Consider the following 57,671-nt stretch of genomic DNA (forward strand, 5'->3'; position numbering starts at 1 on the left):
GTACCCCCTACTTTCCTCCTTAGTACAAATTCTGCATGGCAATTTCCAATTTGCATCATCCTAGCCTACCTAAGTAGTAACTGTTCAGGGTGACTATGTTAAAATGTTAATAAATTTATGATGACGCTGGAGGATAACGATGATGAATGAACAACGCAACTGGGCCGGTAATTATACATACAGCGCCTCGAATTATTATGTTCCAGCGAATGTAGAAGAAATCCAAGCGTTGGTGGCTCGGAGTCAACAAATCAAGGTGCTTGGAACGCGCCATTCATTTAATGGTATCGCCGACAGTACAGAAACCTTAATCTCCCTTCAGAACTTGAATCGCGTGATTGAACTGGACCGCGCGAACAATAGGGTAACGGTTGAAGCGGGCATTCGCTATGGTGAGCTAGGCGAGTATCTCTATGCGAATGGGTATGCGCTGCATAATCTTGCATCTTTACCTCACATTACAGTTGCAGGTGCATGCGCTACGGCTACACATGGTTCTGGTGATCGCCATGGCAATTTGGCGACAGCCGTGTATGCCATGGAAGTGGTCACAGCGGACGGGCGTATCGTGCAGTTCTCCCGTGAAGATGACAATGGTCACCTTGCCGGTGCAGCCGTAGGACTAGGTGGATTAGGTGTTGTTACGAAAATTACCTTGGATGTTGTCCCATCCTTTCAGATGTATCAACATGTATACGACAATGTTCCCTTGGCACAGCTTGAAGCGCACTTCGATGAGATATTCTCCAGTGGTTACAGCGTCAGTTTGTTCACAAACTGGCAGGAATCTTCCTTTAATCAGCTCTGGAAGAAACAGGCAATCACGGATTCATCCTCCGCCCCTGTGCAGGTGGAACCTGAATTGTTTGGAGCGAAACTAGCGGATACACATCGTCATCCCGTGCCAGGTCACACTTCCGAGAATTGTAGTGAACAGATGGGAATACCCGGTCCTTGGCAGGAACGTATGCCCCACTTCCGGATGGATTTCACACCAAGTGCAGGAGAAGAATTGCAGAGCGAATACTATGTGCCTCGTCAACATGCGTATGCGGCACTATGTGCGCTCGACAGTATCAAAGAACTCATCTCGCCACTGTTGTATGTGTCTGAGGTGCGTACAATTGCAGCAGATGATCTATGGATGAGTCCCTGCTATAAGCAGGAGACGGTGGCGTTTCATTTTACATGGAAACCGAATTGGGAAGGGGTTGCGCAGCTACTGCCTACAATAGAAGAGAAGCTGGAGCCATTTGAAGCTCGGCCGCATTGGGCCAAGCTGTTCACGATGTCGCCGGAACGCGTGCAGTCATTGTATGCGAAGCTGCCTGAGTTTCAACAACTGCTCCGCCAATGCGATCCCCATGGCAAGTTCCGTAATGACTTCTTGAAAACGTACATATTAGGAGACTAACGATGTTAAGAATCGGATGCTTCCATGCTCATTATTCAAATATTGAACATATTGACATTGCCCTGCGCAGCTTGCATGTGGAACTTATTCATTATGTCGATCCCGGGCTGGATCGAATCAAGCGAGATGCCGATTTCACGGCCGAAATGGCTCAGAAGAAAGTGCTAGACACACTGAATTGGATAACCAGCAATCACGTTGACGCAATTTTAATAACCTGTACTTTTTTTACAGCTATTTATAATGAAGACGTTCATCACTATTCAATCCCTATTATCTCAATCGATGATCCGCTGTTCGAAGAGATTTGTCAGCTGGATCAGCCTACGGTTGTAGCTTTTACGAATCCAAGTACTGTGCAAGGAACGATGAAGCAATTAGCGGCGTACGCCGCTAAGAAAGGGATAGCGCTAGATGCGGCACCTGTCTTACTTGCGAATACGTTTGATCTCATCATGCAAGGTAAGAAACATGCGTACATCGAAGCAGTCACACAAGGATTAATCGATGTGATAGAGGCGAATCCAACGAAGCGCGTGGTCGCTGCCCAGCTCTCGATGGTTCCTGCCGCGGAGGCTGCTGAGGATCAAACGAAGCGCATCGTTGGGAACCAACTCGTAGCGTTAGCCACGTATATGAAGGCGGCTTTGGGCATATAAGTTGGCCGAGTCAAACCGTCAAAGCCCCGATCCTATGTGGATACGGGGCTTTGTCATCGCCAGAGCGCTCGGCGGACCTGAGCTTCTGGTCGCTCGGTGGACCTGAGCTTCTGGTCGCTCGGTGGACCTGAGCTTCTGGTCGCTCGGTGGACCTGAGCTTCTGGTCGCTCGACGGACCTGAGCTTCTGAGCGCTGGGTGGACCTGAGCTTCAGAGCGCTCCAGTATTCCTTCTCCCGCGCCCTTCGGCAATCCCATTTCCCCGCGCGCGCCACAAGAATAAATGGATTTTATACAGTTAAATCTTGGTATTCTCTGTTCAAATGCCAAATAGATGGAAAATATACAGCAAATTGTACACATTAGACTCGATATGGACAAAAGAGGCGGATTTAACTGCATATTTTACAGTTAAATCCAATTATCGCGAAGATTCCGCGAAAATAGCTGTATATTTTCCCGTTAATCCCACCTAGGAATTCCACAGGAATCACGGATCGGAGAAATCTCGACCAGTATGTGCATCAAGCTTCCATAGCGAGCTTTCCCGCATATTTAATTCTCCAATATGTGCCTCAAGCATCCAAACTTTCCTGCATATTTCATTCAAGTGCTTAAGGAATAACGACTTCGTTCTTTTCCTCTAGTGTGTTCAGGTCATTTGCTTTAATGAATCCGTTCGAGACGGTATACAAGGTATCACCAATATAGAGAACGCGCTGCACCTGTTTATCTCCGGCATAGAAATGCTGACCCGCTTTGCTCAGATCTTCCTGCGAGAGGTGGGTGATGCCGCCGCGGAACTGGAAACCTTTTACCAAATCAAGATTATAGACGTACGCCCCCTGGAAAGCAAAACTTCCGTATGAACTAGCCGAATTCTTCGAATTGCTGGTCGCCGGATCGAGTTTCATCACCGTAACAGGGAAGGACAGCAGATGCTTCTCCTTGTTAAAGAGCAGGGCACGGTGATTGTTCAGCAACTCCGAATCCGTTCCACGATCCCCAATCAACTGAGTAAATTTCTCCTTCGGATTATTCACATCAGATACATCGAACAGAGCCACTTTCATGCCTTGATAATAGGCAATGGATGATGAGCCTGCCATGCTTTTGTTATCGACTTCAACTGTATCTTTGCCGAAGCCAATAATATGGTTCTCATCATAGGGATGCAGATAGTTGCTGTAGCCTGGGATCTTTAATGCCCCTAATAATTTCGGTTGATCGGGTTGCTTTAAGTCTAAGACGAATAGTGGATCCGTATTTTTAAAAGTAACCATATAAGCGCGGTCGCCCATGAAACGGGTAGAATAGATGCGCTCGCCGGGCGCGATGTTTAAGATTTTGCCTACTTCTTTCAGGTTTGCGTCAAGGATATAGACATGGTTTTTCGAGGTACCTTCATCTGTCCGCCAAACTTCTCCTGTGGTCGTAGCAAGACGGAAGTGTCCATTATGCTCATCCATCGAGAATTGGTTTAGGAGATGACCTGGCACTTTACCGGTATTTTTGTACACCGCTTTCCCCGTGTTGAGTCCGAATTGATAGAGTATAGTGTCCTGTTGTTGATCTTCATAGGTCGTAGCTGCCACATAGAGATTCTCTTCCGAAGCGTAGACATTCTGCCCTGAGCCGAGGTACGAGGTGACATTCATCGTCTGCGTCAGATCGTTCAGATCAAGACTCCCGACGAGCACATAGTTAGGTTCAAGCGCTTTGGGCAAATAGTAGATGTGATCCAATGGAATTGAAGTAAAAGCATTCCCTGCCGAGGAATCTCGGTAAGCTGGGGCTAGATCTTTCATGGCATCTTCCGTTTTTGCCATTTCCCGGTAATGATAGTAATTAACATATTTATTGGCGATAAAATAGAGCGATGTTCCGATTTTGCGGGATGACATGTAGTTGCCTTCGAGTTCAACCTCTTTGACTAGCTTCAGGTTACTGCGATCCTTGAGATCGTAAACCATAACCTTCGTCGTTGCCTGCATAGGGAACGGGGAGATCCTTATTTTATCTGAGATGCCGATCATCTTGCTGCTACTGCTGCTGGCATCTTCGTTATATGGCACAGGTTTAAAGTTCTGATAGGATTGCCCCACAACGATTAGGTGGGTATCGTCTACGTAGATTTCGCTCGGTTGGAACTGTGTGTTTGCGGTGTTGGCCGCGGTGGAGAAATCCAACATACTCAGCACTTTCATCTCATCTGCAGGATATGCCTGCGTGACGACGATCCGCTGCTTGTTCACGGTATAGATGTACGTGCCATCTGATTTAACGACATCTGATTCATCCACACCCTCTACTTGCACATTCGTTCCCGAGTACTCGGGTGATACGGATTTGGCTGAGTCTTGGGTGGTGACACTTATACTGCCGGCAGCTGCTGGTACGGAGGCAGTTGTAGAAGATTTAGAGAGAGCTGATAGGGACGTAAGCCTTACTGCGTTTAGTTGGTTGCTCTCATTCTGCGTCAACAGGGTAATTAAGTGGTCATAAGTACCGACAACCGGCAAGCTATCCGTCTGCTTCGTGATGTTAACGGAACGGGTTGCTGAATCCCAGCGAACGACATGATTGACGCTTTCCATAAAGAACCGCAGCGGAACGTAGAGGGAGTCGTTTACGATTTGGGTGACACCGTTCATGGTGGTTGCTTGCCCATTGACTTGGGCATTGTCGGAATTAAGGGGAAGCTTCAGCTCGTATCCATCGCGTGTAACAATGGCAACTCGTTCAGCTTCATTCCAGCTAATTTCCATGTTTAAAGCGGTTGCAAGATCGCGAACAGGCGCCATTAGCATGCCATCTATCATGCGGGGCTGGTGGGAGAACGCGATAGATTGGCCTTCAAGATTAACGATCGTTTCCTGACCAGCATTCGTAGAGACCGGCGTAAAAGCCGATGTTAAGAGAATTGCGGTCGTCAGGAGGCCTACGGCCATAACCTTTTTCTTCATATAGCTCATCCTTCGCTAAGTTATTGTCGGTTTCCATTATTGTATCTGTATCCACTAAACGGATGGTGTTGAGGATTTGTTGCATGGAACTGGAAATATTTCTCTAAAGGTGGTCGGAGGCTCCTCTATTATCACAAATCGCCCTTTGCAATCTTGCTTTCAAGTCGAGTCTCCCTTACAAGGCTAGCTAGGTTTGGGTATACTGTGTGTATAGAGGACTTATTGGCTACAGATGCGGATTGGTAAATAGAGAGAGGCTGCTAAAGCCGGAGTAAGCGCTGCGTTTGGTGTGAGCTGCGGAAACGATGTTTATGGATAAGATCACATGTCCAGCCGTTTTGTGCTACGCTAAAGCAAGAGACAGAAGGAAATGAGGGATCGGCGATAGATGATACCCTAGAAAGTTGGCTGCCGCTGGATAAAGTGGCGCTTAAGCTGCTTCAGATTCATTATCATCGTTTGGACACGGATGGATTCATCAAGCTGCAGATTCCGCATGCCTATAGAATGCTTCTTATCTTAGGCGGAGAAGGCAAATGTATGGTGGATGGCGAGTGGATTCCTCTTCAACGGGGGAGTTGCTGCCTGCTGCGGCCAGGGACGTATACGGCTGCGAGCTTGAGTACAGGAGAAGGATTGGCCTGGTACGATTTCACCTTCGAGGCTTTTCCTTACGACCAGAAGCCGGTAGGCGGGTCAGGCGATGCGGGCCAAGGCGACAAAGTTTGGTGTGGCGCTATCCCAGAGCATTCGCTGGCTCAAGCAGCAGATCTCACCAAACGGCTGTATATGGAGCGCGACAGTCAAGAACGCGTTGAATGGTTCCGTTTAAATGTAGTTTTTCAAGAGCTCCTTTACTGGGTGATGAAGGATTTGGGCAAGGAAGCTGTCGGACAAGCGAAGGAGCGAATTACCCGAATAATCGACTATATGGAGCGCCATTTTCAGGATAATCTTACACGCGACATGCTTGCGCAACTGGCTGGCATGAGCCCTGAATATTTCTCCCGTGTATTCAGGAAAGAGACTGGAAGGACGCTAGGCGAGTATTTGACGAACATTCGCATCAATCATGCCAAACGCGAGTTGATTCGCGGTCAAGCGTCGATTGGTTGGATCGCAGAATATGCCGGTTATGGCGAGCAGTACTATTTTAGCCGCAAATTCAAGCAAGAGGTTGGAATGTCGCCTACAGTCTATATGGAGAAACAAAGAAACCATGTGGCATGCCTCTTCCCGCCGTATGTAGACCATATGCTAGCATTGGGGGTTATCCCTTACGCTTCTATGATGGATAGAGATCACCCCTTGTCATCCCAAGTGCAACGATCGATTCATTTAGGAGAGCAGGAAGCTGAACTGGGCGAACGCAACTTGAGCCAACTGCTGCAGATTGAGCCGGATTTGATTCTTTGCAGCCAATACATTGATCCGAAGCTGGAAGCCAGACTGAATCGAATCGCACCGACGTTTACGATCTCCTATAAACAGGAGTGGAGGCGCGTTTTGGGTGAAATTGCTGTTTTACTGGGCAAATCGGAAGAGCTGGAAGAGGCGCTTCTCCGTTATGAACGCAAATGCCATGAAACATCGACACAGATCAAGTCAGCTATCGGTGAGCAAACGGTCGCCTTGCTGCGAATCCATGCGGATCAAATTCGCTTGTATGGCGGGTCCAGGCATTCGTATACGGCACCTGTGCTGTATGGGGACTTGGGACTAAAGGCGCCAGATCTTGTACGCCGCTTGGCTTGGGACGATTACTGGGCAAGCGTATCGATATCCCATCTTTCACAGCTCGATGCGGACCAACTGCTGCTTGTCGTCGATCCAGGTTGCGAAGACCAACTGCAGACGTTGATGGACAGCCGAAACTGGCATGACATACCCGCTGTGAAGCGAGGGAATATCTATCACGCAGATTACTATACATGGATGAGCAGCGGTATTTTGATGAATAGCATGAAGATGGAGGAAGCATTGCGATTCCTGGGCCCATAGATGTCACAATTGTCCATCTCCATGAACGGTTTTGTCCTTGGCAGTCGAAGAGGATCACGATACAATTGATAACGATTCTCAGTAAAGAAAGGCACAAGGAGTGGTAATCGACATGAAGAAAACTCGTTTATGGATGATGGGGGCACTGGCTGTCTCATTGGGGGTATCGCTTACAGGTTGTGGGTCAAAGGATACGAATGCAGCGAACACTGGGACCGCGACGGTCAGCCCAAGTACTGTGAAGGAAACGGCGTCGGCCAAGCCTGCAGCACAGGAGAAGACCGTCAAGGATGAGATCGGTCATGAAGTGAAGATTCCCGGGGATCCGAAGCGGATTCTCGGAATTTATTTGGAAGACGAACTGCTGTCGTTGGGCATTCAGCCGTTCAAGCAATCGAAGATCGGAACATGGAGCGGACAAGATTATCTGGGTCTTGCGATGCCAGCCATCGATGTGAGTGGAAGTGTAGAAGCCGTTTTGGAAGCGGCGCCTGATCTCATTTTGGAGAATGTATATGATGAGAAAAGGTACGGTCAATTCTCCAAAGTGGCTCCGATGTACGCCTTTAAAGATGCAAGAGCAGATTGGAGAGCGACGATTCGCACGCTAGGTGATCTGTTTGGCAAGACAGACAAAGCGAAGGATGTCATTGAGAAGTATGATCAGAGAGCCAAGCAGGCTGGAGCGACCATCAAGCAAAAGATTGGCGATCAAACGGTTGCAATCGTTCGTGTTCATACGAAAGAGTTCCGACTCTATGGCGGCCCGGGATATGCCGGACCTGTTGTTTATCAAGATTTGGGACTTACGCCATCGAAGCTTGTGAAGGAACTGATTTTGGACAAAAATGGGAAAGTTGTGCCGATATCCTTGGAAATGATCCCTCAGTTGGATGCCGATCACATCTTTATTACAACGGATACAGGGGCAGAGGACAAGACCAAGGAATTGCTGGCTAATCCGCTGTGGCAGAGTCTTCCGGCTGTCAAAAAAGGGCATGTGTATCAGGTTAATTTTGAAACATGGATGAAAAGCGGTCCAATCGCTGATGGCAAAAAGATTGATGATGTGCTTGCTGCTCTTGCAAAATAAGCGTTGCCCTAGAGGCTGTTTCTTCAGCAGTGTTCATCTGCCGGAGGGACAGCCTTCTCACGTTGCAGGTCATGTTATATAATTGTGATATGGAAAATAAAGAGAAAATAACACGTCGTTCCTTTTTGAAAAAGTCTCTGCTGGTAGGTGGAAGTTTACTAGCCATCCCTCCGTTAAGTTATGGGTATGCCACGTGGGTAGAGCCCCGTTGGTTGCAAGTTGAGCGTATTTCATTGGCTTTTCCTTCACTGCCAGAAGCATTCAGGGGATTGCGGGTTGTGCAATTCAGTGATCTTCATTTCGGATTCCATTTGGATGAACAGCGATTAACCAAGGTAGTCGAGGTCATTCGGGCACAAAACCCGGACATTGTCTGCTTTACAGGCGATCTCGTCGATTATGAGATTGGTGGGCAGGGGCAAGCTATTCGGGAAGTGTTGAAGACGATTGCCGCCACATACGGCTGCTATGCGGTACTCGGCAATCACGATTATTATGGCAATGTGGAAGAAGTGGCAGATGTGTTAGAGGGTGGTGGGTTTCAATGCCTCCGGAATCGGGGACTCCGCATTCAGAAAGGGAGTCAATCGATATGGATCGCCGGCGTCGAAGATATGTGGGAGGGGGCTCCTAACCTTAAAACGGCGCTGCAATCAGCGAAAAAAGATGAATGGGTACTCCTCCTATCCCATGCACCAGATTATGCCGATGTTGTTGCGGGCGATGGAGCTGTCCATTTGCAGCTATCGGGGCATTCCCATGGCGGTCAAGTCAGACTTCCGATCATTGGGCCACTGGCTTCCGTACCGTATGGGGTCAAATATCCTTCGGGACTCTATCAGGTAGGGGAAAGTAAGTCGCTCACTCTGTATACGAATCGAGTTATCGGTGTGTCCGTACAACCAATTCGGTTCATGTGTCGACCTGAAATTACGGTGTTCACGTTGGTGTAGAGGTTAGATAGCTGTTAGTGACTGCTAGTGAAGAAATATGTAGATAGGCGCAATAAAGCGAAAATAGCAGATGCTCGTAATTTAGCTGCATTTTTTCCAGTTAAATCTGTGAGCAACTCTCTCTTCCAACAAGCCTCCTATAAAAAGGTAGTGAATTCATGCCAAGTGCTAGGCTACACACGCTTCTCAACTATCTCATATTCCCACCGACGAAATTAAACAGACAGAAGCTAGAGCGCCATCTAGCAGGCAAAACCATCCTAATCACCGGTGCCAGCTCCGGAATCGGCGAACAACTTGCTTATCTGTTATCCGATATGGGGGTTCATCTCATTCTGGTAGCTAGACGAGAAGCGAAGCTCCTAGCCATGAAGCGTGAAATCGAAGTGAAAGGGGCAGCCCGCGTAAGTGTGGTCCCTGCGGATCTTCGAGATCCGCAGGACATGGAGGGATTACTTGCTTTTCTTCATCAACGGCCAGAGGGGATAGATATCGTGATCAGCAACGCGGGGCATTCGATCCATCGTTCCATTGGGCAGTCATTGGACCGTTATCACGATTTCACGCGTACGATGGGGATTAATTATTTCGCTCCGGTTCAACTATTGCTCTCTCTCATACCGCTGCTCGGGCACAAAAAGGGGCAAATCATTAACATTTCGACGGTTAATGTGATGCTAACTCCTTTGCCACATTGGGCGGCGTATCAGGCATCGAAGTCTGCTTTTGACACGTGGTTTCGGTCTGCTGCTCCTGAGCTCAATAGGATGGGGATTGCCACGACCTCGATCTATCTTCCGCTTGTAAGAACGCCGATGATACTGCCAACTGCAGCTTATCGCAAATTACCGGCCATGTCCCCAGGGGATGTCGCCAAGATGATCGGTAAGGCTATCTATACCAGAAGGCCAACGTTCAAACCGTGGTGGTTGATTTTCGGAGCGTTAGCCTCCGTTTTTATCAGAACCATGCCTAGTAGACCAAAGAAGGAAAAGGGTAGAGACCATGAGGATATGTAAGCTGATCTATGTGTTCTATCAAATTAGGCTGCTCTCGCTGATCGCCTTGTTCCGACTAGCCTCCGCCATCTACACATCGGGTACGAATCTGATGGCACTGTTGCATTTTGCGGCTAGAACGTATGGAGACCAAATTGCGTTGGCAGATGAACAGGAAACCCTCACATATCGCCAATTGTATGAACAATCCAAACAGCTTTCAGCGCATTTGAAGGTGAATTACCAGCTCACTGGCGGTCAGAGTGTTGGATTCCTATGCAAAAACCACGCCTCTCTGGTGAAGGCTATTTATGCGGTGTCTTTGACAGGGGCGGATATCTGTCTGTTGAATGCGGAAATGAGCAGGGATCAATTGCAAGGGTTTGTGGAAAGTAAAGATTTTCAGCTTATCATCTATGACGTCGAACTTAGCGCTTTACTTGCGCAAACGACGTACAGGAGCGCCAAACTGCCCAGCTATCACCCTACTTCTTCTGCGGTAAATAACATAATTGGTGCAACTGTTTCTATCAAGACAAAACAACGTCGAGCTTCCTCCGGGAAACTCATGCTGCTCACAGGTGGAACCACGGGCAAAGCCAAAGAAGCGGCGCATCAGCCATCGCTATTTAATTATTTGGACCCTTTTGCAGGATTCTTGACGCGATTGCAAATCTTGAATAAGCAGACAGCCTATATTGCGACGCCTATTTATCATGGTTATGGGGTTGCGGTTCTGCTCCTTTTCTGCGCTTTGGGCAAAAAAGTCGTGATTCAACGTGGATTTGAGGCAGGGAAAGCGTGTCGATTGATTCGCGAGCATCGGGTAGATATCGTAACGGTCGTCCCTCTAATGCTGCATAAAATGTTACAAACGAACGCAGACGCTCTGAAATCCTTGTCCTGTATAGCTTCAGGCGGGGCTGAGCTCCATCCTAAACTGGTTCGAGAGACGCAAAGTCGATTAGGCGAAGTGTTATACAATCTGTACGGCACGTCGGAAGCGGGTTTGAATATCATTGCAGTCCCGCAGGATCTAGTCTATTCCGCACACACAATTGGCAGAAAGATTAACGGTGTTCATATCAAAATCATGGATGATCAGCAACAAGAAGTTCCGATGGGCAGGGTAGGTCAAATTTGTATACGCAATCCATGGTCGATGCGAAACAAGGTTAGCAGTTGGATTCAAACCGGCGATTTGGGCTATCGGGATGAGAAGGGCTATTTCTTTTTGCATGGAAGAGTAGACAGTATGATTGTTTCAGCTGGGGAAAATGTGTATCCGTTCGAAGTAGAACAAATGCTGCGCATGCACCCATGTGTGGAAGAAGCTGCCGTTATTGGCGTGGCGGATGAGTTATTTGGACAGCGATTGAAGGCATGGGTGCAGTTGATACCAGATTCGAAGACCACCAAGGACGAACTCCTAGATTGGCTGCGTGCTAGATTGGCACGATACCAGATGCCTAGAGAGCTCAGTTTCGTCGAGCATATGCCCTATACCCCTTTAGGAAAGTTGGATAGAAAGGAGTTACCTAAGAAATGACCCTCACAGAATAGCTGTGTGGTGGTCATTGACATATGCTTTGGCGTGATATATGATTAGAACGATCATTCGATCTAATATGTGAGAGGGGAGGCAGAACATGTTCGAACGATACAACAAGGTTCAGAAAGCTGTTTTGGAGACAACGTTGCATCTGATTATCGATAGAGAGTTGCAGGCTACATCCATGTCGTTGATTGCCAAGGATTCCGGTGTTTCAACAGGGAACATTTATCATTATTTCAGTAGCAAGGAAGATATTATTAATGAGCTTTACAAGGCTATCGTCCTGTTCAACGGCGAGTTCGTAACGAAAGACTTGAACCAGGCTGATTCTGTAAAGAAACGATTCAATCAGGCTTGGAGAAATGTATTCGAGCTAGGAAGAAAGTACCCGAAGGGTTTCCGGTTTATTGAGCAGTACTCATTTTCGCCCTATATTTATGAGCAGACCAAGCAGGAAGCTATTCAGGCCGGATGGTGCGGGCCACTTGAGAAGCTGTACGAGCAGGCAGTTAATGAAGGGATCTTCATTGCTCTAGAGCCGCGCATGATGGTTCAGATGCATTACGGTTCTATTGTGTATCTTCTGAAATTATATCAGGGAGACTCGCAGAATCTTACAGATGAAGTCGTCGATCAGGCAGTTCTTGCCAACTGGAACGCGGTAAGCAAAGAAAAAGGTTCGAACAGCTAAGTTCAACCTACTTCTTTTGACCACATTAGATCGAACGTTCGATAGAAACTGTTGTAGTACTTCGTTTATTTACAAGAAGGACAATACACACGTAATAGAATGAACGTTCATTTTAAATGACTGAAATATGAGTATTGGAGGAATTAGTATGCCAACAAAAACAATTTTTATTACGGGTACAAGCACAGGGTTAGGTAAGCTCACAGTCATTCATTTTGCTAAACTGGGGTGGAATGTAGCTGCGACGATGCGCACCCCGGAAAATGAAACCGAGCTGACTGCCTATAAGAATGTGAAGCTTTTCAAACTGGACGTCACGAACTTAGCGGAAGTCAATGCTGCTATCGATGATGCCATTGCGGCTTTCGGGAAAATCGACGTCGTGGTCAACAACGCAGGAATGGGTGCATACGGGGCACTGGAATTGGCTTCGGAAGAGACGATCGATTGGCAATATGATGTGAACGTTCGTGGGCCTATTAATGTCATACGCAAATTTGTACCACATTTCCGAGCTGAAGGCGGAGGCATGTTCATCAATATTAGTTCATTCATGGGTTTCACAACGGCCGTACCACTCGGCTCCTTGTATAACATGTCTAAATTTGCGCTGGAAGGCTTGACGGAAGGGCTGTATTACGAGCTCAAGCCGTTGAATATCGAACTCCGGCTTATCGAGCAAGGTGGTTCTACAGGCAACAATTTTCAGAATAATATCCGATGGAACAAAGATGAGAGCATTACGGCTTATGATGAGCTAATGAATAAAATTACGGCGTTGATGAATAATAGGGATAACAGCAGTTTGGATGATCCACAGATCATCGTCGATGCCATTGCGGCCCAAGCACTCGGGGAAAGCAACCAATTCCGGACGGTTATTGGCGAGATGGGTAATCATTTATTAGCGATGCGGAAGTCGCTTCCCATTGAGGAATACCTGGACACGATGTTACAAAGCTATAAATAATAAATAAGAAATAAGAAATGACCATCACAGGATAGCCGTGTGATGGTCATTTTTTTAGATAAATGGTCTGAACGGCGAACATGGTCTAGATTCCACAAGAAAAATGGCTAAGAGATCAAAGAGAACTAAGGGGAGGAGAAAGGGCAGGAACGAAATATGTGCTTTCTTTCCTGTACGTGTTTGTTTCAAATAGACCTTGTGGCCGTCGACTTTCACAATCGTTCCACGGTAAGTACCGTGTGTCGTGTTTATCATAACTTCTCGATGGAGGTACTTTGTGCATATAGCGTAAGAATCCGATCGTTTCAAGGGAATACCCCCTTTCTAGCTGTATTAATCTAGTATATGCCCGTCCCATAGAACAAGTGCGAGTGTTGGTCAAATATTCTTGTGAGAGTGGATCAGAGTCCTATGATGTTCACTGGAAAGAGATCAGGTTATAATAGAAGCAATGCATGTGAGATCAGAGAGGGGGAATGGTCTTGAGCAAGCTAAACGTCAGGAAAATCGGGGGCTCGGTTCATGGTCGACGTTTCACACAGGTTGCGATTCTTAGCATTGTCGCGGTCTTGATGTTAGTCGCGAGCGGCTGCACGAAATCGGACCTTGAAGGCGATGGTGTCGGTGAGATGGACGAGCTGATCTGGTATTACCCGCAGAATAAACCGAATGCCGACTTGCATCTCGTGAATGCCGAAGTAAACAGGCTGATAGCGGGTAAAATTCATGCGAGCGTTAAGCTGCAGCCCGTTGATTTCGCTAACTATGAGCAGAAACTGAATACGCTCGTGGCGGCAAGCGATCCGATGGATATCGTCTGGACCTCGAACTGGCTGTTTCCGTGGGACGCGAACGCCAGAAAGGGAGTGTTCCAGCCGTTGGACGAGCTGCTAGAACGCCACGGACAGAAGCTTCGGGCCTCGATGTCTCCGCGATTCTGGAACGATGGCAAGTTGGATGGCAAGCAGTTGGCTGTGCCGAACTACCAAATTGCTGCTATGCGCCCGAGCTTGGTCATCCAGAAGCGGTTCGTCGATACATATAAGCTCGATTTAAGTGCGATCCGCAAGATTGACGATATTGAGCCTTTCTTGAGGCTGTTGAAGGAAAGGGAGCCGGGCATCGTCCCGTTCGGTACGACACGAGGCTTCTTTATGAACCACATGTACGGCATCGACTGGCGTGTGTCCGTATATCAGGGCGATGCCAATCACCGAGTTCTTCCGGATGTCACGCCGGAAATGAAACAGAACTTTGCTTTGGTTCACTCCTGGTACGACAAAGGATATATTAATCAGGACGCCGCTACATTGAAGAACGCTGCGGACGTCTACAATAAGGGGAATACGGCTGTCTGGTTCGATTTTACGGGGAAACCGGGCTCCGAAGCGGAGTTTAAGGCTGGCGATGGCGGCTTCGACGTCGTGCTCGTGCCGCTCGCGAAGCCGTCGTTCAACGGTGCAGTCAGCTCAATGAACGCGATTAGCCGGACATCGAAGCATCCAGACAAAGCGATGCAATTGCTCGAGCTGGTGAACACCGATAAGCAGTTGTACAATACGCTCGTCTATGGGATTGAAGGCAAGCACTATTCGCGAGGTGACGGAAATTACATCAAGCTGAATATGGATTCTGGGTATTTTACAAACACGGACTGGGTATTTGGCAACATCCGCAACGAATATCTGCCGGAGGGAGCGCCCCCTGACAAGATCGAACAGACTGTTCGTATCAACGAAGACGCTGAGGTATCTCCTTATTACGATTTCGTGTTCCGAACCGATGACTTGAAAGCTGAAATTGCCAATGTGAAAGCAGTGAACGACGAGTATTATGCAGTGCTCGCCACCGGAACGGTCGATCCTGCGAAGTATCTGCCGATTTACGAGGAGAAGCTGAATAGAGCTGGAAGCGAAACGATAAGATCTGAGAAGCAGAGGCAGTTGGATGATTGGTTGAAGGCGAAGGGAAAGAAGTAAGCATAACTGTATAAGCAAAGGCTGAGAACGACGGTGCATAACAAGCACACCGTGCGATTCTTGGCCTTTTTGGCGTTTCCACCAAACGATCCAGGTACTGACCTTCGCGGCGTTCTGCGCCCTACTGGAACTTCAGTTAGTAAAATGCAGATCGTTTACTTCAACCGGCGACAAAAGTACAGTTTTTACACTGTTTTATAGATGAGATTTCAGCTAAATTGATCTCAGGCAGCAAGCCAAGCAAATCGTTACAGGCAAGGAGGAAGGCATCCTATGAAGCGCAAGAAGGCATTCCGGTTTTTCGGCAGGAATATTGAACTGTTTACGCTCTCGCTTCCCGCAGTCATCTATATTTTTATCATGGCGTACATTCCGATGTTTGGCGTCGTCATCGCATTTAAAAATTATAAGTATGACAAAGGTATTCTGGGCAGTGATTGGATCGGTTTCAAAAACTTCGAGTTTCTGTTTAAAAGCGAAACCGCATTTCGAATTACCCGCAACACGGTCGTGTATAACCTAGGTTACATGGTGTTAACGACGATCGCTGCACTCACCGTAGCCATTCTTCTCAATGAAATTGCAAAAAAGTGGCTTAAAATTTATCAGACATCGTTGATATTGCCCTTTTTCCTCTCATGGGTCGTTATGAGCTACATTACTCAGGCGTTTCTTGATCATGAAAATGGATTTATCAACAGCTGGCTGGCTTCAGCCGGTATGGAAAAGATTTCGTGGTACTTCGAATCTAAGTATTGGCCCTACATTCTAAACATCGTGCATTTGTGGAAAGCGATAGGCTTCTCGGCGATGGTGTACTACGCTGGTATTCTCGGGATTGACGGAGAGTTGTACGAAGCGGCTCGAATAGATGGAGCAAAGCGGATGCAGATGGTAACGAATATTACGATCCCGCAGCTGACGCCTCTCATTATTATCCTGCTCATCCTTAGCATCGGGAATATGTTCCGAGGCGACTTCGGCTTACATTTCTTCATCCCGAACAACGTCGGGGCGACGTATTCGACCACCGATATTATCGATACGTACATCTATCGGGCGCTTAGTGAACTTGCGGACGTTAGTATGGCATCGGCCGTAGGTTTGTACCAGTCTTTTGTCGGTTTTGTTCTCGTCGTCAGCGCCAATTTAATCGTTAGGCGAATTAATGAGGACAATTCTTTGTTCTAAGGAGGGAACATTTCGTGGTAGTCCAACAGTCCAAAGCGGTATGGAGCCAACTCATCATACATACCATATTCATTTTGCTCACGATCGCAATGCTGGTTCCATTTGCCCTCGTTATCGTTATCTCGTTTTCTGATGAACAGTCGATTCTCCATAATGGCTTCCGCCTTATTCCGGATCAGTTCAGCGCTGCGGCTTACCATTATTTTCTGAAAACGCCAGAGACGATTCTACGGGCCTACGGTGTGACGATTCTCGTCGCTGTCATTGGCACATGCATCAGTCTAATTCTAACCTCTACAATGGGCTACGTCCTGTCCAGAAGGGATTATGGTCTGCAGCGAGCAACGTCCTTCTACGTGTTCTTCACAATGCTGTTCAACGGTGGTCTTGTGCCGTTCTACATTATGATGACCCAGATATTGCATTTAAAAGATTCCATATGGGCACTCATCGTGCCTGGATTGCTCAGTCCCTTCTACGTACTGATTATGAAGGGTTTCATGGCCAAAATCCCGACCGAGATTATTGAGTCGGCGAAAGTGGAGGGGGCGCGAGAGTGGCGGATTTACACGGCGCTGATTCTTCCGCTCTCGAAGCCAGCACTTGCGACATTGGGATTGTTTATCCTTTTTAACTATTGGAACGAATGGTTCAACGCACTTCTGTTTATCAACAACGAGAAACTGGTTCCACTTCAGTTGCTGCTCGTGAGGACCATGAACACACTTGACTTCATCACATCGCGTCCCGAGTTCGCCTCAGCGTTGGTTACGCTCAATGTTGATATGGGTGACTTTCCGAAGACGTCAGCTAAATTTGCTGTAGCCGTTCTATCAGCTGGTCCGATGTTGCTGGTATTCCCATTCTTTCAACGGTTTTTCGTTAAGGGTCTGACGATCGGTGCCATTAAAGGTTAAGTTGTAAGCCTCGGATGGGAAAAGCTTGAAAGGGGGCGAGCCGGAGTTGTAGGAATAGCTTTTCACATCCGCTTTCATAAATAAAATTGATAATCATTAAGGGAGGTTTCTTCATTGAAAAAGATCATAAAATCACGCTTTCAGTGGATGTCCACGCTCGCAGTTAGTTCCGCACTTGCCATTGCCGTAACCGGCTGCGGCAGCAGTACAGACAATACTAGCACGCCTTCCCCATCCAGCAGTGGGGCACCCGCAGCATCTGCATCCGATGCGCCCAAAAAGCTTGATCCGGTCGAATTGACGTGGTACTACCCACAGAACAAAGCAAATCCAGATCTACAACTCGTGAATGATGCTGTTAATAAGATTACACAAGAGAAAATTAACGCAACAATCAAGTTGATGCCGGTTGACTTCGGTACGTATGAGCAGAAGTTGAACACGATTGTAGCTGCTAACGAAGTAACCGATATTATCTGGACGTCGAACTGGCTTTTTAAATTCGATCAGAATCAGAAGAAAGGTGTATTCCAGCCACTCGATGATTTGTTGAAGAATCAAGGTCAAAAACTATACAAATCGTTAGAAGAGAAGTTCTGGAATGATGCAAAGTTAGACGGCAAAATCTATGCGATACCGAACTATCAAATCTCCGCAACTCGAGCAGGACTGGTCATGCAGAAGCGTTTTGTAGATAAATATAAATTGGACGTAAGCACGATTAAGAAGTTGGAAGACCTCGAGCCGTACCTGAAACAGATTAAGGATAACGAGCCTGGGATTATACCATTCGGGACCCAGCGCGGACCTTACCAAGGATCTCTCTACAACATTGATGTGAAGGGACCCGTTTACAAGAACGATACGACCTTCAAAGTCCTGCCAGATGTGACAACTGAAATGAGAGCCAATTTCAAACTAATGAACTCCTGGTACACGAAGGGTTACATCAATAAAGATGCTGCAACGATAAAAGCTGCAGCAGACGCTTACAACAAAGGCACAACTGCAGTCTGGTTCGACCATACCGGCAAGCCAGGATCTGAGGTTGAGTTCAAAGCAGCGAACGGTGGTAATGACGTCGTGCTCGTGCCACTAGCTAAAGCGGTATTTAGCGGTGCAGCAAGCACGATGAATGCAATCAGCCGAACTTCCAAAAATCCAGAGAGAGCGATGATGTTCCTTGAACTGGTGAACACCGATAAGCAATTGTATAACACACTCGTTTACGGTATTGAAGGTAAGCATTATACGAAGACAACAGGCAATTTCATCAAAATTAATCAGGATGCAGGCTACTTCACGAACACGGACTGGATCTTCGGCAGCATCATTAACGAGTATTTACCGGAAGGCTCACCAGCTGACAAATTGGAGCAAACAGCCAAAGTTAACGCTGAAGGTGAAGTTTCCCCGCTTACTGGATTTGTCTTCAATTCGGAACCAGTCAAGACTGAAACCGCGAACGTCAAGGCTGTAAACGATGAGTATTATCAGGGTCTCGGAAGCGGTACGCTCGATCCGGAGAAGTACTTGCCGATTTATGAAGAGAAATTGAAGAAAGCTGGCGCTGATGTGATCGTAGCTGAGCGTCAGAAGCAGCTTGACGCATGGTTGAAGGCGAATGGCAAGAAGTAACATGTGACGCATAAATCCTTGGAGTACCTGGTCTATCTCCTGAATACAGCAATGTATCTCAGGGATAGCCCAGGTTTTATGGGCTTTGCTTGATTGGTTGCAGCCATAGGTACAGTACTGAGTATGTGGAACACAAGAATGAGGGAGGACTTTTCAGTGAAAATTGCCATACTGCAAGGAAAAGACAAACGGGAGCGGATCTTCGGGCCAGAGCATCTGGCTCAGCTCCGGGAATTAGGTGAAGTTGTACTCAATGAGGACAATGGGAACCCATCGGAGGAGCAAGCGCGCACCTTAATTGCTGGAGCGGATGTGGCGATCACCTCATGGGGCTGCTGTGCACTGACAGAACGCGTGCTGGAGAGTGCACCGAATTTGAAGCTCGTTCTTCATGCAGCCGGCACCGTCAAGCCGATTGTTACAGAAGCGCTGTGGCAGCGCGGAGTTCGTGTAGCTAATGCGACAGAAGCGCTTGGCCAAGGGGTGGCGGAGACTGCGCTCGGCTTTACCATCGTGTCCCTCAAGGACATGTGGCGGCTTAGTCGGGAGACGGCGGCTGGCGGCTGGGGTGACGGTTCGCGCGTGCGCGAAGTGTACGGTCTGACGATCGGGGTTGTCGGAGCAGGACGTGCAGGTTCTCACTACATTAAATTGCTTCGCCAATTCGATGTCAAGATTGCGCTTTACGATCCTTTCGTCAGCGAGGAGCGCGCTAGGGAAATGGGCGCGCAGAAGCTGGAGCTGGAGGATTTGCTGCGAGTGAGCGATGTTGTATCTATTCACTTGCCGTCGTTGCCGGAGACGTATCATATGTTTAACGCGGATCGGCTGGCGATGATGAAAGACGACTGTGTGCTGATTAATACAGCTCGCGGTTCGGTCATCGACGAGGTGGCACTCGCAGCCGAATTGAGCAAAGGGCGACTGTTCGCATGTCTCGACGTCACGGATCCAGAGCCGCCGGAAGTGAACCATCCGCTGCGCGCGCTGCCGAACGTAATTCTGACCCCGCATATTGCCGGCGCCGTCAATAATGGCTTGGGGCGCATCGCGAAGGCGGTAGTGAGCGACTTGCGGGCTTATCTGGAGGATCGCCCCTTGAGTGGCGAAGTCCGGGCGGAGCAGATGCATCTGCTCGCTTGAGGTTGAGCTGCTATGTTGGATTTGCGTTAGCTCCACTGCATCAAAATAGATGGAAAATGTACAGCTAATCGTGGTCATTTGCGTGAAATGGAACAAGTAACTGGATTTTATACAGCTAATTTCAGGCGAGTTGCCCATTTTCGTGAAAAGTGTGAAATTTAACTGGATGTTTTCCAGTTATTGGCCTCATTCTCGCGATTTGAACGAAAATAGCTGTATTTTTTCCAGTTATTCCTATATGGGAATACTGGGAGGAGGTGCTGCCGTTACGTGACGCAACATGTCGAAGCGTTCTGCAAGGAAATAGCCAGGCTTGCAGGTTTTTGCAATCATTCAACAGAAAAAGGAGAATGTCAGCGAGTATACAACACAATATTAATCGATAATAAGGAGGCTAACTGATGAAGGTAAAGTCTACATGTCGTTTAGGTCTTGCTGCGATGATGAGTTTGGCAATGGTGATGGGCGCATTGCCCGCTCAGTCCGTTTCGGCAGATGCAACTACCTATTATGTATCGCAGGCAGCAAGCAGTAGTGATACGGGAAATAATGGGAAATCTTTAGGGGCTGCTTTCAGAACCATTCAACGCTGCGTGAACGCTTTGGTACCAGGAGACACATGTGAAGTGTCATCCGGTATTTATCGCGAGACCATTACGCCGCCAACCGGAACGGCGGAGAATTCTCGTATCACGATCAAGGCGGCAAACGGAGCGAACGTCGTGGTCAGCGGCACTGATCCGATTGCGAGCGCATGGACATCTGCAGGCATTACGGGAATGCCTGTCTATAAGACTCCTTACACAAGAAGTTCGCTGCTTGATGAGACAGAGGAGCAGTTCTTTGTCGTTCCGAAGGATACCAATGGCTATTTGTCCGCGGACCCTACCCTTCTATGGGAAGCTCGTTGGCCCAATATCAGTTCTTACAACTTGAACGGATTGAAAGATAACATGGCATTCATGCAGTCTGCCTCTAACCTGACAACCTCCTATACAGTCACGGACAGTACGTTGCCTAACATTAATTGGGTCGGTGCGACTATATGGGAGCGGGGAGGGGACGCCTACACTGGGCAAACCACAACCATTACTGGCTTCAATAACACGACGAAAACCCTGACGATGAATCCGGTCACAAACGATCAATCGTATTACTCGCCACGACAAGGAAATACCTATTTCCTCTCCGGCGTATTGGGTGCACTCGACGTGGCCAGCGAGTGGCATACGGATGCGACGCACCTCTACTTGTGGGATCCGTCTGGCGGTGTTCCCGCGAATGTGGAGGCTAAGACCCGCCAAACGGCTTTTAATCTGAAAGGCAAATCCTACATCACCATCTCCGGCATCCGAACAATGGCGGCGAACATCTTGATGGGGACGGTTGGCAGCACCCCGTCCACACATAATGTGCTAGACAAGATCAAAGCCGAATATCTGTATTTCTCCGATTACAGCCATGGCACATCGATTGAGAGTCAGCGCGAGCGGGGCATCAACATGGTAGGCGACTACAATGAGTTGAAGAACAGCACGATTGCCTATTCTACTGGAACGCTGATTCATATAGCGGGCAAAGGCAATCGAATCTTAAATAATAGCATTCATAATGGTAGTTACATGGCTACGCACGATTCGCTGATTCGATTATCAAGCGGAGCTGAGAACGTCATCGATCACAACGAAATCCGTGATTCAGGAAGAGGACTCCTCTCCATCTACCAAGGTAGTGGAGTGATCAGTTACAACGATATGTATCGGGGCATGAAGCTCTCCCGTGACGGCGGTCTGATCTATGCTTGGGGCTCTGACCTTGGCAACAGCGAATTCCACCACAATTGGATTCACGACAGCAAAGGAGACGACACGAGTGTCGGCATGTATTTCGACAACTACACGGAGAACGCGATCATCCATCACAACGTCATCTATAACAATGATACGGGGATTCAGATGGGGGCGCCAGGCAATTTCAAACTCGTCCACAACAACACGATCGTGAATAATGATAAGAGCGTTGGGTTTCACGGAGCGGCCGGTTACCCCGACGATTTCTACGGCACTCGTTTTTATAACAACATCATGACGGATAAAGCTTTCGCGATTGATTCGGACCGCAAGCTGTTTCCTACAACCGTTTCCCAAGGCTACAACACCCTATCGCCCGTTGGTTTGAATTTCATCAATCCGGCAGGCGGCAACGGGAACGACTTCAGGCTGCAATCAGGCTCCACTGCAATTGACAGCGGGGCGGCCATCGCCGGCATTACCAGTACATACACTTGGGGCGGGAGCGCTCCGGACGCTGGTGCCTATGAGTATGGAGGTGGCTCGAACAGCTCCAACTGGATTCCGTCTTACAATCACTCCAATTATCCGGTTACACCGACTTGGCAGTTGATTGACACACCCTATATGAATCGGGTTACGAATAGCGCCTTCGAAAGAGGGCTCACGGATTGGCTAACCTGGTCGACAGCGGCAACTGAAGTAACGGTCGGTTCGGATACGCAATTTGCCGTTCCAGCTTCACCGATGCCAGCCAAGCCGAATTGGATCAACCGGGGCAAGAATAACAAGCTTCGGCTTGGAGATGGGAACAGTCCTGCAGGAGGATCGACGGTAGGCGATGGGATCGAACAGTCCATCTCAGGTCTGAAGCCGAATACAGCGTATACGTATTCCGCTTGGATCTACAACATTCCGCTAGATCCCAATATTACGACACCGGTGTCGACGGAAACAATTTTACTTGGAGCGGAGAATTACGATGCGTCTGCATCGACCATGCCGAAAGTATCGGTAGCTTCGAGCAGTGGGAAGTACGTGCGCCAGGAGCTGAATTTTACAACAGGCTCGCTTACTGCAGCGAACGGAACGCCGATCAAACCGCGTGTGCAAATATTTAAAAACAAATCGTACGCTTACCATTACTCCTTCGCGGAAGACGTCGGTTTAGTTGAATCATCGCCGTTTAATTCAGGGCTTAGCGACGCTTCTAACCTGAAGGATGTGGCATTCGTTGGAGCGCCGGCTACAAGCACGACCGCGGGGGCAACAGGAAGTCTTACCTTGAACGGCACGCTGCAGAACGGTAGTAGTGCTAGCTGGACGGGTGCGACGATCACGTTTACTTCGAGCGATCCTAGTGTCGTAAGAATTGATAGTTCCACTGGTGGGGTGGTTTCCTACACGGCCATGGGTCCCGGTCAAGTGACCGTATCTGCCATTGCAAGAAAAGGAAACATCGCCAAGGCAACGAGTCAGATCGTCACTGTGTATCCGGTTGGATCGCCACCTGCGACAGACTTCACTGCCAAGGCATACGGAACGAATGCAAGTGGGTTTACGACATGGAACAGCACGACAAATACGTATATACTTGTCGGCAAAGGGGATAATGTCTGGGGCACTTCCGACGACTTCGTCTTCTTGAAGAAGTCCGAACTTAACTCCAATGCGGCCAGTTCCAAACTGACACTGAAAGCGAACATCGAGTTCAGCGCTTACGATCCGGCTTCCATCGGCCTTATGTTGCGAGAGCAGGATACGGCGGGTTCCGAGCATGCAGAGTTCCGAATGGACGGAGTAGGCGATATTCTCCGACTCGTGTTCCGGAATTCAGCATCGGGGTCCACCGATTTGATCAACCATTACAAAACCGGTGTGAAGCAAATACCAGCTTCCACAGGTGTGATTCCTCGCCTGCTGCCAATCATGCTGACCAAGGAAGGAAACGTCGTGAAAGGCTTCTATCTGGACGGCAATCAATACGTTCTATTCGGCCAAACGACGGTCAACTTCACGGATGGAGCCAACATTCTCGCCGGGATAGCACTGTACTCCGGCTCTGGGCGGCCTGAGGCCAAGGCGGTCATTACGGATCTGCAGCTCATACGCAATTACTAAGCCCAGGTCCCGACACACAATCGTACACCCTTCGGATATCCGAAGGGTGTATATCTACGAAGAGGAAGTATGCACTTCATGTTGAATTATGTAAAGGTAAGGCAAGCCGTAGACTAGATGCAGGAGCGATTGGCACTGTAAAGGAAGTCGTGAATGAGGGGATGTAACGATGAATAACTACTTGCGCAAATATCGAGAACGGAAATATTTCATGCGTATCATTCTGTCAATCAATTTGCTTATTATATCCGTTATGCTGGCCTCATTGCTGTCTGCTTTTCTATATTCGAAGAAGATTAGCTTGGATTCGCAGCAAGAAGCCAATGAGAAGGTACTTTCCCAGATCAACTACAACATCTCTTATATGAATGACACAGTGAAAAATTTCGCTATCTCCATGTTCTACGATACCGATATGGCGCATTTGTTATTCAGCGGGGAACAAGACACCTTTGAAGATACGGACCGCATAAACAAGTTGTCCAAAACAATTGCATATAACTCCTTTATCCATTCCATCGTTTTCTACAACAGCAAGCGAAACATGTTTTTTACGAGTGGTGACGATGCAATCACGAGCTCAACCAGTAACCTAATGAATCAAATCGGTGAATTTCTGAGTGGCGGCAAGCCGATTTACAAAATGCAGATGATGCCGCTCCGTTACGTTCCGGATCTTAAGCATCCAGAGCGTTCGCAACAAGTATTTTCTTTGTTCTTGTACGACTCGCTAGACGCCTATACGAAGAAGGAAAGCGCTCTGATCATCAATGTTAAACCAGAATGGCTATTTGAGAAGCTGGAGTTGATGAATCGACAGTCCTCGAATCGGTCCAATCGGATTTTCGTTCTGGATCAGAATAAAGAGATGTACAGTCCAGACGTTCAAAACAGCCAAGACTTAGGAGATCTGAAGGAACAGGTGTATCAGCAAATTGCTTCCTCGGGCCGTCAGGTATCCCAATTTACATATATAGCTAACGGAGAGAAGCAAATCGTCAATTATATCGTGAACCGCTCTGTCAACTGGGTAATCGTCGATGTTGAACCATATGTCGGTGTACTTGCTGCGGTAGATAAGCTGAAGGTTGTCTTCGTTACGGTCGCTGCCATCTGTCTCGTTCTCGCCGTTGTTGCCTCATTAATCATCTCGAACCGTCTGTATTCGCCGATTAATGTGCTGCTCAAGCAGACAAAGCGGCTGCCCGGCGGTGAGCAGGACCGTATGAATGAGGGGGACGAGATCAGCTATATCTCGCATAGCTATAACCATTTGATCGAGAAGCTCATGAGCGAGCAGACGAAGCACGACAGCAACGAAGCCATTGTGCGTTCTTACTATTTGCGTAAGCTCGTAACTGACAGCCGATCCTTCACGTCTGAGGAATTGGCCGAGTGTGTGCAGGGCGGATATATGAACATCAACTTGGAAAAGGAGAGCATCTTGGGGATCCTGAAATTTGATCGTTACCAAGACTTGAAAGAAGGAAGATTTGGTGTGGATATGAACCTGCTGACATTTGCCGTATCCAATATTATTCGCGAATTTGTAACGGATGAGCTGCGAGGGGACGTCGTTGATATTCGTGGTGAGCATCTTGTTCTAATCTTCGAAGCGGGTACGCGCCCGAAGGAAAGCTATTCGGCAATCATGAAGTTGCTGCAGCAGGCACAGCAAGTTATCGGCGATTATTACCACATCACCTTCACGGTAGCGCTGGGGGAGGTCGCCTCCCACTATCACGAGTTGACGGATCGCTATGAGAAAGCACTTGATTACCATCTATATAAAATGAACTTTGGTCACAACTCCGTGATCACACCTGAGATGGTACGGAGCAACCTCGCCAATCCTAAGGCGCACATTCCGCTTGAGCTCGAGCGGAAATTCGCTGAGGCGATTAAGGCGAGTCATCCGGACAGCGTCTTCCAGGAGCTGGAGCATTTACACCGATTGATTGCGGGTATGAGCTCCGACGCCGTCGTGCAATCGGTCATTCAACTCGGCATTCTCATCAAACAGACGGTCCGCGAAATTAACCAGAATAAGCTGTCGCCTCTGCTTATCGACCTTCGCTCCATCGATCGCCTTATATTCGAGAAGGAGACATTGGACGAAATTTTTGCGGAGTTCGGCGCCATCCTCAGCGCGATCTTCGAGGATCAGAAACGCGGGACAGAGACGAAGGACCATTTTATCATCGATACGATTAAAGACGTGATTCAAGCCAATTACTCCGATCCGAACCTAAGCTTGCAGGAGATCGCGGATATGCTGCGGATGTCCTCGGCGTACGTCGGACGCATTTTCAAGAAGCAAGAGACAGTCTCTGTTGCGGATTACATCAACGAAATACGGTTACTGAAATCGGTCATGCTGCTCGAGAATAATAACCTGCCTGTGAACGAGATTTCCGAGAAGGTTGGTTTCAGCTCACCGAGCTACTTCTTCAAGCTATTCAAGAAGCGCTTCGGCACAACACCGAAGGAATACCGCATCAAGAAATCACTGTCATTGTAGGTATACCGTTCCCTAACTTCATCGTGCATAAAAGTTCAAATTGTTCATTGATTTGGTGAAAGAAAGTGCGAATCTTGCACTTTCTTTTGCTTTTTCCGGGGGTTACGCTGATCCTATGTCAAGAGAACAAAGGGGAATACATATGCAAGATGTTTTTGTGTTTGAGACACAGTGTCTTCATTCCTTGGTAAAAGTGTTTCCGGACGAGGAACTTCGGGATGGGTCCTATACACGGGGCTCCGCTTTGCGCGGGGAAACCTTCGATTTCCAGGTAGCCTATCGGGCACCTGCTTTGACCAAGCCGATCCGAGTAAGCGTTACTTCCACTTCGCAGGCGGCCATTACTTTGCGGGAAGTAGGCTTGGCACCATCGGAACTGCCTTGCCAGCGCCGCCATGATGACAATGTGCTGCGTGTTACACCAGGCCTTTATCCTGACCCGCTTCTCCCTATCGACGAAGAGCAGGGTATTGTGGGAATCCATTATCAATGGCGAGCTGTCTGGATTACTGTGGAGCTGGCCGAGGAGACGCCTGCGGGCGAATATGACATAACAGTCAAGTTTGCCGCCATGACGGGGGAGATGCTTGGTGAAGAGAGCTTTCACTTGGAAGTCATCTCAGCCGTATTGCCGCCACAGACGTTGATTCATACGGAGTGGTTTCATGCGGACTGTTTGGCGAATTACTACGGGGTCCAGGTGTTCAGTGACGAGCATTGGGGGCTGATCGAGCTATACCTGCTTACCGCTGTGCGGCACGGCATGAACATGGTACTTACGCCCCACTTCACGCCACCGTTGGATACCCAAGTCGGCGGTGAGCGCCTGACGGTTCAACTGGTGGATGTGCGGAAGGAGGCAGATGGCACGTACGAATTCGGCTTCGGCCGTCTGGTCCGTTGGATCGAGCTGTGCGACAGGGTCGGCATCCGCTATTTTGAATTCTCGCACCTGTTCACTCAATGGGGCGCAAAGCACGCTCCGAAGGTGGTGGCGGAGGAGCGGGGAGAACTGCGTCGCATTTTCGGCTGGGACACGGATGCGACCGGTGAGGCATATAAGTCGTTTCTAAACCAGTATCTGCCCGCATTAATGGTATTCCTTCGCGAGCGTGGGCTTGAGAATCGGTGCTATTTCCATATATCAGACGAGCCTTTGTTTGAACATATGCCTTGGTATCGAAGTGCGAGCGAGCTGATGCAGGCTCACTTGGGAAATTTCCCAATTATCGATGCGCTGACGAACGTGGAGTACTATGAACAAGGGCTTGTCAAAGGGCCCATTCCAGCGAACGATCACATCGGGCCGTTCCTCGAGCGACAGGTACCTGAGCTGTGGACGTATTACTGCTGTGTACAGTACAGGCAAGTATCCAATCGCTTCTTCAACATGCCGTCTGCCCGCAATCGCGTGATCGGCGTACAGCTATATAAGTTTCAGATTGCCGGCTTCTTGCATTGGGGCTACAACTTCTGGAATACACAGTATTCGCTGCAAGCGATCGATCCGTATCGCGTGACGGACGCAGGTCGCAGCTTCCCATCGGGCGACGCCTTCCTTGTTTATCCAGGGGAGGAAGGGCCAGTAGAGTCCATCCGAATGGAAGTCTTCTATGAGGGATTGCAGGACCTTAGGGCGCTGCAACTGTTAGAAAGCTTAGTCGGGCGCGAACAGGTGCTGACCTTGATCGAGGAAGGGCTCACGGAACCTTTGAGCTTTAGCCAGTTTCCATCAGATGCGGAATGGCTGCTCGGGCTTCGGGAAAGGGTTAATCGGGCAATAAGTGGTGCATCTGCATCGGAGTCAACCAAAAGGGGGAGATTGTCATGAAAGCTGAGAATAAACCGATAGAGGTTATTATCGTTGGCGCAGGCAGCCGCAGTATGAATTATGCGAGCTATTCGTTGAAGCATCCCGAACAGATGCGGATAGTTGGAGTGGTGGATCCGAATCCGCTCCGACGTACGCATACGGCTGAACGTTATGGGATAGCGGAGGACATGATATTCGCGGATGTAGAGGCACTTGCAGCACGGCCGAAGCTGGTAGATGCCGTGATTAACGGGACCTTGGACGCGCAGCACGTGTCGACGAGTCTGCCGCTGTTGCAGAAAGGCTACGACTTGCTGCTGGAGAAGCCGATTGGGATCACAGAGGATGAGGTGCTGGAGCTGCACTATACAGCGCAAGCGTACAACTGCAAGGTCATGATCTGCCATGTGCTGCGTTATGCCCCGTTCTACGTGGAGCTTAAGCGTGAGTTGGAGGCGGGGACAATTGGGGACATCCTCCACATTCAGACCGAAGAGAATGTCGATTTTCACCATATGGCGACGGCCTTCGTTCGCGGTAAATTTGCGAATAAGGAGCGCGGAGGCTCGTCTTTCCTCATGCAAAAATGCTGCCATGACCTCGACCTCATCACCTGGTTCCAATCGGGAGTACGGCCGGTCAAAGTGAGCAGTTATGGCGGCCGCTCGTACTTTCGCGAGTCGCGGGCTCCTCAAGGATCGGGCAACCGCTGCCTAACCGATTGCGCAATAGAAGAGAATTGCGTGTACTCAGCGAAGAAGCTGTACGTGGACCAGCCGCTGTGGCCGGTTTATGTCTGGCCACGCTATCTCGACGGTGTTCGGCTCAGCGACGAAGAGAAGCTAGAGAGCTTGCGCACAGACAACCCCTTCGGCCGCTGCGTATGGAGGTGCGACAATGACATCGCCGATCATCAAGCGGTGATGATGGAATTCGAGAACGGAAGTACCGCCGTTCACAATCTGGTGGGCGGAGCAGCGAAGGCCTGTCGAACCGTGCATATTACGGGAACCAAAGGTGAGATCTACGGGGAGCTCGAGGAAGGCTCTTTCGTGGTGCGTCTCCCGCATCTGCGGGAAGGCGGCGTTTATAGCGAGCAACGTGTCGAGATTCCGGTTAGTCGGGATATGCATGGCGGCGGCGATCACCGACTCGTCGAAGACTTTGTGCGTGTCGTGCGAGGAGACACTTCCGCACAGTTCTCCACATCACTCGAACATGCACTCGTCGGACACCTTGTCGGTTTCCGCGCGGATGCATCCATGGAATCGGGACATTCGTTGGGGATTGATTGGAGCAGCTTAATGCGAACGTAAGACGGATAGAAACTCACTAGTGCCCGTTGTTCCATCATAACGCACCGAGAATGGGGCAACGCAGCCCCAAAACCAAAAGGAGCTAAGCATGTCATTCGCTTAGCTCCTTTGCTATTTCCTACTTCTTAGTTCCCGGCCATATCGTGAGGAACAGTGACAACGCTTGTAACAACGGTTTTATTGCCAGCCTTGTCAGTAGCTGTGTAAGTGATGATATAGTCGCGAACCTTCTCGGCTTTCAGACTGAACGTTGTAGCTGAAGTGCCGATTGCCGCTTGAATATCGCTTGGGCTGCTGGTTGGATCGCTGCACGTGATGGAGGTCAAGATGACTGACGCCACGCCTGAATCGGCATCGCTAGCGTTCACAGTGGCTTTAATAGCGATCATCTTTTTGTTTGGCGGCCAAATTACTGTTTTGTCTAAGGTTACGGACAAAGTAGGAGCAGTTACGTCTAAGCTGCCTATGATGATGGTTTTAATCGCTTCAGCATTGCCAGCTCTATCGACTGAGCGATATTGGACTGTATGGGTGCCACCTTGGGCGATGACAATAAGTCCCGTATACGTGTTCCAAGCTCCGTTGCTTCCGACTCGGTATTCAGTTTTCGCGACGCCGGAGAGATTGTCAGTTGCCGAGAGGGCGATAACTGTCTGTGCACCATAGACAGCTTCAGCTACCGTGGTTGGTCCACTGAGATCAGCTATGAACCCTACATTCGCTTCTTTCGTTACACCTCCGAGCGTAACGGATGCATGTACCGATGTGACACCTTCTCCAGTCGCGGTTACGATCCCATTAGCATCAACGCTCGCAACGGCGGGATTGTCGCTTTTGAACACGAATGTCGCCTGGCTCAAATCCGCTTGATTCCCATCGGATACCGTACCGGTCACCGTTAATGCCGCCGAGTTCCCTGCACCTATATACATACTGTCCGCTGTCATCGCAACGGAAGAAAGAACTTCTTCCACTTGTACGTCCAGTTGCGAAATGACCGCTTTAACTGGCGGCTTCCCGCTTCCCGAGAACATTCCGATACCAGCCAGGAAGTCAGTTCCCTCGAATTCCACTATCGTAGAACCTATGGACAGCCATTGTCCTTCTTTAAAGTAATAGCCTGTGACCTTGTTGCCTTCCTTAACCAGCTTCATCTGGAATGGGGAATTGATGCTTTTGCCTGCATAGTCCAAGAGAAGACCAGTCGACGAACCCCAATACTGTTGCTGAGCGGGAGGCTTCTGAGCATCCAGTATGCTTTCATTATTGCGGAAAACGTATCTGAGCACCTTGCCAGTTCCATCCGTTCGGAACTGAACATGCTTCGAGTCTGCTGCATCTTTGGCGCGTAACATTAATCCTACCGATGCTGGATCTGCAAAATCAAAGTTATCAATAGTAGCTGTTACCGTCACTTTTATATTGGGGTCGGATACATGGACATTCTTGCTAAGGTAGACAAAATCATCCGTTTTGTCCCACACATTGTCCCCAACGCCAACTAGCGAATAGCTGCCATCGGTACCAACTGTAACGAATCCTTTGCTATGAGGGCCGTATTGTTTTAACGTCCAACCTGTCGCTCCTGTATCCGAACCACCCGTAGGGAAGACAGTCGAAATCTGTGTTGCTGCTTTCGTAATCCCATCCTTGGAGACTGTTGCCGATACGGTAACTTGGCCTTCCGAAAGGGCTGTCACAGATGCGGTGCCATTACTGATGCCATTTATACGAAGAACCTGAGGGTCGCTGGAAACTAGCTGAACATCTGCATTGGAGAGGTCTGCCGGCAAACCGTTTTGCAGTGTTCCGTTAAGACTCAGCGTACCTTCCTGTCCGACAGTGAAAAGATTAGTAGGTGACGTAAACTGTACGTCTTTCAAAAGGCTTTGGCTTACGCCAGCATCGAACGGCGTGTTTTCAATCAGACCTGTATCATCTGCATAAGAAAGGCCGACAGCTGATCCTGGCTTATAGATGCGCACTCGGGCATCCGTATTCGTAGAACCTGTTCGGAACGTAATCTCTTTGCGAACGAATTGCGTATCCTTCGCAGTGATATCAATCGCGTTTCCGCCATAATTGAACACACCGAGAACGATGGATTCACCAGGCTCATTGTACACCCAAGCTACAAATTTATATTCGGTATCCGGTTTAAGACCTGTTATTTTCTGCTCCACACCAGCTCCGCCAGGGCCCAGCTTCAATCGGAATTGTCTTCCTCTGACCTGCCAGTCAGGTGATGCAGGTACAGATTGGACATCAGTGGTTCCGTTGGTCGTCCATTTGAGCCAGTTATCGGTAGTCCCGTTGAAGCCGCTGTTCTTAATCAGGTTCATATAAGGCGTATCGAGCTGGGTGTAGGTCACGCTTGGCGGATTGGCGAAATCCGGCCCTGCCTTCCAATTAACCCCACCGAACTCATAAGCTCCTGCATCGGGTGCTGGACCTACGTAACCGTCCGTGACTCCTGCAATGACAGCCCCGGAGTTAATAGCTGTCGAACCAGGATTTAACCGGTAGTCGTTAGCAGAGGGATTTATAAAATTCACGCCAGTACTCGATGTTGTATTATAGCCATTTACTGTATCTGTGGTTAAGGAGACACTGTTCGTAAAAATGTTGTTATACACCCTAGATCCAAATAACTCTTGGTTATACGGTGGAGATCCCCAGAAGCCTATGCTGCTGGTTCTATGATTCACAACCGTGTTGTTATAGATAAGTCGGTAATTACCCGGCGTATTCATCTGAATTCCTACATCGTTGTTGTAGATGACGTTATGATGCGCTACCACATTGTTCGCATAGTTATCGAAATAGAGGCCGACGCTCATATCAGAGCCTTTGCTGTCGTGAATCAGATTGTGGTGAATGTCGCTGTTGCCCATATCGAGACCCCAACTATATAGCAGGGCTCCGTCTCGGGATAACCACATCCCATTAGAGATGTCGTTGTACGAAATCTCTCCGCTGCCGGATCTCCAATAGATATTGAATCTTCCGGAGTCACGAATCTCGTTGTAGCTGATCAGGTTGCTGGTCCCGCTAGAAAGCTTAACCAGGGGATCATAGGAGGCCATATAGCTGCCGTTATGAATGATGTTGTTCACAATGCGGTTGCTATTCCCCTCAATATTAATCAACGTTCCCGAAGAGTAACCAATCTTACTGTTCTTGATTTCGTTGTTATTTCCGACGATGCTAATTCCGCCATTAAGCTGATCGGCATTCGTCGTATTCTGTGAATAGTTCGAGAAATACACGTAATCTGCCTGTATACCATCTAAAACGTTGTTGCTCGAACCATTCATCGTAATGTTGGCAGCGAAAGTACGAATTCCCTTCATTTGAATGAAGGATTTTCCGTTCAAATTGAATGCAGTCTTGCGCTTTTTAACCTCGACATTGGACGGAACACCGCCATCTGGTGCCCATAAGTAGACCTTTTGAGCAGCCTCATCCACATACCATTCATTGGGAGCGTCCAATGCGCCGAGAACCCCGCTGAGGAAATACGTGCTGCCGAGTCGAGGATACAATTCCTGATAATCACCTGTAATCGGTTCGTACGTCAAAGTATGGGTCGCACTATTGTAGCCTGTTACCTTGCTGGTCATGCCTTGGTATGCGTTCCCGCCTCTTTCCCATACTAAAGCGTTCTTCCAAAAGTCGGTAGGCTGCGTCAAATCTGAATCAACAATCGACGTCGCCGATCCTGCGTCGGCAGTAGCAACTCCTGCTTTTAGACCTGGCAGCGTGTATTCGCTGATATTTGGCCAACGTGCTTCCCATAGAGGAGCAACAACGGAACCATTATTGACGAAAAGCTGATTTTCTTTCCCAAGACTCCAAGTTAGATCGGTTTTATAAATCTGTCCTGTGTGTTGCGTCCAGCCGCTAATTGGCTCGGTACCGCTTACAATTACGTTAGCGCCAGGGGCTGGCTTAAAGGTAATGGGTTGGCCGTTAGTTCCAGATGCAGCTGGAGTAACTGTCTCGCGATATGTACCTGATGCGATAACACAGGTGTCACCGGGCAGCATGACTTGGGCGCATTTATTGATGGTTTTAAAAGGGGTCGCCTCAGAGTTTACAGCTGCGGCGTCATTTCCGTTCGTAGCCACGTAGTAAGTCGTTGCAGCTGCAAATGCGCTTGGTACAGGCAGTAGCCCGCCGACAAAACCTAGCGTCATTGTTAACGCTAAGCCATAACCAAGCTTCGTTTTTTTTCGCATTACACAGTCCTCCTTGAGTAATTAATATGGACATTATCCATACTTCTACCTTATCAATTGGGCAAATAATAAAAAGTCAAATATCCGTACTTTACTCCTAAATCGTGCTGAATAATTTATATTTTTGTGAACCGTGGTTTCTGGGCAGTACGAATTTAAAACATAGAGTTCCATAAGAGAGAAAAGTGCAGATCTTGCACTATTCTTTTGTTTGCATTCCAGTTTATGTTGGAAGAGTGTATGAATGGGGGGCATGATCTTGCAGTTATTCAATCAGTTTCAATGGAATCGGGCAACATTGCGGATCGAGTGCTCCGATCGAACATTCAATGGTGAAGACGCACTTATGGAGGAAGATGTGGAGAGGGGCCAACAGACATGGCGATGGGATGCTATGGCTGTCACTATGAGTTGGAGTCCCAATCAGGTGCGTAGCCTTACGTTTCATAATTATGGTGTTCATGACATTCATTTGCGCACAATTAGCATGGAATGGAAACCGATGGCTGATTATCCTTACCTAGATGCTAGAAACTATGTTCAGCTCCATCACTCTCAATGTTTTGAGAAACTTGCGGGTGTACGTCCTATTCATCGTCCCAACGATTGGTCAGATCCGACTGAAGCGTCTTCCATGGTTACCGTAATATCTCACAGACTCCCTGGCGAAGCACTGCTGCTAGGGGCTGTGCCTCCATATGAAGATTGCTTGGTTAGCTTCCCAATTTCGCACGAGAGCGCGCATCGAGACGGCGCTTTCGGCATAAGCGTACATTTAGCTTCACCTCGCCGAATACGTGCAAATTCAGCAGCGGTGCTGGCCAACTTGATCATGCTTCACGGCAAGAACGGGATTACCTTGTTAGAACAATATGCGGAACTCATCCGAAATTGTCTTCCCCCATCCCTGCTGAGCAAGGGGCGGGTAACCGGCTGGAATTCGTGGGATTATTATGCTGGAGCTGTCGCAGAAAGCGATATTATTGCGAATACACGTACATCGCGCGAACAATGGGCAGACTCGATTCGCTATATTGTGGTCGATGAAGGATATCAGTCCCAATGGGGGATTTGGGAAGCAGGTTGGAAATTTCCCAACGGTCTTCCTGCGCTTTGTGAAACGATTCGTGAAGCAGGCTTCGAGCCGGGGATATGGACGGCACCGCTCATGGTGAATTGTTCTACTTTCTTGTATAGGGAGCATCCAGATTGGTACGTCAGCGATAAAGTAGGCAACCCTTATATATTGGGTACGGTTCCAATGCTTTACTCGACATCACCCATCCTGAAGTGAGGGAGCATCTACGAAAGGTATACACCCAGTTGCGGCAAGCGGGATTTACGTACTTCAAGTGCGATTTCACGCAGATGCTGCTTGGCGCTTCCCGTTTCTCACGTGATGATATAACACCCGCTGGTATGCTTCGTGAATTATTCCATCTTATCCGCGATACGATTGGGGAGGATGCCTACTTACTTGCATGCGGCGCTCCTTATGAGACGGTCATCGGTATTGCCGATTCGCACAGAACGACAGGAGACATTCACCATTACTGGAGTCATATTAGGCAAAATATAAGGTCTATGTTTGCACGCTGGTGGATGCAAGGTACGGTTGGCAATACCGATCCTGATTTCGCTATTGTCAGGTGTGATTGTACGACGGACGATCTTCTTTTGAGTCGACGCCTGCCCAAGAAGCCTTGGCATTCGGGGGCCAATTGGTATGCCGGACGAGAAATGAATCTGGCTGAAGCGCAGACACTGCTGCTAGCCTGTTATTTGACCGGTGGTGATATGGTTCTCGGTGATGCATTGCACCGCATTAATGAAGCCGGGTTAGCTATGCTTACCACAGTTCTTCAGAAACCAGTTGAACGTGGAGTGCCGATCAATCTTTTCGATTACGATGGGGATGAGATGCCGATCGTAGTTGCACAGGGGGAGGGCCGTAAGCTTCTGGCCGTATTCAATCTTAGCGATGATTATAGGCCGAGGAAGCTGCCTCAGCCGTTTGCCGGGTTGCAAGGATCACACGAAGAATTTTGGAGCGGGAAACCCGTCACTATTTTAGAAGGGGAAGAAATCATTATGGAGCCGCATACAGCGCTAGCTTGGTGGGTCTCCAGCATATAAATCTAACCTTTACTTATAGTTGGGTTCAATATTTCACGTAAGGTGGAGAGCGATGATGGCAAACTATGTAACCATAAGTTGTTTAGGTCCTAGACCTTTGGTGATCGAAGCCGATGTGACTGCTCAAGAAGCAGTTGAACGGATGATCGAACATTGGCAGAGTCAGCTGGACCAGGTGCTGCCGGATCGTCCAGATTTGATTGTATTGCCTGAAGCCTGTGACAGGCCCGATCAAAGGAAATACCCACAAGAGCATAAACTAGCTTATTATCGGGTCCGAAAAAATCAAATTCGTGATTTCTTCGCAGGCGTTGCAAAGCAGCACCGCTGTTACATTACGTATCCCGCGCATATAGAAGCGGAGGATGGCAGCTGGCGCAATGCGATGCAGTTGATTGACCGCGAAGGCCGGGTGATGGGTGCCTATCATAAAAACCACCTAGTTCCTGATGAATATACCAAGAATCATATTCTTTATGGGAAAGAAGCCCCCATCTTTGAATGTGATTTCGGGAGAGTGGCATCAGCAATTTGCTTTGATTTGAACTTTGATGAACTTCGGCAGCAGTATGCGGAAGCAAAGCCAGATCTGATCGTATTTCCTTCCATGTATCATGGTGGGCTTATGCAGAACTATTGGGCTTATTCGTGCAGATCTTATTTTGCCGGCGCGATATCCGGTTTACCTAGCACCGTTATAACGCCATTGGGAGAGGTTGCTGCGATGAGCACGAATTACTATTCCTTTATGACAACCAAGATTAATTTGGATTACGCAGTTATTCATATTGATGAGAATAGCGCACATTTTCTTAAGATCAAACAGAAATATGGGGCAAAAGTTAAGATTCACGATCCTGGTTTTCTGGGCTGTGTACTGTTGACTAGTGAATCGGAGGACTTAACTGTGAAAGAGATTATGGCCGAGTTTGGACTGGAGCTTATGGATGATTATTTCCGCCGAGCTGAAGAGTCCCGATGTATGCCTGGGCGAATGGAACCTTGATTTGGACGTCTATAAGGAGTGAGGCATATGGTCGACTATCGTCAAACCATACTGGATGGCGCGCATCAAGCGATAGGAAACACACCAATGGTTAGACTAAGTCGTTTAACCAAGGAACTCGAGGGAGAAATCTATGCCAAGCTTGAATACCTCAATCCTGGCTTTAGTAAGAAGGATCGAATTGCGCTTCAAATCATCGAGGAAGCAGAGCGGGATGGCACGCTTACGCCAGGACAGACGGTCGTGGAACTGACTAGCGGCAATACTGGAACGGGGCTTGCTATCGTCTGTACGGTGAAAGGGTACCCATTTGTTGCGGTTATGTCAAAAGGGAATTCAATGGAGAGAGCGCGAATGATGCGTGCACTTGGTGCTGAGGTCGTACTAGTTGAACAAGCAGCTGGCTCCGTGCCCGGTCAAGTGTCGGGTGAAGATCTTGCGCGAGTAGATGCAGCAACTCTCCAAATCGTTCACGAACGAAGCGCATTCCGTGCGGATCAATTCCATCATCGCGGGAGTTTGCTTGCGCATGAATTGCATACAGCAGAAGAGATATGGGAGCAAACGAAGGGCGAATTTGATGTATTCCTTGACTTTGCAGGGAGTGGTGGAACGTTTGGGGGCTGTGCCAAAAGGTTGAATGCCTATAATCCTGTCATTCGCAGTTATGTGGTAGAGCCGGAAGGGGCACCTTATCTGGCGGGTGGAATGCAGTCCAATGCGAGCCACAGGCTGCAAGGCGGCGGCTATAGTATGGCGTTGCCATTGGTTGATCGAAACTTGATCTTTGGTTTCTTGACGGTTACCGACGAGGCTGCGATGGAGGCTTGTAGGAGATTAGCGCGCGAAGAGGGAATTTTTGCGGGTTATTCGTCTGGGGCCAACGTTGCTGCGGCCTTACAATTGCTGAAGTCGCGAGAGAAGGGTGCACGGATCGTATTGACTATTAACGACTCAGGACTGAAATATTTAAGCACCGATCTATATGCGTGAATGAATAGTTGCGGCACAAGCATAGGCCAGAAACCTAGAAGAATAGAGTTTGGAATAGGAGGATTGAGAATGCAAACGCTGCGAATTGGTATTGTAGATTTGGACACTTCACACCCCGGCAATTGGGTACCCATTATTAAAGAATTAGGCCATCAAGTAGTTGCCGTATTCGACGGGGGAACCGTCCACGAAGAAGGATATGCCTTACAATTTGCCGAAAAACACGAAATCACGACAGTTTGTGAATCGTTAGAAGACATGGTACCACTCGTAGATGCTGTAATCATCCATAGTGTGAATTGGGACTTGCATGTGGAGCGTGCACGTCCTTTTGTTCAAGCGGGCAAAGCCATATTGCTTGATAAGCCGATGGCAGGGAACATGCGGGACATTCAGCAGCTCTTGGAATGGGAACGAACTGGTGTTCGTATAATAGGCGGTTCTTCGTTAAGTGTCTGCGAAGAGGTCAAAGAATGGCATCAGCAGCATGATCTGGACGACCCCATCGTGACTATGTTGGCGGGTTGTTCTGTTGATGATTTCAATTACGGCATACATGCTTTCTATTTGCTGCAAGCTATCATGGGACCGGGAATTGAAAGTGTACGCTCCACAGGTATTCATCTTCAGCATCATATTGAACTTAATTGGCAGGATGGGCGCAAAGGATTCCTTAGCATTGGTGCGACACAAGGGTATTTGCCCTTCTATGCTACGATTGTGACGGAGAATACGGTTAAGCATCTGCAGGTGGATAGCAAGCGACTGTATCGTTCTTTCTTGGAAGCAAGCTTGCCATACTTGGCTGGAGATACAGGACCTTTCCTAGCCATTAATCAACTGCTTGAGGGGGAACTTGCTGCACTGGCTGCTAGAAAATCGTACTTGTTAGGCGGCGAACAGATAGCCCTAAAGCAATTATCAGAGGAAGATCAAGGTTACGAAGGGGCTGCTTTCGCAGCACAGTATCGAATGAAAGTAAAGGGGCACTAAGATGATAATGATTAAGAAAACGAATCTCACGGTTGAACGTGAACCGTTACTTGCCCCATTCGGTTTCAAAGGTGGCTATGTGAATGAGCTCTGGCAGTCCTTCGTTTCCTTGGAGGATACAGAGGGGGATGTTGGTGTGGGCTTAGGTGTTCAGAGTATTCTGTGGTCTGACCCACAGGTGTACACGGGGTGGGGTAATGAACGAGGTAACGTATTCATGAAGGAGATCACCCAACATGCATTGTTAGCCGCTCAGCATATGACATTTGAGACCCCAATGGACATCTTGGATCCGCTAGTAGCGCAGGCTTATGACTATGCTTCCCGTGTATGGGAGGGGAACTCACTCCGAGTTACCTTTGCGCTAAATGCCTTAGTTCCTGTTGACCATGCAGCTTGGATGCTGCTGAGTCATAAAACACCTGGCGCTCGCTTCACGGAGCTGATTCCAGAAGAGTACAGATCCATGCTGGTTGCTCGGCATGAACGGCTTGCATGTACGCCAGTCGTTTCGTATGGGATGACAGAGGCGGATGTTGTGGCGCTGCTTGATGAGGGTTATTTTGTGCTGAAAATTAAATTGGGCTCGGATCCTAAACAGGACGGAGATCCCGAAAAAATGATCGAATGGGATATACAAAGATTGAAAGAGATTCATCGTATAGCAGGAAACCGTAACTGCCTCCACACAGCAAACGGACGCATTGCGTATTACTTAGACATCAATGGGCGGTACGAAAGCAAGGAGCTCCTCTGGAGATTGGTGGATGCGGCAGAGCGAATGGGGGCTCTAGCCCACATTTTATTGGTGGAAGAGCCATTTCCGGAGCATATTCACGAGGATGTTTCTGATCTTCCAGTCAGGGTGACAGGTGACGAAAGTGTCCATAATGAAAAGGATGCGTTGGAGCGAATCCAAATGGGGTACGGGGCTTTTGCCTTAAAGCCGGTAGCTAAGACGATGAGCATGAGCTTGAGAGTGGCGAAGCTAGCTAGTGAGTATGGCATTCCTTGCTTCTGCGCTGATTTGACTGCGAATCCAGTAATGGTTGATTGGAATAAGAATCTGGCAGCGCATCTCCTGCCTGTTCCAGGACTGTCCATGGGTTTGATCGAATCCAATGGCAAACAAAACTATACCAACTGGGAAGTCATGAAGGAAAAGCATCCCATGCCTAATGGCAGCTGGATAGAAGCCGTTGATGGGCAATTCCAATTGCTCCCTGAATTTTATGCGCATAATGGCGGTGTATTCGGTCGAGGTGGGAAGTAAATAAGGAGGCAGTGATTTGTTTGGATATGTGGCCGTTCTTGGCGCGGTATTGATCTGGGGGCTATCCTACATCGTAATGAAGTCCACGACCGCTGAGTACCCACAGATGCTGTTTCAATTTTGGCGGTATGCTGCTGTGTCCTTGGTATATTTCACGATCTTCCATCGATCACTTCGGGCAATGCCGAGGCGAATCTGGAGAGTGGGCTTGGTCCACCTCGGATTGTCCAATTTCGTGTTGAGCTTCTTCTCGATTTACGCAGTACAGCTCACGACCCCGACGCGCGTTGTGGTCATCAACAGCTTCATCATCTGCGTGGTGCCGCTATTGCGCTGGGTGCATGACCGGTGCAAGCCAACAGGGCAAGAGAAAGCGGCCATTGCTATTGCGATTGCCGCCATTGCCTTTTTGATCGGGCCACAAGAACAAGGCATGAATCTTGGCGATGGATTAGCTTTTATCGGCATGATTGGGTATGCGTATTCGATCGTCTTGACCCATCGATTGCTAGCGAAGGAGGGGGCAACCGTATCGCAAGTTTCCGTGTTGGGCATCGTGGGCTGCATGTTGTTTTTCGCTGTGGCGGCAGCGATCTATGCTTGCTTCAACCAAGAAGCGGCAGCACTATCGGCGTTGACCTCCCAACCAGAGACACTCGCAGGCATTGCCTTTATGGTCGTGTTCGTATCGCTCGCAGCGAATCTCCTGCAGGTGCACGGTCAACGCCGGCTGCCGCCGGTCACCGTCTCGATCCTGTTCTGCTTGGAGCCCGCCGTAACGGCGGCGCTTGATTATGCACTGCTCGGCAATAAGCCTTCGATCCGCGTGCTGCTCTGCGGCTTGCTGCTAATCGCGGCGACCCTGACGGCAACTCTGCCATCCAAATCCAAGAAACGAAGCAAAGAAGCTACGCTTGATTTGTAGAATGCCTTCCTATCGATATCAACTTCATGTAAACTTATGGGTAGCATGTATCATCGATGGAAATGGAAGGGACGGGTGGAATCTGATGAAAATGAGCGGCAATACCGTTCTTATTACTGGCGGGTCTTCCGGCATTGGCTTCGAATTTGCAAGTCAGCTGTTGGAGCTTGGAAATACGGTAATTATCACGGGTCGGGATCAAGTTAAGCTGGATGAAGTTAAGCGAAAGCTGCCTCATGTACATACCTTTCAAAGCGATGCGGGAGATCCTGGGGCGATTGCAGCCTTGTATACTGCGGTGGTGAAGCAATTTCCCAAGATCAATGTCTTGATTAATAACGCGGGTCTTATGCGAAAAATAAATCTGCATGAAACGAATGCCAACCCAGCGGATTTGAACAGCGAGATTGCTACGAACCTCAGTGGTCCGATCTGGATGGTACAACAGTTCCTGACGCATTTGAAAATGCAAGAATCGGCTGCGATCGTAAATGTCTCATCAGGTCTTGCCTTCGTGCCTCTTCCGATCTCGCCTATTTATTGCGCAGCAAAGGCCGGCGTTCATTCGTATACGTTGTCGCTCAGAGCACAACTAAAACATACCAAAGTCAAGGTATTCGAACTGGCTCCGCCATTGACGGAAACACCCCTGGTGGATGCATTCGACCCGACTGATATGTCAGGTTCAAAGGCGATGCGAGTCACGGACATGGTGAGTTATGCAATTAAAGGAATCAAGCGTGACCAATATGAAATTAGACCCGGCCAGAGCAACGCTTTGAAAATGATGAACCGAATCGCGCCGAACTTTATCTTTGGCCAGCTGAGTAAAACGGTTGACCGTATGTTGGGTGCGTCCAAATAGTCATAACTGAACATAGGTCTGAATGAAGTCCGCGTAAATCGCGGTCTTTTTTGATTTGTAACAGCTCGATGAACTGCCTCCATCCAGCCATTTTAAACGAAAGGATCTATGTAGTTCCTGTATATAATCTCCATAATAAGAAAAGATATGAAAGGATATGGATATGATAAATGAATAGGGGGATTAGCAATGTCTCATCAGGCAATCTGGTATATGGGACTGAGTGTACTATTCTTGATTTTACTTGCCCTTGTATTTTATAAACAAAGAAGCATGCATACTTTATTACAATTTCTAGTCCTTGTTGAAATGGCATATCTGATTGAGGCCGTCATCTATATTTTCTTGGGAAGCTATTTATATCACCCGAAAATCATTAAATACAATACCTATTACGATAGTCATTTGGGTGCCATTGCTTCGAATATGCTTGCTGTTCCTGTGGCTGCATTAATTTTATCCGTTTTTCAACTAAGCTGGGTTTGGATTATTATGGCGGTCGGATTGTTCGCTGGAATTGAGTGGTTATTCGTGGAGCTTCAACTCTATACGCTGCATTGGTGGCGAATTGTATATACGGTTATAGGTCTTCTAGTCTATTTCCCACTCTCCAAAATCATATATCGACGGATAATAATTTCCTTAGATGGTTTCCTTCATTCTCTATTTTTATTTTTGTGCATCGGCCCCTTATCGGGTACGTTGCATTTTCTCCCCATAATGTTATTTTCAAATAGAATTTACACGCCGGGGTGGTATGAGAATCCATCCTATGATACAAGTGCTTTTTCGGTTGTGTATTACATAAGTATTTGTATAATTATAGTTGCTTTGGTGAAGATGAGCAGGATACAGAAGTGGTTCAAAATTGTAATCCTACTAATGGTTACAGTAACAGTGACATTTGCTTTAAAAAAAGTTGGAATTTTGTATAGTACAGTTTGGTGGGATTCATGGTACTACATTTTGTTTCCCGTAGCTCTTCTAAATGTAGCTGAAGCGTTCAGTCAACGTTTATATCAGGGGCGACGGTGAACGTAGTTTAACGGATGTCGCACGGGCGTAAATATTTGTTACAAGATTGAAATCTAATTTTCATCTGGCATTAATCATTCAGGATTATAATAAAACTCGACCCCCTTTTAAAATATATAACTTAGACCCGCAGCCCGTTGCTGTGGGTCTCTTTTTGATCAATTAGCTACCGTTTAGTCATCGCCAAACTTGATTTTGTAGCTTGTTCCGTCGTAGAGCTCAATCTTAAACTCTGCTAGGGCTCTCCATTTGATGCTGTCTAACCACGCTGATAACATTACTTCTCTTTCAATTGGACTCTGGGCTACTTCAAATGATAATTTCGTTTCTTTCCCATTAAAATATTCCGCTTTGATCTTCTTAATAGTCTCGATATCAAGTAACGACAATATACTTTCAACTAAGGAACGCTTTAACATTGTAACACCTCCCATAATTTGGATGTGAAGTCTTTATATAGTATAAGGAAAAATTCTAATAGTGATTGTACATAGATACTGGTAGATACGTGGATTTTTTAATAGGGAAATAAAGGGATTTGATTGGATGCATGGAAGGGTATGGGTATTCGTATTGGAGGTAGATATTGAAGGATAAAATGAAGAGGAGGGGGAAGGATTTTCAAAAAGAAAAGTTATGTAGTAATCGTAATCATTATCGCTCTGTTCTTGTTCGTGATGGCTTTGACAAGACCGAGCTCTAGAGATTATCGAATGTATTTGCTTAACGTCCAGAAGATTGATTGCGAACCTGCTGAAAGCACGAATTGCTTTCATACTAAGAATGATTTGATGACCTCAAAACTAACCCATCTTATTTTCTATATGACAGCGGAATCTTATATTTTCGGAGATGAGGGCAATCAAATACGTGTAATAGGTATGTTCAATCATTTCTTTGTCATCGAAAACCATCTTCACCATTAGTGATGGAACAATTGTAGCGGAGTTGAAAGTGATGATGTTTAGAAAACGAAATCTGATTTCATTTATATTATTTGGTGTATTTTTAATAGCGTATATCTATCTGTTTCTGCTTGTATTTCTTTTTAAGTATGTTTCGCCATTCGACTTATTCAGTCCAGACAGAATGTACCATAGATCTGTAGATGTAATCCCCTTTAATACGATATATAATTATCTATTAAACGAGAAAAATGTTTCGCCTATTATCGTAATGTCGAATATACTGGGCAATATTATATTGTTTATGCCTTTGGGCATGTATCTACAATTACTAAAGAGGAACAAGAAAATATCTGTCAGTATAGGTATTGTTTTTCTAGTCAGTGTACTTGTTGAGATGTTCCAATATGTATTTGGCATTGGGGCAACAGATATAGATGATATTATTTTGAATAGTGTAGGTGGATTCCTTGGAATTGTAGTATATAAAGGTTTATTATTACTCTTTAAAGATGAGGGGAAAGTACGTCTGGCCATTGTAGTAGCAGGACTCATGGTTATTTTGATTGCTATTACATTTAAAGCGATATTATTTTATACAGCGGGTATTAGAATCAGATTGTTGCCGTAGTTATTGGTGGCGTTATTGAAAGAGAATCTAAGCTTTTATTACTTATAGCAGGGGGTGAAGACTTGAATCCGAAATTTAACCATCACAAGTTCGTGATTAGAAAACAGATCCTCTCTCTAGTCGGCGCTAAAATTGACATATTCGACGCTAATGAAAGGGCAATTCTGTTCTCAAAGATGAAAGCCTTCAAGCTGAAGGAAGATATTCGAATATATGGCGATGAAACGATGCAAACTGAGTTGATCAGTATTCAAGCACGAAGTGTTATTGATTTCTCAGGAGTCTTTGACGTAGTTGATGTAGAAACTGGGCAAAAGGTAGGCTCTTTGCGACGCAAAGGGTTGAAATCAATTTTCAAAGATGAATGGATTATTATGGGCCCGAATGATGCGGAGATCGGATTAATGAAGGAGGATAATTCGCTGCTTGCTCTTCTGCGAAGGTTTCTAACGAATTTGATCCCGCAACATTACCACATTGAGATTGGCGGAACCAAGGTGGCGGAGTTCAAACAGAATTTTAATCCTTTTGTCCAAAAGTTAAATCTTGATTTCTCTGCTGACGACAAGAAGCTAGATCGCAGACTGGGGTTAGCTGCCGCGATTCTACTGATCGCTGTAGAGGGTAATCAAGGTTAGGTTTCATGACGCTTACACTGAATAGGAGATTAATGATATGGCTTTCGGAGTATCCCGACAAGAGCTGAATGAATGGAAAAGCAAATGCTTACAGGGGGAAATTGCCTTCTTGACGCATTATTGGATAGAACCTCGCTTTCCAGGAGTGAAGACAATCACTAAGGTGGGATGCTGTGATCTTGAACGCTTGAAGGCATGGTGCTTGGCGAATGGCTTAAATCCAGATTACATCCATTATCGTGATGAATATCCACATTTTGACCTAATAGGAAGCAAACAGATTGAAATCTTAGAACGCGAACATTTGACCGATCATCTGGTCAGATTTAAACTTCGGTAAGTCGACAAGGTAGTTAAGTTCAGACCTTGCTATCCAGAAGAGTTTTTTAAATAAATAAGTCATGTTTAAATCGTGTTTTGGAAAAATAGAGGGATTCATTAGGGCTTGCCATGTGGCGGCTCTTTTCTTATGCAGTTGAGCGTTAATAAGTTGCAAATAAGTGAACATATATAGGACATTGGTTGCATAATTTCGACAAAAACTATTATAAAATTAATACTTTTCTAAACATTAAATGATACAATACCGATATAAACATTATTAACATCGACAAATTTCCACAAGAAATAGGTAATTAGGAGTGGTGTTTTAGGACTATACTTGTGCATTTGTTGATGAAAACCAGGAAAAGAGGTATAAACGTTGAATAGACGTCGCAAAACCGGATGGGCCAAACTATTAATTGCTGCATTGCTATTCCAGTACATACCGTTTCTGTACGGCGGTTCGAGTGTAGCTCAAGCTAAAGATGTGGCTCCCGGGACTAACACAGTGCTGCAGAATACATACGGTCCTGCAACAAAAATTACGGATTATACTTGGCAGAGAGTAACAACGAATCTTGCACCTGATGCTAGACAAGGTGCATCCATGGTTTTCGACGAGATGGCTGAGAATGTAGTCATGTTCGGAGGTCAGGGGAATAGCGGCCTTTTCGATGAGACTTGGATATGGGATGGCTATGAGAAAACATGGCAGGAACTTCAACATCTAACTCCTTCTCCATCAAAACGCAAAGGCGCAGTCATGGCCTATGATCCAGCTACTGAGAAAGTTCTTCTATTCGGAGGCGAGGGTCAGTCTGGCACGTTGCTAGGTGATACTTGGCTGTGGGATGGTATGGAAGCCAAGTGGGAGCAAGTTCAAGGACTTACTGATTCACCAATAGCTCGCGGAGGAGCTCAGCTTGCCTATAACGGCGATCAGTTGGTCCTGTTCGGCGGATATTCAGGCAGTGGAAGTTCTAAGCATCTCCAGGACGATACTTGGCTGTGGGATGGAACCGGCTGGACGCAGGCTACGCCTGATGACAAGCCCCCTGCTGCATATGGCGGGCAGATGGCTTTTGACGGCAAAACTGCTGTGCTTTATGGTGGAAACGCAGGTTCTATTACGAAAGAGTATACGAGTGAAGGTACGAAAACAACGAAAACGATCACGCACGATGACAGCTCTCCATTATTATGGAAATGGGACAGGGAAGCAAAGAATTGGAGTTCGACACCTGGTCCAGAGGGTTACGGACGTTGGGGGCAGGCGATGGCCTATGACGGACGGCGTGTTGTCTTTTTTGGCGGGGAACGCGATTATGTTCATACTTACAATAACGAATTGGTTCCGAAATTAAAGCTGCCATCGAGCACATATCCACCTACGAGGGGGAGTATGGCCTATGGCTGGAATGGAACTAAGTGGGAAACTGCTCCATTGAAATTTTCTACCGGAGTTATGTATAAAAGCAATATGGACGATAAGGGAAAGGTTTATGAGGTCCAGGGGCAACCCAATCAGGTGCCTTTTCCATTAACCAATGCCAACATGGCGTTTGACGGCAAAAATTTCGTCATGTTTGGCGGAAATCGTGATGAAATTGATATTATGAATAAAGTTTTCGGATCTGTAGTTGGGTCTGAGCCCGCAGCTATTAAGAACGAAACTTGGCTGTACGGATATACGCCTCCGACAGCGCCAGGTGTTAAGCTTACGGTGGATCCGATTCTTCAGTTTGATCCAAAGCATACGAATGATATCGTCAGTGTAATTACGAATGTTTATGATGATGGAACGAAAGACATTACAGCACGAGGGGGAGAGTACCGAGAGTATTTTCCAAGTGATGGAGTGATACCAGAGAAATTCGGCCCTTGGGTTCAAGTACCGTATACGGGTACAGAAGAAGGGACGAGCTCCTTTACGGTAGAATTAAAAGGCCTTACGTGGCATCAAGAATATGAAACACGTGGCTATGCAACAAATGAAATTGGTAAGAGCTATACGGAAATAAAACGATTTATTATGAAAGATGATCCGAGTATGGTAAAACCGGATGTCGATATTGATCGCGTAGGCGCTTCGGTTCTGCATGTGAAAGATAAGATGCGATTGGTCGCAATCGGTGTAGGTATACCTAATTTACTTCGTAAACCGTTAGCAGATATTCATTATTATTTGCAAAGTAAGGACGGCAAGCAATATCCCCTTATTTACAATGTTATTAATGAACGCCAGTTGGAATTGACATGGAAGGATGAATTGCCGCCGGGCAAATATGATATACACCTGGAGCATGATTTCTATGAAGATTATGTATTTACTGAAGGTTTGATGATAACAGCATTAGACTTCTACAAACCAAGAAACTTCGCTAGAGTAGATGTGCCGAGCTCGTCAGCTAGCAACGAGGCAAACAGTCTTGGTCTGCAGGGGCCGTTTACGGAGAATCCGAATAGTGCTGGTCTCTATACACTTAATGACACTACCGAACCGGTAATCATTAATGACTCAGTAATGTTCAAAGGGACAAGTCTTTCCGTGGACAAAACAAAACAACCAGCGACAATAACCGGCGATGGCCGCTTATATGTCAACGGCGGTGGAGCACTCGGTTCGAATGTGTCTTACACGATTCATGAGGGGCCATTTACCATCACGTCAGACAAGTTCGCTTTGGATTTGAGCGGCTCGGCAGCGACAGACTACTTGAACATGGACATGCCGGTCAAAGCAAGCTCGTTTATTTTTACAAAGGACGGCCTGCGTTTAACGGGTGATTTAGAAATCGGCTTGCAAGTAGGAACTCAAAAGGCTAAGGAAACGGTGCCGTTTGATAACCTGATATTCCGAAATAACCGCTTTGATTTGTCGGGTACTTACACGATGAAGAATAGCTTTCAGGTGGGCCCAATCAAAGCAAGTGATACGAAATTCGTTGTGGAAAGCCGCATTCCTTATGTCGGTGTTCAGGGAACAGGCAGCTTGCCAGATACGAACTTAAGCTTCGACTTGAATATGAAAACCAAACAAGGACGTTTGGATGGCGTAAGTTTTGGCATGTACAAGAAAGTGAAGCTTGCTTCGACAGGTCTACAAGTCAATTATCTATTCGGTAACGTGGACAAACTTGCAGATAAATCGCAGATTCCTCAGAAGTTCAGTGTCACTGGATCTGTGAACGATCTCATTGTTCCTGAAATGAAGCATCCGCAGGCCAATTACAAGTTTAATCTAATTGGTACCGATTCCATTGATATGAATCTATCGAACTACGGCTTTAACGGCAGCGGAACGGAATACTACTATTGGCTGCCAGTGAAGAACATGGACATGCAAACCGTAGTGAATCCAGCAACCGCTGGCATCAAAGGATTTTCCGCGCCGGGCTTTGCAACGAAAGGCGATATCAACCTTTTTGAAGTCGTCAAAGGAGCCATTGGCACGTACTCTTTTAATCAAAAGGGATTCAACGGTGCTATTAAAGGAACGGTTTATGTTCCAAAAGGAATTCCGCGTATTGGCGGAGCGACAGTGAGTAACGTTGCACTTAGTGTAAATGAAAAGGGCATTAATGGTACTTTCAGACATAACGGGGTAGGCGCTAATCTGAAGTATACGTTCAATAACAATACGATTCTGTTCGAAGTGGAAGCAGAGCCGCCTAAGAAGTCGTGGTGGGAAAAAGGTCTGGATTTCATGAACAATGTCTCTGATTTTATGGACGCAGCAGAACCATGGCTGGACATAGCGGAAGAATTGTTCTTAAAGAATACAGATTCGGGCAAACAGCTTAACGATGTCAGAATTGCTGCTGCCAATCCGCTGAAGCGCGTATTTGACCTAACACCGGTAAGTCTGTCTTTCCAACCGGATGATTCGGTCCATATCGATGCGAAAGCGCGCATTGTGAATGGACAGCTCACGTCAGTAGATCAAACACCACTGATCACAACAGAAACCAATGCTTCCAGTGGGAAGTCGACGGCTTCTTTTACAGTGGATCGTTCCTACACGGCACTTATTGCCTTAACAGGAGATCAACGAACTGCTGCATTGAAAGGTACTGCATCTAAACAAAGTTATGAGCAGACTGTGTATCCAGAAATCAGTTATGATGCTGACAGCCAAATGACTTATATGCGTGTATCGTTGTATGCAGGCAAATGGAGTCTGACAACAAGCGGTAATAGTCACATTCAAGTGAATGAATTGTTATTTGCCAGCGATTCGCTGAAGTTGGATGAATTGGCGAAGCTGTGGGCGCAAACACCAGATCGCTCGGTTACTTCTCTTACAGTGAAAGAGCGTGGAAGTTACGTCCTTAAAGTTGGTGAAGCTCAAGGCGATATTATTGTCTATAAGCCGGATGGACGGCCTTATAGTTTACACACAGCACAGAGCGATCCGGATTGGAATGCTTTCGACGATAAGGGGTACGTGTACACGTTGGTGGATGCGGTCGAGGCAGGAACTTGGATGATCAGCGCAGGCACAAGTCCAAGCGCCGTATTAAACAGTGTTCCGTCCAAAACAAAAATAGAGGATGTCATGCAGTGGGTACAGGATCAAGTTTACCCTACCGTGTTTGACATGACTCAGACAGATAATGGCCAAGCAATCGTAGAGATTTATGGCGCAAATGAACAGACAAAACTGTATACGCCCAAAGGTGATCTTTACAAGCTTCAACCTAATACGGGTCTGCCAGGAATGAATGTTCTGTATGACGAATCGCAGCAGAAGAAAACGATTTTCCTAGACGATGTTGATTTGAAGGGACAGTGGAAAGTTGTAAGCAGCTCTTATACAAGTGTTATTGCCTACAAGTCAACTAGGAAGTTCAAGTCAATTAAACCATTGGGGATGGAAGGCCGATTCAGCAAATATCTAGAAATTGCTGAGAATGGCAATTACATGCTAACGGTTAGCGGCGGCAATGCTAATACCGTCATTACAGCACCTGATGGTTCACCGTACACGCTGAACTTCGATGCTCCTGATGGTAACGCCTATTTACAGCCCGCATCAGATCGAGTATCAAGTGCAAGCTCAAGTGGAGATCCACTAGAACAGACGAAGATCTCGACACCAAATCCAGTGAATGATGGCAGGGATACACTTTATGTGTCGCTCCTGAATGCACCAGCTGGCAAATGGATGATTCAAAATGCTACAAAAGTTGATCTGCAAATTCAGAAATTAATTCCTCTGCCTGATATTAAAGCTTCGGTAAATGCTGTAGCTGGCGTGGAAAATCGTATTCAAGTAACGTGGTCTATGGAGAATGCATCGTCTGATGCGCAAGTAACCATGATGTTAACAGACAGTGCTGATCAGTGGGTTGGAGAAGTTATTCAAAGCGGTTTGCCTTCGTCCGGAAGTAAAGCGATTGATCTTCCGACTTCCTTGCTGCCTGGAACTTATTATCTTTCTGTTGTAGGAGAAAGTGCAGATAAAGCACCTATTCATGTTATTACGGATGCAACTGTAGAGGTGACTGCTCCTATTACGCTGGGTACACCTGAGCAACTTGAGGTGCTTTCTACTGGAAATGGAGAAGTATCCTTGCGTTGGGCTTCGATTGCAGGTGATGTGACAGCTTATCGCGTTTGGGCTAGTGAAAGCGCGAGTGGTAAAGCTGCAGTTCCAATCATGGATCTGCCGCCTCAAGCGGGAAGTGAGCAGAATGCTGTTATTACCGAGTTAACTCCTGGTAAAAAATACGATATCTCTGTCTCAGCTTTTGGCAATGAACAAGGACGTATTGTGCTCAGCCCGACGTCTGCGAGTGTATTGGCAGATTTGCCAGTTCCACAACCGCCAACGTTGTCTGTGGCGATTGATGCTGGCACAAAAGCGGTTATTGAACAAGCGTATACGTCATATGACGGTAATAAAGAGAAACTGATGCTTACTGCGGCAGAACAAGCCTCCTTGAAGGTGACTGCTGATCAAAACGCTACTTTGACTTTGTTCATAAACGGACAGCAGCTTGGCAGCAATGAACAAGTAGCAGCAGGAGGAACTGCCGCATTCGTTCTTCAAGATCTGCTTGGAGTTGCGGTATTGAAAGAACGAGAATATAACGTGTTGGTTGAATCTGTGAATGAGCGCGGTGACCGCTCTACGGCATACCGCAAAGTGTTCGTTGACCGTACTGGACCGATGTTAATCGCTTCCGGTGGCAATGATGCGGAAGGCAAGCCGATTTCACTGAATGGTATTATCACAGATATCAGCAGAATGTATATTACTGGTCAAACAGATGTGGGAGCTAAGCTTGTGGTGAATGGTACGAATGTTCCCTTGGATGATAAAGGAAAATTCTATTACTACGCACCATTAGCGTGGGGAGCATCGACGGATCGCGTACAGTTTACGATGACGGCTACTGATGGAGTTGGCAACAAAACCGAGTATGGATTTGAAATCATCCGAGGTATACCTGAAGCGATTCCGGCAACTCCTAGCGATCTTGCGGCATTGACAACGGGCAATGCGCAGATGAGTGCGCCGTATCAATTTGGTACAACCGTATATCAAGCAGTAGCCTATTCAGACAATGTTCGTGTGTATGCAGTTCCGATGGCTGCTACTTCTGTCGTGACGATCGACGGCACGATAGTTCCTGAGAGCGGTTATGTCGATATCACCGTACCTGCTACTGGGAAATCAGTATCTATCAACGTACACTCCGTTAGCGCAGGAGACAAGTCCTACACGCTGAATCTTGATGGAACAGGTTCCAAAGAAGCATTATTGACTACATTGAAGCTGAATAATGCCACGGCTTCGCAACCGGGAGATGTACTACCGGCGAAAGCCTTCACTGGGACGGAAGAAAACTATGCCGTTTATGTGGATAATACCGTGGACACAGTAACCTTGACACCTGGTGCAATCAAAGCCGGTTCGGGCATTAAGGTCAAAGGTCAATCCGTTCAGGGCGGGCAAGCTTCTCAAGCAATTCAGCTGCAAGTTGGCGAGAATCAAATCCCTGTGGTTGTGACCTCACCAGACGGATCAGAAACACGTAACTACCAAGTAACCGTTGTTCGAGAACTAAGTGGCAATGCGCAACTGCAAAGCTTGGGACTCGCTACGGACGGAGCTCAGTTGTTAACTGACTTCAACCCGGCAGTAGCAAATTATGAGGTTCTTGTACCTTATACAGCTGGTGAGTTTAAGCTTCTACCAGTTGCTGCACAATCGGATGCTGTCATCTATGTTAATGGTCAAAAGGTAACGAACGGAACTGTCATGTCACTTCCATTTACGAAGGAAGCACAAACCTTTACGATTAAGGTGGAAGCTCAAGATAGCACCGCACTCACCTATATTGTATCTGTATTGCGTAAGCAGACAGTGCCTGGTCAGCCGCCATTACTGGCGAGCTTAGAGGCAGATACCCTCTTGGATGGTGTTTTTACGCCATACAAGCTGAAATACGGAACGATTTCAGTTACTGAAAACTATAGCGCCACAATCAAGGCGATTACAAATGATCCAGAGGCGACTGTAACGGTGCGCAATGTAAAACGTAAAGGCGGCGGCACTTTTACACCTGTTATTGAAATTGGAAACAATACGATTATCGTCAATGTGGAATCAGCCGATCTTAAGTCTTCTCAGACATATTCCATCGACGTAAAACGTGTACCGGAATCTAGTGATAATGGAATCCGCCAAACGACGGTTGCGGGAAGTTCGGGAGGTTGGACGTTCCAAACCAACATCGTGCGAACCCAATCGGTAGATCGCAAAGCGCTAGATACCGTGAAATTGAGTACTTCAGATGCACGTAAGATCTTGGAAAAGGCTACAGAGAATAAGGATCAAGTTGCTCGCATCTATGTAACAGACTTGCCAGATAGTCCTGCAGATGAGCGAATTGTCAGCTTAAATGCGGAGACGGTAAGTTTGCTGGCAGATGGAGGAATGGCGCTGCAGTTGGTGCTGCCTGATGGGCAGATCACCGTATCAGTAGAGTCCCTACAGCAAATGGGCAAAGACGGAAAAGATGCTTACTTCCGAATTGTTCCGGTCCGTGCTGAGGCTGAGCGCAGTGAAGTAACAACACGCGTGCAATCCGCTGATCTGGTTCTCAAAGATGCAGAAGGTAGATCGGTCACCATTATTGGTCAACCGCTTAAGATTGAGACCAACTATTCGGGATACAAGACGGAAGTCGTGTTCCCACTGAATAATTTGAGTTTGCCAGAAAACGCAGCAGCGGCGAAACAAGTACTGGATGGACTTGCTGTGTATATTGAACATAGCGACGGCGAAAAGGTGCTTACGCAAGGAGAAATCCGTTATGATGCGGATGGTAAACCAATCGGAATTGCTATTGAGATCAGTAAATTCAGTACATTTACCATTATTCAGAAAAATGGAGCTGGAGCTCTGAAACCGTATTTGTCCGGTTACCCAGACGGCACATTCCACCCAACGCAAGCCATTACGCGTGCGGAATTGGCGACAATTTTGAATCGTATTGGCGCTGCTAAGTCGGACATTGCATCAGTTTCGGCACAACCTAGTGGTTATCCGGACGTTGCCAAAGGACATTGGGCTGCTGAAGCTATTGCCAACATGCAGCGCGCAGGAGTGATGCTCGGGGATGATACCGGCTTCCGTCCTAACGATGCGATTACTCGCGGCGAGATTGCTAACATTGCTGCTAGACTGCTTCCAGTTGGAGCAACTGGAAACACTGCTTATGCAGGTTACAGCGATACGCAAGAGCACTGGGCTTTCGAAGCGATTAAGCAAGCTTCGCAAGCAGGCATTTTACAAGGTTATTCCGATGGTACCTTCCTCCCGGATAATCAATTGAATCGTGCGGAAGCAGTGACGATATTAAACCGATTGTTCGAGCGACCGACAGCCGACGTGAAGTCATCAAGCTGGCCGGATGTTCCGCAGGAGCATTGGGCACTTCGTGAAATTGAATCAGCTTCGGGCACTGTACAAGTGTTGTCTGATGGCAGTGTATACGTAGTACCTAGTCACTAATAAGTTGTAAACACGAAAGCCCATGAGTCTAATCAACTCATGGGCTTTTTCTAACGTATTTGGCCCTATAGCGAGTGGTACAAAGAGGAATCGATTGGTGTATGATGGAAGTAATCATATTTGTATAAATTTCCTTCGACTTTATGGGAATTTATGGTAGTAAAAGTGGGCTGCCTTCTAGCAGCATTGGTATGCATAGTACTTGGGATTAGCTCGAGATGCCTATTTCCGTGCAGCATTTACATTGAAATAAAACTGCCCTCGGCCCTTGCTTCAATCCACCCTGGAGATATCGCATTGACGCGAATATCGTAGCCCCTAAACTAATGGCCATCGCATGGGTTAGTGCAGAGATACCGCCTTTGGAGGCCGAATATGCCTCGGTATTAGGCTAGTGGATCACCTCTATCTCAATTTTTCAACAGTGTAACACAATTGCTGCTCCAACATACGCGGCCCCTCTTGACTCTAACACTAATGTTAACGTTTATACTGAAGTTATTCCAAGTAGAGATCTATCAGAAAGGAAGTCTGATTACGATATGACGATTACGCCACAAGAAGAAAACATGATTAAAGCTCTTCGTGCAGCTGCATTGCCTCCATTATTTGTGCTCATACGAATTAGAAATGATATTGCAAATGACACTATAAATGTCGAAGAGGGTCGTAGAGATGCCGTTGTGAAAACTTTAGAAAAGTATATCGCCCCACTATGGGAGGATTATTATAAAGCTTGAAAATAAAGCTGCCGCGGAAAGATGTCGGCAGGATCAGATAGTCCCGGTGAGCTCGTACAGTCACTGGGGCTTTTTCTATTACCCAATCATCCCTGATGGACGAGTCGATCAAATGATCAAAACGGGTTAGTTATACGCGGGACGCAGGATGATAACCCATCCTGAACAAATGATTATAGACGGATATTTCCTCCGGTCACTAATATGAAATTGTAATCGTCGCTCCGGAAGGATGCGGCGGGCATGATTCATTAGACAGAAGGAGTGAACGACATAATGGCTGCAATCGATTATTCAGCACATAAACAGGCTGACGCACTTGCTAAAAGGAGAAGATTGAATCGCCTGACGGGAAAGCTACTCAAGGATCGGTGGCTGTATCTGATGCTGTTGCCGGGGATTGTCTACTTTTTACTATTCAAATACGGTCCCATGTGGGGAATTGCGATTGGGTTTCAGGATTACTCTCCGTTCCAGGGGATATCCGGTAGTAAGTGGGTAGGTTTGAAGCATTTTATCCGTTTGTTCAGTGAACCTACATTCTTCAAACTACTGAAGAACACGCTGGTCTTGTCTCTCATCCATCTGATCGTTGTCTTTCCGATGCCGATTATTGTAGCGCTTATGCTCAATGAACTGAGGAAGGAAAAGTTCAAGAAAGCGATCCAAACGCTGATCTACATTCCACACTTCATGTCTTGGGTAATCATTATCGGTATGTTCTATGTATTGTTTGAGTCCCATGATGGCGTATTTCAGAAGTGGATCGTTTCACTCGGTTTTGAACCTTTTACGTTTATGATGGACCCGGACAAATTTATCCCGATGTATATCCTGCAAAATATATGGCGCGATACAGGATGGGGAACGATCATCTTTCTCGCTGCACTGGCAGGGGTGGATACGCATCTTTACGAAGCGGCACGTATGGACGGGGCAGGACGTTTGCGGCAATTGTGGCATATCACACTGCCGTCGATCCGGAGCACCATTCTAATTATGTTTATTTTGCAGCTTGGTAATATTCTTGAGCTTGGATTCGAGCATGTCTATTTGCTTCTTAACTCGCTCAACCGTGAAGTAGCTGAGATATTTGATACGTATGTCTACACCGCTGGTATCCTGAACGGGATGTATAGTTATTCGACGGCCATAGGTGTGTTCAAATCAGTCGTTGGCCTTATTCTAGTCGTACTCGCCAATCGGTTATCCAAAAAATTTGGAGAAGAAGGCATATTTTAAGAAGGGGTGAGACATATGATTCACGATCGAAGTTGGGGTTCCCGTCTGTTTGACGTTATCAATTATACAATTCTGATCTTATTTGCACTGAGTACGCTGCTTCCCTTTGTCCATATTGTTAGTTCATCATTCGCTAGTCCAACGGAAAAGCTTACGAAAGATTTCGTATTGTTCCCAACGCATTTCACGCTGGATGCATACCGTTTTATTTTCTCCACGGACCGCATTCTGAATAGCCTTCTGGTCACCGTTCTGATAACAGTCGGCGGAACCATAGTTAATCTAATCATGACTTGCTTGATGGCTTATCCACTTTCCAGAAGAGATTTGATTGGACGTAGACCGATTATGATGATGGTCATTTTCACGCTCCTATTCAGCGGAGGCATGATTCCTACGTTCTTGATTGTGAAAGCCTTGGGACTGCTGGATTCCATGTGGGCGCTCATTATTCCGAGTGCAATTAGTACCTTTAATCTCATTATTCTCAAAAACTTCTTCCAGCAGATGCCAGATGGCATTGAGGAATCAGCCAAAATCGACGGTGCCAATGATCTTAGTATCCTTATACGCATCATACTTCCGCTCTCGCTGCCGGCGCTTGCAACATTCGGTCTATTCTACGCAGTTGGTCATTGGAATACGTTCATGTCTGCCATTCTGTACATCCGAGATACGGACAAATGGCCAATTCAAGTGCTGCTGCGCTCCTTTGTTTTGTTATCCGAGGGCCGGTTAGACGATGCAGCGAACCTAGACGGGGATATCCAATTGCCGCCAGAAACGGTGAAAATGGCTGTCATTACGGTGGCTACGCTTCCAATCTTATGCGTTTATCCTTTTTTACAAAAGCATTTCGCGAAAGGTGTTATGATGGGTTCTATCAAAGGTTGATGATAACTAGAACCCATTTAACCATAGCATTCTCAACTATTATAAAATGGAGGTCTTGAACACATGGCTATGCGT

38 protein-coding genes and 1 pseudogene (1 of these 39 running past the window's edge) are annotated in these 57,671 nt (G+C 47.2%); 35 read left to right on the plus strand and 4 right to left on the minus strand.

Annotation, left to right across the window (positions count from 1 at the left end):
- The first annotated feature begins 142 nt into the window (after positions 1-142).
- Both A8708_RS24165 and A8708_RS24170 read left to right on the plus strand, forming a co-directional pair.
- Complete coding sequence (locus A8708_RS24165; RefSeq protein ID WP_068667982.1) at positions 143-1,414, plus strand: FAD-binding protein; 1,272 nt, start codon at positions 143-145, stop codon at positions 1,412-1,414.
- Between the two features lie 2 nt (positions 1,415-1,416).
- Positions 1,417-2,073 (plus strand): hypothetical protein, encoded by a 657-nt coding sequence (locus A8708_RS24170; RefSeq protein ID WP_068667880.1) that lies wholly within the window; start codon positions 1,417-1,419, stop codon positions 2,071-2,073.
- 612 nt (positions 2,074-2,685) lie between these two features.
- Here the strand turns inward: A8708_RS24170 and A8708_RS24175 are convergent.
- Complete coding sequence (locus tag A8708_RS24175; protein ID WP_068667881.1) at positions 2,686-5,037, minus strand: beta-propeller domain-containing protein; 2,352 nt, start codon at positions 5,035-5,037, stop codon at positions 2,686-2,688.
- 423 nt (positions 5,038-5,460) lie between these two features.
- Between A8708_RS24175 and A8708_RS24180 the strand changes: the two genes are divergently transcribed.
- From A8708_RS24180 to A8708_RS24255, 16 genes are all read left to right on the plus strand, one after another.
- Positions 5,461-7,038, plus strand: coding sequence for an AraC family transcriptional regulator (locus tag A8708_RS24180; RefSeq protein ID WP_068667882.1), 1,578 nt, complete (start codon positions 5,461-5,463; stop codon positions 7,036-7,038).
- Positions 7,039-7,150: 112 nt separating this feature from the next.
- A complete protein-coding gene (locus A8708_RS24185) occupies positions 7,151-8,131 on the plus strand; it encodes an ABC transporter substrate-binding protein (RefSeq protein WP_068667883.1) in 981 nt (326 codons plus the stop codon).
- Between the two features lie 71 nt (positions 8,132-8,202).
- A complete protein-coding gene (locus tag A8708_RS24190; protein WP_068667884.1) occupies positions 8,203-9,084 on the plus strand; it encodes a metallophosphoesterase in 882 nt (293 codons plus the stop codon).
- A 158-nt stretch (positions 9,085-9,242) separates the two neighbouring features.
- Positions 9,243-10,103 carry an SDR family NAD(P)-dependent oxidoreductase gene (locus A8708_RS24195; RefSeq protein WP_068667885.1) on the plus strand — a complete coding sequence of 287 codons (861 nt, stop codon included), beginning with the start codon at positions 9,243-9,245 and terminating at the stop codon, positions 10,101-10,103.
- Positions 10,104-10,113: 10 nt separating this feature from the next.
- Positions 10,114-11,631 (plus strand): AMP-binding protein, encoded by a 1,518-nt coding sequence (locus tag A8708_RS24200; protein ID WP_239696834.1) that lies wholly within the window; start codon positions 10,114-10,116, stop codon positions 11,629-11,631.
- Positions 11,632-11,731: 100 nt separating this feature from the next.
- Positions 11,732-12,328 carry a TetR/AcrR family transcriptional regulator gene (locus A8708_RS24205; RefSeq protein WP_068667886.1) on the plus strand — a complete coding sequence of 199 codons (597 nt, stop codon included), beginning with the start codon at positions 11,732-11,734 and terminating at the stop codon, positions 12,326-12,328.
- Between the two features lie 148 nt (positions 12,329-12,476).
- Positions 12,477-13,298 (plus strand): SDR family NAD(P)-dependent oxidoreductase, encoded by an 822-nt coding sequence (locus A8708_RS24210; protein WP_068667887.1) that lies wholly within the window; start codon positions 12,477-12,479, stop codon positions 13,296-13,298.
- Positions 13,299-13,780: 482 nt separating this feature from the next.
- Positions 13,781-15,277 (plus strand): ABC transporter substrate-binding protein, encoded by a 1,497-nt coding sequence (locus A8708_RS24215; RefSeq protein WP_167355925.1) that lies wholly within the window; start codon positions 13,781-13,783, stop codon positions 15,275-15,277.
- A 273-nt stretch (positions 15,278-15,550) separates the two neighbouring features.
- Positions 15,551-16,468, plus strand: a complete 918-nt coding sequence (locus A8708_RS24220; RefSeq protein WP_068667889.1) for an ABC transporter permease — start codon at positions 15,551-15,553, stop codon at positions 16,466-16,468.
- A gap of 14 nt (positions 16,469-16,482) precedes the next feature.
- Entirely contained in the window at positions 16,483-17,385 is a 903-nt protein-coding gene (locus A8708_RS24225; protein WP_068667890.1) for a carbohydrate ABC transporter permease, read from the plus strand.
- A gap of 114 nt (positions 17,386-17,499) precedes the next feature.
- On the plus strand, positions 17,500-19,023 hold the full coding sequence (locus tag A8708_RS24230; RefSeq protein ID WP_082927764.1) for an ABC transporter substrate-binding protein: 1,524 nt from the start codon (positions 17,500-17,502) through the stop codon (positions 19,021-19,023).
- Between the two features lie 156 nt (positions 19,024-19,179).
- Positions 19,180-20,166, plus strand: a complete 987-nt coding sequence (locus A8708_RS24235; protein ID WP_167355926.1) for a hydroxyacid dehydrogenase — start codon at positions 19,180-19,182, stop codon at positions 20,164-20,166.
- 401 nt (positions 20,167-20,567) lie between these two features.
- Complete coding sequence (locus A8708_RS24240; protein WP_068667892.1) at positions 20,568-24,077, plus strand: right-handed parallel beta-helix repeat-containing protein; 3,510 nt, start codon at positions 20,568-20,570, stop codon at positions 24,075-24,077.
- 169 nt (positions 24,078-24,246) lie between these two features.
- Positions 24,247-26,598: an AraC family transcriptional regulator gene (locus A8708_RS24245; RefSeq protein WP_068667893.1), complete on the plus strand. Its 2,352-nt coding sequence runs from the start codon at positions 24,247-24,249 to the stop codon at positions 26,596-26,598.
- A 142-nt stretch (positions 26,599-26,740) separates the two neighbouring features.
- Positions 26,741-28,429, plus strand: coding sequence for a DUF4091 domain-containing protein (locus A8708_RS24250; RefSeq protein ID WP_068667894.1), 1,689 nt, complete (start codon positions 26,741-26,743; stop codon positions 28,427-28,429).
- The gene (locus A8708_RS24255) at positions 28,426-29,727 is read left to right on the plus strand and encodes a Gfo/Idh/MocA family protein (RefSeq protein WP_068667895.1); all 1,302 of its coding nucleotides are present in this window, start codon (positions 28,426-28,428) and stop codon (positions 29,725-29,727) included. Before A8708_RS24250 ends, A8708_RS24255 begins: the two co-directional genes overlap by 4 nt.
- Positions 29,728-29,852: 125 nt before the next feature.
- Here A8708_RS24255 and A8708_RS24260 read toward each other — a convergent pair whose 3' ends face one another.
- Positions 29,853-33,968, minus strand: a complete 4,116-nt coding sequence (locus tag A8708_RS24260; protein ID WP_068667896.1) for an OmpL47-type beta-barrel domain-containing protein — start codon at positions 33,966-33,968, stop codon at positions 29,853-29,855.
- A gap of 259 nt (positions 33,969-34,227) precedes the next feature.
- Between A8708_RS24260 and A8708_RS24265 the strand changes: the two genes are divergently transcribed.
- The 9 genes from A8708_RS24265 (at position 34,228) to A8708_RS24305 (ending at position 43,194) form a co-directional block, all read left to right on the plus strand.
- Positions 34,228-35,262: an alpha-galactosidase gene (locus tag A8708_RS24265; protein ID WP_167355927.1), complete on the plus strand. Its 1,035-nt coding sequence runs from the start codon at positions 34,228-34,230 to the stop codon at positions 35,260-35,262.
- A 29-nt stretch (positions 35,263-35,291) separates the two neighbouring features.
- On the plus strand, positions 35,292-36,104 hold the full coding sequence (locus tag A8708_RS24270) for an alpha-amylase family protein (RefSeq protein ID WP_068667898.1): 813 nt from the start codon (positions 35,292-35,294) through the stop codon (positions 36,102-36,104).
- A gap of 55 nt (positions 36,105-36,159) precedes the next feature.
- On the plus strand, positions 36,160-37,110 hold the full coding sequence (locus A8708_RS24275) for a carbon-nitrogen hydrolase family protein (RefSeq protein WP_068667899.1): 951 nt from the start codon (positions 36,160-36,162) through the stop codon (positions 37,108-37,110).
- Between the two features lie 27 nt (positions 37,111-37,137).
- Positions 37,138-38,103, plus strand: coding sequence for a PLP-dependent cysteine synthase family protein (locus A8708_RS24280; RefSeq protein WP_068667900.1), 966 nt, complete (start codon positions 37,138-37,140; stop codon positions 38,101-38,103).
- A 69-nt stretch (positions 38,104-38,172) separates the two neighbouring features.
- On the plus strand, positions 38,173-39,096 hold the full coding sequence (locus A8708_RS24285) for a Gfo/Idh/MocA family protein (protein WP_068667901.1): 924 nt from the start codon (positions 38,173-38,175) through the stop codon (positions 39,094-39,096).
- A gap of 7 nt (positions 39,097-39,103) precedes the next feature.
- Entirely contained in the window at positions 39,104-40,369 is a 1,266-nt protein-coding gene (locus A8708_RS24290) for an enolase C-terminal domain-like protein (RefSeq protein ID WP_204787626.1), read from the plus strand.
- Between the two features lie 28 nt (positions 40,370-40,397).
- A complete protein-coding gene (locus A8708_RS24295; protein ID WP_275667933.1) occupies positions 40,398-41,294 on the plus strand; it encodes a DMT family transporter in 897 nt (298 codons plus the stop codon).
- An 85-nt stretch (positions 41,295-41,379) separates the two neighbouring features.
- On the plus strand, positions 41,380-42,159 hold the full coding sequence (locus A8708_RS24300) for an SDR family oxidoreductase (RefSeq protein ID WP_068667904.1): 780 nt from the start codon (positions 41,380-41,382) through the stop codon (positions 42,157-42,159).
- Between the two features lie 189 nt (positions 42,160-42,348).
- On the plus strand, positions 42,349-43,194 hold the full coding sequence (locus A8708_RS24305; RefSeq protein WP_068667905.1) for a hypothetical protein: 846 nt from the start codon (positions 42,349-42,351) through the stop codon (positions 43,192-43,194).
- A 173-nt stretch (positions 43,195-43,367) separates the two neighbouring features.
- Here A8708_RS24305 and A8708_RS24310 read toward each other — a convergent pair whose 3' ends face one another.
- Positions 43,368-43,613, minus strand: coding sequence for a hypothetical protein (locus tag A8708_RS24310; RefSeq protein ID WP_068667906.1), 246 nt, complete (start codon positions 43,611-43,613; stop codon positions 43,368-43,370).
- A 541-nt stretch (positions 43,614-44,154) separates the two neighbouring features.
- On the opposite strand from A8708_RS24310, the gene A8708_RS24320 reads away from it, so the two are divergent.
- From A8708_RS24320 to A8708_RS24335, 4 genes are all read left to right on the plus strand, one after another.
- On the plus strand, positions 44,155-44,730 hold the full coding sequence (locus tag A8708_RS24320) for a VanZ family protein (RefSeq protein WP_068667985.1): 576 nt from the start codon (positions 44,155-44,157) through the stop codon (positions 44,728-44,730).
- Between the two features lie 62 nt (positions 44,731-44,792).
- Positions 44,793-45,368: a hypothetical protein gene (locus A8708_RS24325; protein WP_068667908.1), complete on the plus strand. Its 576-nt coding sequence runs from the start codon at positions 44,793-44,795 to the stop codon at positions 45,366-45,368.
- A gap of 37 nt (positions 45,369-45,405) precedes the next feature.
- On the plus strand, positions 45,406-45,708 hold the full coding sequence (locus A8708_RS24330) for a hypothetical protein (protein WP_068667909.1): 303 nt from the start codon (positions 45,406-45,408) through the stop codon (positions 45,706-45,708).
- A 363-nt stretch (positions 45,709-46,071) separates the two neighbouring features.
- Positions 46,072-54,720 carry a cadherin-like beta sandwich domain-containing protein gene (locus A8708_RS24335; protein WP_068667910.1) on the plus strand — a complete coding sequence of 2,883 codons (8,649 nt, stop codon included), beginning with the start codon at positions 46,072-46,074 and terminating at the stop codon, positions 54,718-54,720.
- 272 nt (positions 54,721-54,992) lie between these two features.
- Here the strand turns inward: A8708_RS24335 and A8708_RS36620 are convergent.
- Positions 54,993-55,111, minus strand: a pseudogene (locus tag A8708_RS36620) (SDR family oxidoreductase); the annotation flags it as partial.
- Between the two features lie 151 nt (positions 55,112-55,262).
- On the opposite strand from A8708_RS36620, the gene A8708_RS24340 reads away from it, so the two are divergent.
- The 4 genes from A8708_RS24340 to A8708_RS24355 all read left to right on the plus strand — a co-directional run.
- Positions 55,263-55,460 carry a hypothetical protein gene (locus A8708_RS24340; RefSeq protein WP_068667911.1) on the plus strand — a complete coding sequence of 66 codons (198 nt, stop codon included), beginning with the start codon at positions 55,263-55,265 and terminating at the stop codon, positions 55,458-55,460.
- Positions 55,461-55,736: 276 nt separating this feature from the next.
- Positions 55,737-56,702 carry an ABC transporter permease gene (locus A8708_RS24345; protein WP_068667912.1) on the plus strand — a complete coding sequence of 322 codons (966 nt, stop codon included), beginning with the start codon at positions 55,737-55,739 and terminating at the stop codon, positions 56,700-56,702.
- A 15-nt stretch (positions 56,703-56,717) separates the two neighbouring features.
- Positions 56,718-57,596: a carbohydrate ABC transporter permease gene (locus A8708_RS24350; RefSeq protein ID WP_068667913.1), complete on the plus strand. Its 879-nt coding sequence runs from the start codon at positions 56,718-56,720 to the stop codon at positions 57,594-57,596.
- 63 nt (positions 57,597-57,659) lie between these two features.
- Positions 57,660-57,671, plus strand: partial view of an extracellular solute-binding protein gene (locus A8708_RS24355; protein ID WP_068667914.1) — the beginning only. The gene runs 1,521 nt beyond the window's last position; 12 of the gene's 1,533 nt are visible here — the first part of the coding sequence; it begins with the start codon at positions 57,660-57,662; the stop codon falls past the right edge of the window.

The organism is Paenibacillus oryzisoli, assembly GCF_001653565.1.
Taxonomy (GTDB): Bacteria; Bacillota; Bacilli; order Paenibacillales; family NBRC-103111; genus Paenibacillus_E; species Paenibacillus_E oryzisoli.

Coding starts and splice junctions, on each gene's coding strand:
- A8708_RS24195 (WP_068667885.1), top strand. CDS start 9,243: ATGCCAAGTGCTAGGCTACACACGCTTCTCAACTATCTCATATTCCCA.
- A8708_RS24250 (WP_068667894.1), top strand. CDS start 26,741: ATGCAAGATGTTTTTGTGTTTGAGACACAGTGTCTTCATTCCTTGGTA.
- A8708_RS24320 (WP_068667985.1), top strand. CDS start 44,155: ATGTTTAGAAAACGAAATCTGATTTCATTTATATTATTTGGTGTATTT.
- A8708_RS24290 (WP_204787626.1), top strand. CDS start 39,104: ATGATTAAGAAAACGAATCTCACGGTTGAACGTGAACCGTTACTTGCC.
- A8708_RS24220 (WP_068667889.1), top strand. CDS start 15,551: ATGAAGCGCAAGAAGGCATTCCGGTTTTTCGGCAGGAATATTGAACTG.
- A8708_RS24260 (WP_068667896.1), bottom strand. CDS start 33,968: ATGCGAAAAAAAACGAAGCTTGGTTATGGCTTAGCGTTAACAATGACG.
- A8708_RS24305 (WP_068667905.1), top strand. CDS start 42,349: ATGTCTCATCAGGCAATCTGGTATATGGGACTGAGTGTACTATTCTTG.
- A8708_RS24330 (WP_068667909.1), top strand. CDS start 45,406: ATGGCTTTCGGAGTATCCCGACAAGAGCTGAATGAATGGAAAAGCAAA.
- A8708_RS24170 (WP_068667880.1), top strand. CDS start 1,417: ATGTTAAGAATCGGATGCTTCCATGCTCATTATTCAAATATTGAACAT.
- A8708_RS24240 (WP_068667892.1), top strand. CDS start 20,568: ATGAAGGTAAAGTCTACATGTCGTTTAGGTCTTGCTGCGATGATGAGT.
- A8708_RS24210 (WP_068667887.1), top strand. CDS start 12,477: ATGCCAACAAAAACAATTTTTATTACGGGTACAAGCACAGGGTTAGGT.
- A8708_RS24345 (WP_068667912.1), top strand. CDS start 55,737: ATGGCTGCAATCGATTATTCAGCACATAAACAGGCTGACGCACTTGCT.
- A8708_RS24350 (WP_068667913.1), top strand. CDS start 56,718: ATGATTCACGATCGAAGTTGGGGTTCCCGTCTGTTTGACGTTATCAAT.
- A8708_RS24190 (WP_068667884.1), top strand. CDS start 8,203: ATGTTATATAATTGTGATATGGAAAATAAAGAGAAAATAACACGTCGT.
- A8708_RS24300 (WP_068667904.1), top strand. CDS start 41,380: ATGAAAATGAGCGGCAATACCGTTCTTATTACTGGCGGGTCTTCCGGC.
- A8708_RS24175 (WP_068667881.1), bottom strand. CDS start 5,037: ATGAAGAAAAAGGTTATGGCCGTAGGCCTCCTGACGACCGCAATTCTC.
- A8708_RS24275 (WP_068667899.1), top strand. CDS start 36,160: ATGGCAAACTATGTAACCATAAGTTGTTTAGGTCCTAGACCTTTGGTG.
- A8708_RS24245 (WP_068667893.1), top strand. CDS start 24,247: ATGAATAACTACTTGCGCAAATATCGAGAACGGAAATATTTCATGCGT.
- A8708_RS24340 (WP_068667911.1), top strand. CDS start 55,263: ATGACGATTACGCCACAAGAAGAAAACATGATTAAAGCTCTTCGTGCA.
- A8708_RS24205 (WP_068667886.1), top strand. CDS start 11,732: ATGTTCGAACGATACAACAAGGTTCAGAAAGCTGTTTTGGAGACAACG.
- A8708_RS24185 (WP_068667883.1), top strand. CDS start 7,151: ATGAAGAAAACTCGTTTATGGATGATGGGGGCACTGGCTGTCTCATTG.
- A8708_RS24255 (WP_068667895.1), top strand. CDS start 28,426: ATGAAAGCTGAGAATAAACCGATAGAGGTTATTATCGTTGGCGCAGGC.
- A8708_RS24280 (WP_068667900.1), top strand. CDS start 37,138: ATGGTCGACTATCGTCAAACCATACTGGATGGCGCGCATCAAGCGATA.
- A8708_RS24165 (WP_068667982.1), top strand. CDS start 143: ATGAATGAACAACGCAACTGGGCCGGTAATTATACATACAGCGCCTCG.
- A8708_RS24285 (WP_068667901.1), top strand. CDS start 38,173: ATGCAAACGCTGCGAATTGGTATTGTAGATTTGGACACTTCACACCCC.
- A8708_RS24310 (WP_068667906.1), bottom strand. CDS start 43,613: ATGTTAAAGCGTTCCTTAGTTGAAAGTATATTGTCGTTACTTGATATC.